This is a genomic window from Ruminococcus sp. 1001136sp1_2201st1_G3_2201SCRN_220225 (genome assembly GCF_040924365.1).
In the GTDB taxonomy this organism is placed as follows: Bacteria; Bacillota; Clostridia; order Lachnospirales; family Lachnospiraceae; genus Blautia_A; species Blautia_A faecis.
Window position 1 is genome coordinate 1 of sequence record NZ_JBCOME010000005.1, and the last position, 57,671, is coordinate 57,671.

Here is a 57,671-nt window from a genome sequence, read left to right on the forward strand (position 1 = left end):
CCTTATTTCCATTCTTAGCAGCGCCAGTGCTGCCTCCATATGTACTTCCTGCTTTCACACTTCCCTTATTATAAAAATTCCCTGTGCCTGCACCAGCCAGTGACTTAGAACTTCCAGTTCCCGTTTTCTGATCATATTTATTTCCGGCTCCTGCCACGCCTGTTCCGGTCCCGGTCTTATATGCAGCACTTCCAGCCTTCTTATCTCCCAGCGGGATTTCCTCCTGGCGCATGATTGCCCGCGCCCGGCTGGTAGCATGACGGTAATGGTCACTTCTGTTCTCATTCAGATGATACAAAGTCTCATCATTTCTATAAGGCATTCCACACAGCTTACATCTGCCATTTACAACAGGCCCATCGCAGACCTGGCACCTCTTTTTCTCCATAGACATCCTCCCGGTTCTCTGGTTATTCTGTTTCACCACAACCTGTAATTCCTGTTTTTGCTCCAACAGGGAAAAATCATCACATTCTTTGTCTTTTATTGTATCTTTTTTGCATATTTCTTGCAAGGTCTAAATTGCCAAGCGGGAAAATACCTGTTATAATAAACCGAGATTGTTCCTGTTTACGTTTTAGTAACCACAGAACATTATCGTGAACAGAAAACAGAGATTAACACAATCAACAAGGAGGATTCCCATGGAACAATTAAAAATTCCTATGGGCTATCATGCAGACCTTAATCTTCATGATACTCAGGTAGCAATTAAAACTGTGAAAGATTTTTTCCAGCAGACACTTGCACAGAAGCTGAACCTTCTGCGTGTCTCCGCACCTATATTTGTAGATCCAAGTTCCGGCCTCAATGATAACCTGAACGGCGTGGAGCGTCCGGTAAGCTTTGACATCAAAGGCATGGACTGCAACGCTGAAATCGTACATTCTCTTGCAAAATGGAAGCGTTATGCACTGAAGAAATATGGTTTCTCTGTAGGTGAGGGCTTATACACCGATATGGTTGCCATCCGCCGTGATGAGGATGTTGACAACATCCATTCCATCTATGTAGACCAGTGGGACTGGGAGAAGATCATCACCAAAGAAGAGAGAAATGTAGAAACTCTCATTAACACTGTCCGTACTATCTACAGCGTACTCCGCAAGACAGAGAAATACATGGCAGTACAGTATGACTACATAGAAGAAATTCTTCCAAGAGAGATTGCATTTGTCTCCACAGAAGAGCTTGTAGACATGTATCCGGATCTTACCCCTAAGGAAAGAGAATACAAGATTGTCAAAGAAAAAGGCGCTGTTTTCCTTATGCAGGTAGGTAAGAAACTGACAAATGGCGAGCGCCACGACGGACGTGCTCCAGACTATGATGACTGGGAATTAAACGGCGATATTCTGGTATACTATCCTGTACTGGACATTGCCCTTGAACTTTCTTCCATGGGTATCCGTGTAGACGAGACAGCACTTGACAAACAGCTTACAGAAGCCGGCTGTGACGACCGCAGAGAGCTCCCGTTCCAGAAGGCCATTCTGAATAAAGAACTTCCATACACCATCGGCGGCGGTATCGGTCAGTCCCGTATCTGTATGTTCTTCCTGCGCAAGGCTCATATTGGAGAAGTACATGTTTCCCTGTGGCCTAAGGAAATGCAGGAAGAAGCTGCTAAAGGCGGTATTCCACTTCTGTAAAATAGAATCGAGGGATCAAATTGAATATACTTTTTTTCTTAACACCGAAAAGTGATATTGCCTACATTTTCGAGAATGAAACTTTGAGGCAGACTCTTGAGAAAATGGAACACCGGAAATTTTCCTGTATTCCTATTCTGAATCCAGATGGAAAATACGTAGGTACTATTTCTGAGGGTGATCTTCTCTGGGGAATGAAAAATCTGAACATCACGGATATGAAAACAGCCGAGGAAGTACCAGTTATGGCTATCTCCAGAAGAGCCACCTACAAACCGGTACATGTTGACTGCGACATGGAGGATCTCCTGGACCGCGCAATCAACCAGAACTTTGTGCCGGTTATAGATGATCAGGATCACTTTATCGGAATTGTCACAAGGAAAGAAATCATCAAATATTGTTATAAAGAAATGAAGAAAAACACATAGGATTTTAATTCACCGCATTTTTCACACAAAAAAAGACAACCTCTGTCCCATTTAAACCAATGGAAAAGGTTGTCTTTTTTCTTTTTACAGAACCTTAGACAAAAATTCCTTCAATCGCGGATTCTGCGGATTTTCAAAAAATTCCTTCGGCGCATTCTGTTCCTGAATTTTGCCGTCATCAATAAATAAAACTCTTGTTGCAACCTCTCTTGCAAATCCCATCTCGTGAGTAACTACAACCATAGTCATGCCGCTCTTTGCAAGCTCTTTCATCAGCTCCAGAACCTCTCCAACCATCTCCGGATCCAGTGCAGAAGTAGGCTCGTCAAAAAGCATAACATCCGGATTCATGGCAAGGGATCTTGCAATGGCAATACGCTGCTTCTGACCACCGGAAAGCATATCCGGATAAGCATTTGCCTTATCTGGAAGTCCCACACGAGCAAGAAGCTCGTCCGCACGTCTGGAAGCCTCTTCCTTTGTCATCAGTTTCAGGGCAACCGGTGCCATCATAATATTCTGCTTTACCGTCTTGTGTGGAAACAGATTAAACTGCTGGAAAACCATTCCGATCTTCTGACGATGTCGATTTATGTCAACCTTGGGATCTGTGATATCTGTTCCTTCAAACAGGATTTTACCTCCTGTAGGCTCCTCCAGAAGGTTGAGAGAACGAAGGAAAGTAGATTTACCAGAGCCAGATGGTCCGATAATGGCAACAACCTCGCCCTGACAGATATCTGTGGAAATTCCATCCAGAACCTGATTGGATCCAAACGCTTTTTTCAAATCCTGTACCTGGATCAAAACTTTACTCTTATCAACGCTCACTGGTTCTCAGTCTCCTCTCCAGTTTATTCATAAAGAAAGTCAGTACCATGACCACGATCAGATAAATTGCTGCTGCTGCCAGAAGAGGCATAAAAGCATTGTAGGTACGGCTCTGGATCAGCATTGCACCCTTGGTCAGGTCCATCATTCCGATGTAACCGATAATAGAAGTTTCCTTGATCAGCACGATAAACTCATTTACCAGTGCAGGAAGCACATTCTTAAACGCCTGTGGAATGATAATAAGACGCATGGTCTGGGTAAAATTAAGTCCCAGGCTACGTCCTGCCTCTGTCTGTCCCTGATCAATTGACATGATTCCGGAACGGACGATCTCCGCAACGTAGGCACCTGAGTTGATACCAAATGCCAGACTTCCTACCAGAATCTCATTGACGCTTACAGAACCAAAAACTACAAAGTTCATGATCAGAAGCTGGATCACAGTAGGTGTTCCACGGATCACAGTCAGATAAACTCTGCAGATGGAGTTGGCAATTTTAAAATTCCCGGATTTATCGTGGGAAGAACGGATAATTGCCACCAGAAAACCGATACAGATACCGATCAACAGGGCGAAAACAGTGATGATCATGGTATTTTTCAAACCATCCAGCAGCCAGGTGTATCTGTCATCTTTTATAAAATTGATATAAAAATCGTGTCCAAATTTTTCAAACATATTATTTCCCTTTTTATTTGCTTATCTAATGGTGCAGTGCCTGCTTCTCTTTCGGCACCATTCCATATAGGAAAAGCTGCCAGAACTGTATGCTGGCTGTTTTCATTCTTTCAGTCAGTAACATTAGTATGAGTCACCTTGATCTGCCTGTATCCAAAGCTTATACATTCCAAGCTTTTCCCAAACAGCATTCATCTAGGTGACTCACACTTCTCTGACAGCTTATGCTGTATTATTTCTATCAGTCAGCTTTTACAATGATAACCTGGCTTGCATTTGCATAGGTGTCTGTGAAATCAACACTCTCCAGACGATCCTCTGTAACGGTCATTCCGGCAGCACCGAAATCAGCTTTTCCAGACTGTACTGCGGCAAGGATTGCATCAAACTCCATATCGTCGATCTCAAGCTCATATCCAAGCTTATCACAGATTGCCTGTGCAATATCAGCGTCGATACCAACAACCTCATCACCTTCACGATACTCATATGGCTCGAACTCAGCGTTTGTTGCCATTACAAGAGTTCCGTTGGAACGGTCTACATCTTCCGGAGACTCATATGGTGTCTCGCCAATGTTATCACCGATGTAGTTGTTCATAATATCATCAACAGTTCCGTCCTCTTTCAGTTCTTTTAATGCGCCGTTAATCTTGTCAAGAAGCTCATCATTGCCTTTCTTCAGGCAGATTGCATACTCTTCTTCAACGAATGGCTCGTCCAGGATCTTTAGTCCGTCTGCATTCTCAACAAATTTCTGAGCTGGCTGTGAGTCGATGATCACACAGTCAATCTGACCGGCCATAAGTGCCTGGATTGCTTCGCTTCCTTTGCTGTAACGCTTAACAGTTGCTCCGTCAGCCTCATATTCACTAGCTTCAATATCACCGGTTGTACCAAGCTGTACACCGATTGTTGCATTCTTAAGATCATCCTTTGACTCAACAGTTGCAGCAGATACGCCAGCAGTCATGGAAACTGCCATTACTGTGCCAAGTGCAAGAGCTACTAATTTTTTCATATTCTTTTCCTCCTCTTAATCTCATATACAGAACCAGTTCCTTATATCTTCATCCACATAGTAAGCTGTTGCTGTTTATTTCTTCCACAACAACCGACTTCACAAGATGGGGACATAATTATTCATGCTTTCTGCATATTCATTCATCTATCTTTTCCCCATTTTATCAGCTTTTGGGAAAAATGCAAGAGTTTCCATAAATTTCCCCAACTTCTTTGTCATTATTTGGAAAAATTCACTTTTTGATAACAGATCTGTGTTATGATATGATTTGTGTGGAGTAATTAAATAATTGAATGACCAAGGCGTTAACCGCCTAAACAGGAGGTATTTGTTATGAAATTTACAAAAATGCATGGTATCGGCAACGATTATGTATATGTGAACTGTTTTAAAGAAACTGTGAAAGATCCATCAGCAGTTGCCAAATTTGTGAGTGACAGACATTTTGGAATTGGCTCAGACGGACTGATTCTGATTAAGCCGTCTGACATTGCAGACTGTGAGATGGATATGTACAACCTGGATGGTTCCCAGGGTGCTATGTGCGGCAATGGCATCCGCTGTGTAGCCAAGTATGCTTACGATTACGGCATTGTAAACAAGACCAGTATCAGCGTAGCGACCAAAAGCGGCGTGAAATATCTGGATCTTTCTATCCGTGACGGAAAAGTCAGTATGGTAAAGGTCAATATGGGTGCCCCTATTCTTCAGGCTTCTCTGATTCCAGTTGTATCTGAATCTGAGCAGGTCGTAAATGCCCCTATTGAAGTAGACGGACAGATTTATCACTTTACAGCTGTTTCCATGGGAAATCCTCACGCCATCGTATACATGGATGACGTAAACGGACTGAAAATCGAAAAGATCGGTCCATCTTTTGAAAACCATATAAATTTCCCGGACCGCGTCAATACCGAATTCGTAAAAGTCATCGACCGACACACTGTCCAGATGAGAGTCTGGGAGCGCGGTTCCGGTGAGACTCTGGCTTGTGGAACAGGTGCCTGTGCAGTTGCAGTTGCTTCTATTTTGAACGGGCTGGTTGACCGTGATCAGCCGGTTACCGTGAAGCTTCTTGGTGGCGATCTTAATATTTTCTGGGACGAAAATGACGATCAGGTTTATATGACTGGTCCGGCGACTACTGTATTTGATGGGGAAATTGATCTGGGATTTCTTGGAGAATGACTCAATAAAAAGGCCCTTGCGGACCGTAGGCATTTTGTAATGCTTACACTGCAAAGGCCATTATTCTTTCTACAATAAATACAGCACCACAGGCAAGAAGCGCCACAGTCAGCAGACTCTTCTCTTTGTACGCTGCAATCAGCGCCACTACAAATCCCACTACAGCAGAAATCACACTTGCCGTCGCCGACAAAATCGCCGGAAACGTCATAGCTGCAAGACAGGCATAGGGCACATAAAACAGAAATGATTTTATAAAAGGATTGGTAATCTCCTTCTTCGCCAGTGCCAATGGCAGCATACGGATCAAATATGTAACGCCAGCCATAACCAGGATATAAATATAAACATTAGGCTTCATGAGCTTCCTCCTTGGCATTTTCTTCATCAACCGGGCAAAGCCATGCTGCCAGTCCGGCTACCAGAATTGTAGTAATAATAATCACAAATCCGGATGAGACTTTCGATAATACAGGAACCCAGGCAAATAATGCGCTCACTGCCATTGCTCCAAGAACAACCAGAAGCACTGCTTTGTTTTTCTTGGATGGCGGAATAATGACAGCCAAAAACATTCCATAAATGGCAACTCCAAGTGCACTCATAATAAAATTAGGAAGAATACTTCCTGAAATAGCTCCAAGCAGGGTTCCAATGGTCCATCCCGGGATTGCTACACTCATTACACCATAATTATAAAACGCACTGACTTTCCCCGGTTTACTGGCACTGACTCCGAATATCTCATCTGTTACGCCAAATGCAACTCCGTAACGATGCCCCCAAGTTTCATCACGTCTTAGCTTCTGTGAAAGGGAAAACGACATCAGACAGTATCTCAGATTGATAATCAGCTGAGTAAGTGCCATTTCCCATAAGGAACCTCCTGCTATGATAATATCAAGACCTGCAAATTGTCCCGCTGACGTAAGATTCGTCAAAGAAATCAAGACCGCCTGCCAGATAGACAGTCCGCCCTGCACCGCCATCATACCAAACGTAAAGGAAACAGCCAGATACCCCAGGGCAATGGGGATTCCATCTGTAATTCCTTGTTTAAAGCTCTCTTTTTTCATGAGAGATTTCCTCCGGTTTCTTCTGTAGTCACGCAAAGAGCCTGGGAAACAGTTTTGGCCTCCCAGGCTCTCTCATTGTAGCACTTTACACTGATAAATTCAACTATTATCCCTTGTATTCTCACTTTCTCTCTACAATCTTGTAATAAACCTTCGCTGTCAGCCCATAAATCACGCCATAAACCAAAGCAAACACCAATAATGTCACCACCGTGCATCTGGCAAACAAACCGCTGTTTGTCATGCTAAACAGCGCCAGCAGTCTCTTTACCATAGGAAATGCCATAGCAATATGCAGTGCTGCCATTCCAAGAGGAAGGAAAAATACCATAAGGATCTGTCTGTGAATGGAAGATTTCACCTCTTTATGAGTCATGCCCACCTTCTGCATGATCTCGAACCGTTCCTTATCCTCATAGCCCTCTGAAACCTGCTTGTAGTAAATGATCATGGCCGCCCCCATCAGGAACAGCAGTCCAAGGAAAATTCCAAGGAACAAAATTCCACCGAACATACTGTAAAAACTGTTATACAGATCCTGTTTTATAGTATTGTAGTTCATTCCCACTTCTATAGTTCCAGCTGCTTTTTCGGAATCCAGAAGCTCCGTTGCAAGATCGCTTACTTTGGTGGCAGATGCATATTTTTCTTCTTCACTTCCAGACAGATACACATCCGTTTCCAGTTCCATCAGAGACATTGCACTTTGATAAACTTTCTCCTGCTGCAAAAACAAAGCAAAAAAGTCTTCGTCATTTACAACCAGCTTCAAAGAATCCATAGAAGAAAAATTATCTCCCACATACTGGTAATTTTTCAGCCATTCTTTCACCTGGTAAACCTTGTTATGAATCTCCAGAGTCTCACCGTCTGTTTTTCCATTGTGGTAAGCAAGAACTTCACCTGGCGCAAGGGAAATCTCTTCTCCCGTAACCCTGGCATACTCTTCCTGTGGAACCACGGTAAGGGTTTCCAATGAGGCTGGCATTGCCATAAGGGAACTCCCATCAACATTTGCAAATTTCCAACTCCCATCTTCGCTTCCCACAAGCGTAGATGAAAAAGCAATTTCGGTGTTAATTTTCTCATAAGAAACCTGGTTTTCAATTTTTCCCAGTAATTTCTCTCTCATTTTTTCCAGATCTTCATAAGAATTTCCCCGGTACAGCACATTCACATCCGCCGGACAGCGTTTGTTCATAATATCATCCAGTCCGGAATTCAGGCACACCGTAGAAGAGATCATCAGAAGTACGCCTGTGCTCAGAATGCAGATACTTGCAAGTCCAACTGCATTTTGTTTCATGCGGTACAGCATACCGGAAACAGCAGTAAAATTCTTGGTTTTATAATAAAATTTCTTATTCCAGCGCAGAACTTTGAGCACCACAATGCTTCCTGCTGTAAAAAGAAGATACGTTCCTGCCATTACCAGAACCACTGCCACAAAGAACAGCGCCAGCGCCGAAAGAGGTGACTCTGTGGTAATGGCAATATAATATCCGATAAACAGACAGATAAAACCAGCAACCGCCATCAGCCATTTTGCTTTTGGTTCCTTTTCCCCTGCATTTTGTGCCTGAAGAAGCTGAATCGGGTTTGTTTTGTAAACCTTCCTGATATTTACCAGAAGGATCAAAACAAAAATAGCTCCAAACACTTCCAGGCATATTCTGATTGCCGGAACGCTGACTTCGAACCCAAAGGACGCCGGAACCTTGATCAGTTTCAAGAGCAGCAGAAGCGCCAGCTTGCTTCCCAGAATTCCCACAAGGATTCCGCCAACAAAACTGATCAAGGCACTAAACAGATTCTCCAGCATCATAACCCTGCTGATATGCTTCTTTTCCAAACCGAGAATGTTGTAAAGTCCCAGTTCCTTTTGTCTTCTTTTCATGAGGAAACTGTTGCTGTACAACAGGAAAATAAAGGAGAAAATAACAATAACGCCAACTCCCATAGTCGTGATCATCAACACGTCACCACTGTGACGGATCGTTTTCATTCCTGCATTATGATTGATAAAAAGCATCATATACAGCATTGCCACATTGAACAGACACGCCAGAATATAGGGCACATAAATCTGTTTGTTTTTCCGGATGTTTACAACTGCCAGCCTGGCAAAAAATCCCTTACGCATGATACTCACCGCCCGTCATCAAAATGGTTAAGGTATCGGAAATCATCTGATACATCTCCTCTTTTGTTTTCTCGCCGCGATAGATCTGGTGGAAAACTTCACCATCTTTTATGAACAGAACCCTGGATGCCCGGCTAGCTGCCTGGGCGCTGTGAGTAACCATGAGAATGGTCTGTCCCTGTCTGTTTATCTCTCCGAAAACGTCCAGAAGAGCATTTGCAGCCTTGGAATCGAGAGCCCCTGTGGGTTCATCCGCAAGGACCAGGCGCGGCTGTGTAATCAGAGCCCTGGCAACTGCACATCTTTGTTTCTGTCCTCCAGAGACCTCATAAGGATATTTTTCCAGCAGCTCATAAATATGAAGAGCCTGTGCAATAGGGCGGATTTTCTGCCCCATTTCCCGGTAATCTTCACCAGCCAGCACCAGCGGCAGATAAATATTATCCCTCAGGCTGAAGGTATCAAGAAGATTAAAATCCTGGAACACAAAGCCCAGATTTTTTCTTCGAAATGTAGAAATCTCCTTATCAGAAAGGTGTCCCAGGCTTTTTCCATCCAGAAGTACGTCTCCGGAAGTAGGTTTATCCAGTGTTGCAAGAATATTCAGAAGTGTAGTTTTTCCGGAACCGCTTTCTCCCATAATTGCAACAAATTCACCTTTTTCCACAGAAAAATTCACATTGTTCAATGCCTGCACCTTATTTCCGCCAAAACGAGTGGTATATATTTTTTTCAGATTTGTAACTTCAAGTAATGACATTTTTTACTCCTCTCCTTTATCAATGAGCTTTTTCATACGCTTCCTTGCAAAAAACAGTATACTTAAAAAAGTCACTTGCTGCCATCGAATCAGATTACAAAATGCAGGCAGAATCTTACAATGTTGTAAGGTTGTCACATAAAGTTTGCAAGAAAAAAATTTCATCTGGCAAAACTCTTTATGATATAGAAGATTTGGTCAGTATTTTTTGCAATATAAAAAGGCCGCTGACATATACGACCTTTTTTATATTATAATCCCCTATTGGGCATATATCTTCTCTGGCGTCATTCCGGCAGCCAATGTAAGATAATACACCGCGTCCGCCGCCACACACACTACGTTTTCCTCATGCATGAACTCCGTGATTTCCGAATCAAAAAGCATATTTGCCTGTGCTTCAAATTCCTCATCCTTATCCCAGAACAAAACTGCAATATTCAAAAAGGGAAATACCGGAAGCACATACCCCACATCTCCCTGAGGAAGCAAAGTTCCCCCAAGAGCCTCACAGGCTTTTCTTAATTCTTCTGTTTTCCCGGAGAAAAGCTCCTGCAGCCTGGAAATAATCGTCCTTCTGTAAGCAGCCTCAAAAGGATACACTCTCTTCACCTGACGGAAAGCCACCAGATTGCCCGATGCCACAGGATGAGCTGCTGAATAGTAAAACGTATTATAAATATTCATCACCGTATCAAATCCAGGGTTTTTCCCATCTTCTGTAATGAATCCAGTTTTTCGATCAATTCGAAATCTTTTTGAAAAGTAGATGATATAAAGAAACTCCTCATCAGCTTCCAGCTGAAATTTGCGAATCAGTTCCTCCTGATCCATTCCCAGGAATTTCAACCTCCAGTTCTCGATTACCTGGTCATAATTAGACTGCCTGTTTTCTAACATAACACATTCTCCCCTTATTCGCTATTTACCTTTAGCTATGCCATATAACTTGAAAGCTTCCTGTTTCAAGTATTTTTACCAGCTGCTCCACTTCATCGGAGTTCCAGTTTTGCGCAGTCTGTGCTTCCCCTGTGAATTTCACGCAGGTTCCGCAGGAAGAGCTTAAATTCCTTGGCACCGGCATGATTGTAGCCGGATATCCCTCTTTCTCACATTTTTTCTTGAAAGACATAGCTCCAAAATGGGAAAAAAATGTGGCTATGTAATCTCCCATTATTTCTCAAGAGTGAGGACAAAGTCTTCCCCATCCTCTTTTACAGACACCTTATATCCCTGATGCAGGGCGAAACGGGATACGTTTTCTTTGGCTGTTACGTTATCTACCATTACCGTATATGCCTTCTCACCGGATGCCAGCGCATTCTTAGTACGGATCACAGGTTCCGGGCAGGAAAGCCCTCTTGCATCTATTGTTTTCATACACTTAATCTCCTTAGATTTTTCATTATTTCAACTAAACGGAATTGTCTGTTTACACAGATATACTATAAATGAGCGTCCTTAATCAACTTCACGCTTCATTCTTACGCATGGAATTTACTGTCGCAATCACGATCAGAACCACAAAACCGATCACAACAGCGATCTTGCCATTTGCAGTCGGGCCTTCTCCAGAAGATGCCAGTCCGAAATTATGTGCTACAGCTGCACCAGCCATCAGACCAAATACTGTGATGGCGGAGTCTGTGTTTCCTTCACCAGCCAGAACCAGCTGACGAAGCGGGCAGCCTCCAAGAAGGACACAGCCAAATCCTGCAAGCGCCATTCCAAGTGCATTCCAAAGACCATCTGTATGTGCGACAGGTTGTCCTGCAAATCCTGGATTAAAATATCCCAGGATCATGTTTCCGATCAACGCACTTACCAGAATTGCAATAAATCCAAGAAGCAGCTTCCACTCTCCAAACAGTACCACGTCACGGATTCCTCCAACCATACACAGGCGGGTTCTCTGTGCAAGTGCACCTACCAGAAGCCCTGCGATCAGGGAGATTGCAATTGCAGCATGCTTTGCTCCAGGACCACCGTCAGCTTCTGTGAAGTGGATGAATGCAGGTGCTGCAATGAGAAGCAGAAGAATTCCGATTTCCACTACTGGGAAAATGCCGCCTTCAACCGGCTGCATTTTATAGGAACGTTTCAGAGTATAGCCTTTTTTCAGGAAAAATACTCCGGCAAGGATTCCAGCAATAAATCCGATCAAACCAAAGATGGCGTTGAAATCGCCGCCAGCCAGACGAAGGATCATGCGGAATGGGCAGCCAAGGAACATCAGGCAGCCGATCATAACGAACATTCCGATCACAAAACGGGTAACAGGTGCGGAGCCGCCTCTTGGCTTAAATTCTTTGGTTGCAAGAGCAAGAATGCAGGAGCCAAGTACCAGTCCTACAATTTCCGGGCGGATGTACTGAACCGCAGCTACACTGTGGAATCCCAGTGCTCCTGAAGTATCACGCAGGAAGCAGGCAATGCAGAAGCCCATATTTGCAGGGTTTCCGAAATATACCAGAGCCACTGCAATGATTCCGATGATGACACCGGCTCCGATGATTATGGGTGTTTCTTTCTTTGACAATGTTTCTTTCATACTCTTTCCTCCTTAGATAACTGTCAAATCTTTCCTCTATTTTAGCATTTTTTGTCAGAAAACTCTAATTGATTATGTGGGATTATTTTAAGTATTTATAGATATTGTCGATAAATCGTGGTATTATAGATATATTAAATAACCATTTTCCAAGCGAAAGGATATAATCATGAACCGAATTTACCTCGACCAGGCCAGCACCTCTTTTCCAAAGGCTCCAGGTGTGGCACAAGCTATGATGGATTACCTGACTATGAACGGAGTTAACGTGAACCGCGGCTGCTACTCCAGTGCTTACTCAGCAGAAGAAGTTATTTATGAGACACGCCAGCTGCTGGCAGAACTTTTCCACTTTTCCAAATGCAAAAATGTAATTTTTACACCGAATGTCACCACCAGTCTCAATTTTATTTTAAAAGGATTCTTAAAACCAGGAGACCATATTCTGGTATCCGCCATGGAGCACAATGCAGTTATGAGACCTGTAGTACAGCTGGCTTCCTCAGGGATTTCCTTTGACCGGATTCCTTGCAGAACGGACGGCTCTATGATTCTGGAAAAAGTAGAAGAACTGATCCGCCCTGAGACGAAAGCTATTGTCACTTTACATGCTTCCAATGTATGCGGAACCAGGATGCCCCTTGATGCCCTTGGGGAAATCTGTCAGAGGCACCAGCTTTATTTTGTTGTGGATTCTGCACAGACGGCTGGGATCGTACCAATTAATATGGACAAAATGCATATTGACGCGTTAGCTTTTACCGGACATAAAGGACTTCGGGGACCACAAGGGACAGGTGGTTTCCTGGTTTCCCAGGAATTGGCAGAACAAATGGAACCACTGATTTCCGGCGGTACCGGAAGTGTATCTCATACGGAAGAAATTCCGGATTTTATGCCGGATCGCTTTGAATCCGGGACACCTAATCTGCCTGGAATTTATGGACTGCATGAAGCACTTTTGTACTTGAAAACGCATTCTTTGCAGGCGATAAATGAAAAAGAATTGTCTCTCACTGGTTATTTTCTGGAACAGCTGCAGGCACTGGACGATACTGGCAGACATATCCGTATTATTGGAAAAAAAGATCTCACTGACCGAAATGCAGTTGTTTCGATCCAGACACCAGAAATCGACATGTCACAGGTGGCGTGGCAGCTGGACAATGAGTATGGTGTTATGACCAGAGTCGGACTCCACTGCGCTCCAAACGCCCACAAGACGCTTGGTACTTATCCTGCCGGAACTATCCGGTTCTCCTTTGGACCGGAAAATACAAAGAATGAGCTGGATTTTGCCATCCAGGGATTAAAGAAAATTTTAGACTTATAAATTCAGCATTAGTAACACTTAATTAGTCTTTGAGAAAGGAACCAGTATTTTTATCCTATGGAATTTAAACAATTAGAGGCCTTCGTAGCCGTAGTCGAAAATAAAAGCTTCTCCGAAGCCGCCCGCCAGCTGAACCTGACCCAGCCCACCATCAGTGCCCACATCAATTCTCTGGAACAGGAATTGAACTCGCGGCTGCTGATCCGCACCACCAAGAAGCTGAACATCACCCAGCGCGGTCTTCTGCTCTATGACTGCGCCTCCAATATGCTGAACATGCGCAGCAACATTATAGAAGAGTTCACCGGACAAAATAAAAAGATCATTGACCTGGCTGTTTCCACCATTCCTTCCTCCTACCTTCTGCCAGGTATTCTCAGTGCCTTCACCTGCCAGATTCCAGACGTATATTTTCACTCCTGGCAATCCGACAGTCTCGGCGCTGTGGCAAGAGTTCTAGATGGCAGCGTGGATCTGGCTCTGGTGGGAAATACCTTTGACGAACCAGACTGCTGTTTTATCCCTTTTTGCAAAGATAAACTTGTAATTGCCACCCCGGTCAACCAGCATTACCTGCAATATCAGCAAAAAATGGATTCCGGTACCCTTGATTTCTCTGATTTTCTAAGAGAACCCTTTATTATGCGCGAAACTGGTTCTGGAACCAAAAAGGAAATTGACCGCTATCTGGAAAAACGAAATATCCCGGCTTCTTCCCTGCACATTGTAGCCCGCATGAACGATCTGGAGGCCATCCGCAAGTCTGTAGCCGGCGGCCTTGGAATCTCCATCCTCTCTGCCTGCTCTGCCAAAGATCTGGCCGACACCCACCAGATTCTCATGTTTCCCCTGAATCACGAATCCGCCATGCGAACCTTCTACATTGTGTACAGTAAGAACCGGATTCTGAAGCCACATGTGAAGCAGTTTTTAAAATTCGTAACAAATTTTTATTAGAGCGTGTTTAAAAAAGGCTTTCTGCACGATGTGCGTCACAATTTATGGGAGATTTTTCAAACACACTCTAATAACCGCTTTTAGAAATACCAGACAAAAGGAAGCTGCCCACCAATTTCCCAGTGAACAGCTTCCCATTTCATTCACACATATTCAAAATTCAATTTCAGCAACTGCCGCCAGCTTATTTCTCCTCAGCAGTCTCTTCAGCCTCTGTCTCAGTCTCCGGAACTACGTTGTGAACTGGTGTTACAGTTGCGATAACTGCTTCCAGATCAGTTGTAATGTGGATATTTTTATTCTTAGCGATCTCAAGGTCTTTCACACGGAGCGTATCACCAATCTTCATACCAGCGACATCAACCTTGATCTTGTCAACCAGATCTGCCGGAAGTGCTTTGTATGCAACCTCTTTCAACTCATCCTGCAGAACACCGGACATAACCTTCTCTTCATTTTCCAGAATGATCTCAGCAGTGGAATGAACCATCTCATTGCTTACCAGTGCCTGGAAATCAACTTCCTCTACTGTATGTGCAAGTGGATTATAATCAACTTCCTTGATCAGCGCATCATAGGTTTTACCATCCAGTTCCAGCATTACCTGGCTTCCTTTATTGTTGTTCTTCAACAGAACTTCAATTTCTTTCTTAGTAAACTTAAGGGGAATGGAACCTTCAATTTCTCTGCCGAACAGGTTACCTGTTACAAATCCTTCTCTTCTTAATTTCTTTGCTTTGACATCCATGCTTCTTTTTTCAGCTTTTAAAGTATTCATTTATCTTTTCCTCCAAAATTCTGAAACGCTTAGCAGCCTTCAACAAAGAGGTTTTGTTAAGTACTTCTTTTTTCTTTTTACGTCCCTTATTATAGTCACTTGTTTCAATTATGATTAACCAAACATAACTTTTTTTAAGGGATTTTTTTGTTAAAATCTGCTCTTGTTTTTCTTGGAAAATGGAAGTATAAAATAAATGAATCACTCAAAATTTTCAGGCAGTTGTCTTCTCTGCCGTAAAAGGCAGTTTTCGCTCTGCAACCTGCTTCAATAATGCCTCACTATGAGATACCACGATCAACCCGATTTCCCGCCTTTTTACTTCATCCAGCAGGAAATTCCAGATCTGGCTCTGCGTGATGAGATCCAGCATGGTACTGATCTCGTCTGCAATCAGAAACCTTGTCTCTTTTCCCAGTGCTCTTGCAATACAGAAACGCTGCAATTCCCCACCGGATAATTCCTGAGGATACCGGTTCATCCAATCTTCTTCTATCCCCAGCTCCTCTATGATCCGATTTTCAACCTGCCCTCCATCAGACAAAATATTTTCCATTTTCAGTCTGGGATTCACAGCCCTTTCCGGATGCTGCCAGATCATCTGCACCGGACAATACCCTTTCTTCGGCAAAGGCTTTCCATCCAGCAAAATCTGTCCTTTGCAAGGTTCCAGATAGCCAGCCAGAATTTTACACAATGTGGTTTTTCCATAGCCACTTGGTCCTGGCACCCACACTCTTTCGTTGTTTTCCACTTTAAAATTTATATTTGAAAAAAGTTCTGCACCTTTTCTCTCATAAGAAAATGAAATATCTCGTGCTTCCAGAATCATTTTATATCTCCTGTTATAACCCTTCAGTATGTACCATGCATTAAAGTCATCCCATATCAGACTTTACTATGAAAGTCCCGGATTACGAATGCTGCCTCCAGCTGTGGGAGTGCCACAGGCACACAACAGCTGATTTTCCTATATAGTGATGTCGCCGACAGGTGGTATTTCCGTTTTACATACAATACCGGATACACCTGACACTTCCGCATCCAGCCTCCACCATAGGTATTTCCCCCTTGCATTCTTCCCGATACCAGCTGCACCTTGGTCCAAAAGGACATCCCTGCGGCATGTCTTTCACATAAGGCTGGGTTCCGTCAAGAGGGGTAAAGCCATTCTGCGGAAGTGCCCGCCACAATGCTTTCGTATAAGGATGGCGCAAGGTCTCTTCTGAACGAAAATCCGAAACCGGGGCCTCTTCCACTGTTTTTCCTGCATAAAAAACAACGATCCTGTCAGCAACTTCCAGTGCCAGCTCAATATCATGAGTAATCAGAAGAACTCCATTTCCTTCATCTGCAAATTTTCTGAAATCCTCCATAGACTTTTTCGCAAGTGTCAGGTCCATGCCAGGCGTAGGTTCATCCGCAATAATAAGCTTTGGATTTTCCATTAATGCAGTAGACAGCAAAATTCTTCTGGTCATTCCTCCAGAACACTCGAAAGGATATTTCGTTTCCGTTTCCTCAGGCAGACCATACCTGCGGAACAATTCCGATTGCTTTTCTGCCCCTTTTCTCCCTCTTTTTCCCCGGACCTGTTTCCCCACTTTCATAAGCGGATCCAGATATAAGGTGCTCTGAGGTACGAAAGCAATTTCCTTTCCACGAAGTTCACTGATCTTCTTTTCGTCCATCAATTCACCCTGGAACTTCATAGTTCCGGATACATTTGCATTATAAGGCAGAATTCCCAAAATCGCATGTGCCAGAAGACTTTTTCCGGAACCGCTGGAACCGACTACAGCCACCAGTTCCCCTTCCCTCACTGCAACAGATAGGCCTGAAATCACGGGAAGCCAGCTCTGTCTGCTGGTTTTTCCTTTATATTGGAGAAAGGAAACGGAAAGCTCTTCTATTTCCAGTATTTTTTTCTTATTTGTACAACTCATATTTTTTCATACGCTGCTGTCTCTTACCGGACAGCCCCTCCTGCTATTCTCTATTTGTGCACACTTCCCGGATCCAGAAGCTGACGAAGAGCTGTACCTCCTTTTTCAAACAGCACAACCGTAAGAACCAGCATCATTCCAGGAAATACAGCCAGCCACCATTTGCCCATGATCAGATAGCGCATACTTTCTGATAAAATAACTCCAATCGCCGGCTGCTCTGTGGAAAGCCCAAAGCCCAGAAATGTAATACTGGACTCATGAAGAATTGCATGCGGGAAAAGCAATACCAATCCAACAATAAACTGGGGCAGAACATGGGGAACTATGTGTTTTTTCGCAATCTCCCATTTGCCCAGCCCAAGCTTTCCTGCAATCTGAATATATTCACTTTCCCGAAGCTGCATAACCTCTCCTCGAATCAGCCTTGCCAGAGATGTCCAGTGCGTCAGCGCCACACCTGCAATCACTCCCTTCAGCCCTTTTCCCATAGCATAGGAAATCAGGATCAACAGCAGAATATGCGGAATTCCCATAACAGTGTCAATTGCAAAAGAGATGGCAGAGTCCACCTTTTTCCCAAGAGTTGCTGCACAAATTCCAAGAATCAGTGCCATAACTGCGCTTACACCTGCTGCCAGCACGCCAATAAGAATACTCATAGATAAACCGGTAAGAGTACGGTAAAACATATTTCTGCCCAGCCAGTCCGTACCAAAAGGATATTTCAGACAGGGAGCAATATTTTTTCTGGAAAAATCAGTCACCATAGCGGCATCATGAAGAACCACTCCAAGTATGGCTGTCACCGCCAGAAAAGCTACAGAAAAAATCAGCAAAATCCTTGCTTTCTGCCGCTGATTCAGCCTTTTCCTCTGCTTTTCCACGGCTCCCGGGCTGCCCTTTGAACAACTGTTTTTCATTACACCTTCGTTCATAGCCCCAGCCCTCCCTTCCGGATTCTGGGATCAACAACTCCATACAGTACATTTGCCAGGAAATTTCCCAGAAAAACAATGGCTGCTGTTATTAATGTAATCCCCATAAGAAGAGGCACATCACTGCCAGTTCCCGCCGCTACAGCCGCCTGCCCCAGTCCCGGATAGGAAAATACCTGCTCCACAAGAACGGAACCTCCTATGATCTCACTGACAGATGCAAACTGCAGGGTCATGGCCGGAAGCAGCACATTACGAATGCCATGGTGAAAAATGATGCTTCCGGTTTTCTCTCCCCGCGCCTTTGCAAAAAGGATGTAATCGCTTTCCATTATATCAATCATTTTTTCCCTGGTATGTAATGTGATATTCGAAATTCCGGTTATGCTTAAAGTGACTGCCGGAAGAATGGCATGACGCACTCTGTCCAAAAAGGAAACACCGCTGGCTTCTACTCCAATAGGAACACTAAGTCCAATGGGAAGGATTTTCATCCAGACTCCAAAAATGATCAGTAGCAAAAGTGCCAGCCAGAAAGAAGGAGTGCTGGCAATCACCAGTGAATAGCCTTTTATGATCTTATCCGGCAGCCTGCCCTGAAACACCCCTGCAAGTACTCCCAGAAGGAAGCCCACAAGTCCGGAAACCACCCACGCCAGTCCCATAAGAAAAAGAGAATTTCCCAGCTTCACTGCAATGACCTTTGTCACCGGCTGCCGGTATAACAGAGACATTCCTCCATCTCCCTTTATAAATGCATTCAGCCAGTTCAGATATCTCTGCACTGGCGGTTCATCCACGCCCCAGTAGGAGCACAGCTTTTCTTTTTGTTTTTCACTCATACTGCCCAGGGCAGCCTGCCCCACATTGGCCTGTAACGGGTCAATGGGGGAAGCTGATACAAGGGCAAAGGTAAGAATGCTTACTGCAAAAAGCAGTAATATGATTCGTAGCAGGTTCTTTCCTGCGTAAATACCTATACGTTTCATCTTAATTTATCCGTTTCGTTTTTTCCTACTCTTCATACCTGATACATGTACAAAAAGCATTCCTTATTGCTTTCTTTATTCCCACTCCCACTGGTCAACATTGTTTACAATAGACCAGCCATGGCCATGAGGATGTAATTTCTGATCTGCCACTTTCAGACCGTCACATACAAAATAAAGATGATCAATATTGCACAGCCAGATCCACGGAATATCCCCTTCCTGTGTAATTCCTGTGGTTCCGTCCCACTGGGCTTTTTTCCAGAGATCGTAGGATTCTTCCAGGTTGCTGCTTGCAAGTGCTTCGTCCATGTATTTGTCAACTGTCTCATTTGCATATGGAGAATATTCCGCACTTCCGGTATCTTTGATGGTGTGATAAATATTGTAAAGCTCCATAGGGCTATGTGCTCCCCATCCCCATATAAGCGGTTCTGACTGTGCCTGCTCGTAGGCGGTATCCCAGCCAACACCAGAAGTAGTTACATCAATTCCAAGCTCACGCAGCTGATTCGCAGAGTCTTCTGCAAGTGCCTGGCGCACAGAATCTCCATTTGAAAACATAATGGTAAGCTCTGCTTTTTCCCCATCTTTTTCTCTTATTCCGTCATCGCCTTCTATCCAGCCTGCTTCTTCCATCAGAGCCTTCGCTGCATCAAGGTCATACTCTGTAACAGCCTCCTCGTTGTACCATGGCATTTTGTCGCAAACACTATAGGCTACTGTTCCATAACCATTGAGTACATTTTTGATCATCTCTTCCCGGTCAATAGCAAGATTAATTGCACGTCGTACCTTCACATCGGAAGTCAGACTGTTTCCATATGTGATACCGTCTTTTTCTTCTGGTTCTGTACAAGGAAGATTAAAGCCACGGTTATCCACAGTTGCCACACTCAGGAGTTCATACCCGTCAATTTCCTGGTCACTGTAAGAGGCTGCTGTGTGAGCTACATCTACCTGTCCGGACATTGCCGCTGCCATGGCTGCATCTTCTTCCATAAACAGCACCGTCAGTTTTTTGATCTTTGGTTCTTCTCCGTAGTAATCCGGGTTTGCTTCAAAAATAACCTGCTGTCCTTTGTCCCACTGCTTCATAATATAACGTCCGGAACCAATTGGATTCTGTCCATAATTTTCATCATAGGCATGCTCTGGTACGATTCCTACAATTGCCATGGTGTATGGCCAAATGGAATATGGCTCATTCATATGAAACTCTACCGTCGTATCGTCCACTGCAACCGCTTCCTTCAACATGGTAAAATCGTTTACAGAGCTTTCATCACGACAGGTATTAAAGGTAAAAGCAACATCAGAGGCGGTCAATGGCTCTCCATCTGTAAACTTCACATCATCACGGATTTTTACAGTCCAGGTAAGACCATCGTCACTGCAGGAATACTCTGTGGCAAGGTCATTTTCAATTCCAAGGTCCTTGGTGGTACGAACCAGGGTACTCTGGATCAATGGCTCATGAACATGCTCTCCGGCTCCCCATCCGTAAGCCGGATCAAAACCGGATTCCGGTTCTGATGTGGTTGGCATTGTAACTACCACAGACTGATCCTCCGCACTCGCATAAACATTCCCGGCTGGTACAGCCAGCAGCATGGCCGCTGTACATAATAAACTGATTACTTTCTTGATTTTCATAGCAGTTCTCCCTCTTGTTTTTATTATCAGCAGAAATATTATTTTCTGAAGATTTCTGATTCTTTTTTCTCCCATCCCTCATTTCTTCTCAGCGCGTGTCTGAAAAAGGCTTTCTGCAAGATGTACATCACAATTTGTGGAGATTTTTCCCGGATTCGGGTGAAATATACCGCAAAGTGGGGCGTGCAGACTGCGGAATTTTTTTCAAATACGCTCCAGATAAGAAAGGCAGTTATAAGCTTTTGTCCTATAACTGTCTTTCTATAGAAGGTCTGTATTTACATGTAATAATGAGTGGAGGTGTTACATGTAACTATGTATAAAAATTCGCATTTCAGGCGTTTTCTGCCTTGCTGCTGAAACCTATTGTACCAGAATCAACAGGTATCACAAGCTCCCCAGGGGGATATTTACCTATTCCCATTTTGCATATTTTTCTGCTTTTATGGAATATCTTACAAGGAAATTTCAAGAAAAAAAAATCCTGCTTGCAGGATTCTCCGACTGCGGCGGGTTGCCTCGAACGGCAACTCCCCTTTCATCGCAGTGCAATCCTGCCCGGCAGGGCTTTCTTCTGTGCTTATTTTACTCAAATACTGCATCCACCAGCTTCTTTGTATACGCCTCTTTCGGCTCATTGATAATAGCATCCGGCTTCCCGCTCTCCACCACTTTTCCGTCATACAGAACCAGCACCTTATCGCAGAAGCTCTGTACAAGTGCAAGATTATGGCAGATAAATATAAAGGATAAGCCATGTGTATCCTTCAGCTCTTCCAGAAGCTCCATGATCTGCTTCTGAATGGTCACATCCAGTGAGCTGGTAGCTTCATCGCAGATCAGCACCTTCGGTTCCACTGCCAGTGCCCTTGCAATTGCAGCTCTCTGGCACTGTCCTCCACTGACCTCATGTGGATATCTTTTAGCCAGTTCTTCTTCAAGTCCGCACTGTTCCAGCAGTTCTTTCACCCTTATTGCGATATCGGCCTTCTTCATGCCGCGATTTCGAAGGCTCTCTCCGATTCCGTCTCCCAAAGTTCTTCTCGGGTCAAAGGAACCTGCCGGATTCTGAAAAACCATCTGGATATTTCCATATACGTCCCTCAACTGGCTCTGTTTCAATTTCGTAATGTCTTTTCCCTGGAATTTCAAAGTACCATCTGTAATATCCGTCAGCCTTGTGATCATCTTCGCCAGTGTACTTTTTCCGGAGCCGGATTCGCCAACGATTCCAAGTGTTTCTCCTGCCTGCAAAGAAAAGCTTACGTCATCCACAGCTTTAAAAGGCTCTTTTCCCCTCTGCGCAAATACCTTCGTTAAGTGTTCAGCTTCCAAAAGTGTGTTCATGATCTTTCCTTTCTCTTAAGCCTTGGAACTGCTGCCAGCAGCTTCTTCGTATATGGATCCTGTGGATGGTTCAACACCTTTTTTGCCTCTCCATATTCCACCATTTTTCCATTCTTCAGAACCAGAACGGTATCCGCCATTGCCCGAACTACACCAATATCGTGGGTTACAATTATAATTGCTGTTCCAAACAATTCCCTGAGCTTTAACATTTCTCTTACTACCTGACGCTGAACCGATACATCCAGTGCACTTGTAGGTTCGTCTGCCAAAAGAATCGGTGGATTCATCAGCATGGAAATGGCAATCCCTGCTCTCTGGTTCATTCCGCCGGATAATTCAAAGGGATAGCTGTCCCACACGCGCTGACTGTCTTTAAAATTCAGCTTTTCAAACAATTCCATGGCACGATCCTTTGCTTCATTTCTGCTCACTTTCTTATGGGCGCGCATACTCTCATAAATCTGGTCACCAATCGTACGGATGGGGCAAAGCGAGGCTCCTGCATCCTGAAAAATCATGCCGATTCCTGATCCCCGGATTTTTCTTTTTTCCTTCTCTGAAATATCCAGAATATTCTGTCCCATATAACAGATGTCGCCTCTGGTTACCAGGCCTCCTGAACCAAGAAGTCCCATAGCAGCTTTGATCAGTGTACTTTTACCACTTCCGGATTCTCCTACAAGCCCCAGGATTTCGCCCGGTGTGAGTGAGAAGCTTACATCATGGACTACCGCTTCCCCGTCAAAGGATATCTCCACCGAATCATAGGTCAGTATTTTATTCTCCATTGTCGTGCAAACTCCTCCTTGATATCCAAAAAATATTTCTGCCAGCTGCCTGTATTATCCATACATGGCAGCTGGCTCTCATTTAGACCATAGGCAGGTCAAACTCACAAAGCGTATTTTTCCTTAGTTAATATCCAGATCTGCTGTCAGCTCATAGTAATCACAAGGATGGGCCACAAGACCGGTTACATTTGACTGCATGATCATGCTCATTTTAAGATGAGAACAGAACACATAAGCGTTGTCGTCCAGAACGGTCTGCTGCATCTGAATTCCCAGTTCGGAACGTTTTTCTACATCAAATTCTTTTCCCATCTCTTTTGCAAGCTCTTCCAGCTTATCACTGTGATAATGTCCATTATTGGAAACAGAGTTATCCAGAGCACAGGTTGTGAAGAAATACTCCGGATCTCCTGTTGGGGCTGTTACCATGGCACTTGCGTATACGTCCCACTGCGCAGGATCTTTGCGGATGGTATTGCTGTCAGATGTGCAGTTAACCTGAACATCCATACCAATCTCTTTCAGAGTTGCCTGGGCTGATTCTGCCAGCAGCGGAAGCTCCTGACGGCTTGGATAGGTAAGCCAGCGGATTACAAGCTTCTCGCCATCCTTTTCACGGATTCCGTCACCATCGGAATCAATCCAGCCTGCATCCTCCAGAACCTTTTTGGCTCCATCCGGATCATAGCTCTCTGTAGTCAGATTCTGTCCGCCAAATGAAAAAGTATCCGGGAATGCACCAACTGCCGGATATCCGTATCCATTCAGAAGTACGGATACGAAGCTCTCTTTGTCAATTCCCATGGCAATTGCCTTGCGGACTGCCGGATCAGAAGTTACCGTACTTTCAAAATTCATCCATGCATAGAATGCGCGGCTTGTTGCAGCACTGGAGAACGTAAAATCATCATTCTCAAATAAAGGATAGCTTGCATATGCCATACCATAGGCAGCATTGATTTCACCTGCCTGAAGTGCAAATGCCAGTGTATCTCCATCGGAAATGGTTCGAACCGTGATTTCATCCACATTTACATCCCCATTCCAGTAGTTTTCATTTTTTACAAGTGTAAGATGATCGTCCGTTACCAGATCTGTAGCCACATAAGGACCCGTGCCGATTACAATTCCATTGTCTGTAATTCCGGCCTGTACATCAATGATACAGCCATAGGGATCACTTAAATAGTTAATCAATGCCGGTTTCGGCTCTGTGGTCTTAATGGTAACCACATTTCCATCTGCCTCAATACTGTCAATGCAAAGGTCCCCCGCTGCTCTTTCATGATTTTCAACCAGAGACTCCAGGCTTTCCTTTACCGCCTGTCCATCACAGACACGCCCATTGGAAAATACAACACCATCGTTCAAAGTAATTTTCCAGGTCAGCTCATCTACATTTTCATATTCTTTGGCAATCCATGGTTCAATTTCCATGGTATCAGAATAGCGGAACAGGGTTTCGCCGACACCATAGCGGATGCAGGCCCAGCCGGCGTAGGTGTTCTGTGGATTGATATCCGCTTCTTCATTCTCCGCATTAAAGGTGGTATCACCAAATACAAATGTTTTCTTATCTTCCGCCATTGCGGGCACTGTAGTTAATCCCATTGTCATACAGACAGCCAGTGCAATTCCAAGAATCTTCTTTGTTTTCATTTACATTCCTCCTCGTGTTTATTCATACTCTTATATTTAACATGCTTTTTTCCAAAGCTTACATATTTCATTTCCGCTTTGACAGCACAAAAGAGTCCAAAATTGTGTTTTGGAAGCCGCGTATTTCAGCCTCTGACTGTCTCGCATCACTTGATCCGGCTATTCTTCGGATCCAGGTAATCCCGGACGGTATCTCCCAGCAGATTAAAAATAACCACCGATATAAAAATCGCAATTCCCGGCGACAGAACCACCCATGGATATGTCTGGATCATACTTCGTCCACCGCTCATCATGCTTCCCCACTCAGCCATTGGAATCTGCGCTCCAAGACCCAGAAAGGAAAGTCCTGCAAGCTCCATCATCATGGTTCCAATATCCAGCATAGCTGTTACCAGAACCGGTCCGATCATATTGGGAAGAACATGTCTAACAAGGATCTGAGCAGAGCTGTCCCCAGCCAATATCGCCGCATGGATGTAAGGTTCCTCTTTCAAAGCCAGTGTCTGACTTCTGGCTATACGTGAATACTTTGGCCAGCTGACCACTGCCAGCGCAATAATAGCATTTTGGATACCTCCCCCAAGAATGGCCGCGATCGCCATTGCAAACACCAGCCCTGGAAATGCCAGACAGACATCAGAAATTCTCATCATAACAGAATCCAGAATTCCGCCATAATAGCCACAGCATAATCCCACAATCGTACCAAAAATGGAAATCACAGCCACCAGTATAAAAGTGGAAAAAATACTGGCTCTTGCTCCGCTGATCACCCGGGACAGCATATCCCTGCCATAAGTATCTGTCCCCATTGGATGCTGAAGACTGGGTGCCTGAAGGGCGCTGGAAAGATCCTGGGCGTAAGGGTCATAAGGACAGAGATGGTCTGAAAAAACTGCCAGGACTACAAGACAGACAGCCAGAACGCTGAAAATTATCAGCTTTTGTTTTATATGGATCTTTCTAATCCTCTGCACACGCACGGTTACGTGCTTTCCATTATCTGTGCTTTGCCCATTTTTCAGCACTACACTTTCTTTTTGACATCTACCTTGTTCTTTCTTACCCATCTTTACCAGTATTTTACTTTCCGTTTTCTTTTCTGGCACTTCGTCCATTTTTTTTACACTCACTGCTTCGCACCTCCCAGACGGATTCTCGGATCAAGGAACCGGTAAGACAGGTCTGTGAGCAGATTCACCAGCACATAAATGATCGCCATCCACATAACATACGCCTGAATAATGGGATAATCGCGCATGGAAATAGCATCTACTGCCATTTTTCCAACACCGTCCCACATGAAGATGGACTCCACAATTGCCGTACCGCCAAGGAGGTTTCCCACTGACAGCATTAACAGGGTAATGACCGTAACCAGGGATGCTTTCATAATACTTTTCCATAAGGTAACAGAAAACTTCACCCCACGGGCACGGGCGCCTGCTACATAATCCTTACTCAGCTCATCTAACACAGTAGCCCTTACCTGCCGCAGATATTTCGCAGACATGGCAATGGCCAGGGTTATGGCCGGCATTGCAACACTTTTCAGACTCACATCCTTGGCAATAACAGGGAAAATCCTGACCCGGATTGCAAGAAAATACATAAGCAAAAGTGATACAAAGAAATTAGGAAGACTGTTTCCTATAAAACTGCAGAAACGAATCAAGTAATCAGCAATTGTATTCTGCTTCACCGCAGACAAAATTCCCAAAGGAATCGAAATAATAATAGTAAGCAGAATGGAAGTAGCCGTAAGAAGCAGGGTTGCCGGCAGTTTTGATATAAAAGTATCAAAGACCGAAACTCCTGATACATAGCTGTTTCCCATATCTCCACGCAGCAGTTTTCCAAGCCATACAAAATACTGGGTTAAAAATGGCTTATCCAGCCCCAGCTCTTCTCTTGCCGCATCCAGTGCAGCTTCTGACACTACCCCTCCTGTATTCTCCATTTTCCGCGTTACAACATCACTTCCTGCAATACGCATCATTCCATAAGAAAGAAAAGTAATTGCAAACAGAATGGGAATCAGCTGAAGGATACGTTTGATTGCATATTTTTTCATTTAATTGTCTCCATTCCATACTGTACAAGTAGGTTTTTACTCATTCTTTCATCCCTTGGTGTAGTTTAGCAAAATAAAAAACAGCCTACAACCCGCCCAGGGGGTTATAAGCTATTCTTATTTGGAATATATTTTTAATTTTCAGGAATACCTTTTCTCTATTTATGCAGACCGGCACACGTTCCTTTAGCCGATTCTGCTTCGTTTTTTTTATCCCTCTCATATTCAGCTGCCATTCTCCAGCTTCAATTTTTCCCTTAAAAATCCCAGCAATTCCTCCATCAGCTCATCCGTCTCGTCATTCTTTCTTCTGATGTATCCGAAAACCACCTTATTGTTTTTGAATTCCAGCGGAATGCCTTTGTTTGCTGCCTTTTTATCATTGGAAAGATAACTGCCGCTGATATTGCAAAGTCCGGTCTCTTTCAACATCTTTTCCATAATGTAGTCGCTGTTTGTAATAACGGAAACATTCAGATTTTCCCAGCTGAACACACTACGTTTTTCTTTCTCTCCCAATTCCAGAAACTCATCACGGAAGTTCTGGATAAATCGGAAGTTCTTCATCGCTTCCATATTTACGGTCTGTGCATTCTCTCTGTCAGCTGCTTCCTGATCCAATATATTCAACTTTCCCGGATAAAATGTCGCCGTACTTTCCTGCATAACGGTAAAAACCAGCTTGTTTTTCGCCAGCTCATACTGGAATTCCTTTTTTTGCTGTTCCATCACGTATACAAAGCCAATATCTGAAAGGTAATCCCGAACACGTTCCATGACCGTGCGTACACCGGCTGTATAGATTTCAAAATGATAATCCTTGTCATAATTTTCCTTATAAAACTCCACAAACTGATTCGTAAACCAGGAACTGGGATTCAATGAAATCCGTAGATATTTTGCCATATTCCCATGGCTCATCTCTTCCAGTATCCGGGAATCATTTATGATCCTGCACGCATATCGGTATGCCTCCCGGCCTTTCGCCGTAAGCGCAATTCCCCTTGGCATACGCTCAAACAATACAATTCCCATTTCCTCCTCCAGCGCTTTGATTGCCTTGCTCACACTGGGCTGGGTTGTATAAAGCAGCTTGGCAGCCTCGCTGATAGAGCCAGTTTCAGCACACACTATAAAATATTTCAGTTGCTTCAGATCTAACATAGCTATTCCCTCTCCGGCGAAAACTTCAGTCTTTTTACATCTGCTTTCGTTCTGTTTTTATGTTTCCTCATCTACATCCAGCGCAAATCTGCAAAAATCCCCTCCACTGACTGCAAGATCAATGTCACTCGTCCTTTTGAAATCTCCACGCGCCCTTGATCCAAAGAGAATTATCAAGCCTCACTCCCACCAGATTTCTTTCTTCCACTTTACCATATCTTCCTATTAAGTCAAGCTGTGTACTTTCAATTTAAGCAGGTTATAGGCATTTCCTATAGCCAGCTATCTTTATTCCATATTAGACAAGACCAGATTTCTATGCTATCATTCAATCCATATTAATCCTAGTTACTAAATAGGAAACAAAATAAGAGGAGGATACAATTATGAGAAAAAGCATCTTGACTTTAGGAATTGCAGCAGTATTAACAGGAGTTCTGGCAACATGCAGTATGGCTTATGCAGCTGATGACGAGCTTGCACAGATTCAGGAATCAGGAAAACTGAAAGTCGGTGTGGAAGGAACCTATCCTCCATACACCTATCATGACGACAACGGAGAGCTTACCGGATTTGATGTGGAAGTAGCAAAGGCAATCGCAGACAAGCTTGGAGTGGAAGCGGATTTCACAGAATCTGACTGGGATTCCCTTCTTGCAGGAATCGACAGCGGACGTCTGGACACAGTAATTAATGCAGTAAGTATCACCCCTGAGCGTGAAGAGAAATACGATTTCGCAGGACCATATTTCTACATCACACAGCAGATTGTAGTAGCCAAGGACAATGATGATATCGTAGATATGGCTTCCCTGGATGGCAAAAAAGTAGCAAACACTGCTACAACCGCTTACCTTGATATTCTGGAAGACGCCGGTGCATCTCTTGTACAGATCAGCACAGCAGACGAAGCGGTTTCCCTGATTGAATCCGGACGTGCCGACTTCACAACCTTTAACTCTGTTGTATTCAATGAATACCTTCAGCAGCACCCGGATGCAAATTTGAAAGTTGCTTTCGTAATCCCGGACGTTGTAGATACCTACGCTGTCCCGATCAAAAAAGGGGAAACAGCTTTATATGATGCAATTCAGAACGCTATTGACGAACTGAAAGAAGACGGAACTTTAAGCAAGCTTTCTGAGGATTACTTCGGCACAGATTTCACACAGCCACAGGATGAAAATGCAGCAACTACAGACACTGCTTCTGAGGATGCAACAACAGAAAGCACTGATGAAAACTAATTACTTTTCCACAGCTGTTGTCTGGAACAACAGGCAATCATCCAACAATTGAAAGTAAAAGGAAACAATTATGAGTGAACGTTTAGCAGGGATTCTGGTATCTTCTTTCACCAGAATCCTCATACCCGGAATAAAAGTTACAATCCCCCTTACCTTATTATCCTTTGTTTTTGGCTGCATCATCGCCCTTTTTCTGGCCCTGGTACAGATTGCCAATGTAAAAGGACTGAAGCAGTTCGCAAGATTCTACATATGGGTCTTCCGCGGAACCCCACTTATTGTACAGCTGTTCATCATCTTCTTTGGCCTGCCGTCTGTAGGAATTATACTGGACGCTTTTCCATCCGCTGTGATCGCCTTTGCCCTGAACCTTGGCGCTTACAACGCTGAGATTTTCCGATCTGCGATCCAAGCGGTACCAGAAGGACAGACAGAAGCTGCTTATATGGTGGGTCTGAGTTACCGCCAGACCATGACCAGGATTGTAATGCCCCAGGCATTCCGAATCGCTTTTCCACCACTGTTTAACTCACTGATCGGACTTACCAAGGACACTTCCCTTGCCTCCAGTATCACAGTTGTGGAGCTGTTCACCACCGCACAGCAGATTGCCGCCAGAACCTATGAGCCCTTCGCCCTGTACTGCGAGGCTGCTGTTATTTACCTTATAATCTGTACCGTCCTTACATGGGTACAAAACTATTTTGAGAAAAAGCTGGTATGGAATGCTCCTACGCCAGTGAAAGGAGAATAATTATGTCTTATATTTCAAAAATCGCCCCGGAAACAGCAGGGGAAAAAGAGAAAGAAGTAATCAGAAACCATCTTGCACAGGGCTATAGGCTCACTAATGAAAAGCTTACTCTTCTCCATAATGCAGAAGCCTTTAAAGCCATTGAAGACAGCTCCTACTCCCTCGACCGGGAACTGCAGAGACTGATTGGAAAAAGAGCCGGTGACTTCTTTGAATATGCAATTTCCGAAGAAAATGACTGCCTGGTATGCAGTACTTATTTCAGAAAGCTTCTGAAAGATAATGGTATTGATTTCGACAATTTTCAATTTACAAAGAAGGAAGAATTACTTATTTCTTTTGGCCGCGCTCTTGCAAAAGATCCGAAAAACATTCCGGATGAAATCTATACTGAATTAAAAGAAGAATTCACAGAAGAAGAAATCGTAGTTATCACAGCTATGGGTGTGCTGATGGTTGCCAATAACTACTTTAATGATATTTTAAAGATCGAAGTATAATCAATGTCGCCTTCGGCAGCATCACCATATGTGAACAACTCGTATTTTATATCATTTGCTACAGAAGAAAGACTTTTAAGCTTCTTCATAATACCCTGTTATCAATTACCAAATTTCTATATAAGAATGTGAGAAAAAAATATGCTGGAAGTAAAGAATATCCATAAAAAATTCGGGACAAACGAAGTATTAAAAGGTGTTGATTTCAAAGTTGAAAAAGGTTCTGTGATCGCAGTTCTGGGAAACAGCGGTTCTGGAAAGACAACCCTTCTCCGCTGTATCAGCTTTCTGGAGCAGGCAGATAAAGGAGAAATCACCTTTGATGATTTCCACAAAGATATCACTGCTGTGACCAGAAAAGAGATCCGGCAGTTACGAATGAAAATGGGCTTTGTCTTCCAGGGATACAATCTTTTCCGCAACAAAACAGCACTTGACAATGTACTGGAGGGTCTTACCATTGCCCGTAAGAATTCTCCGGAAGAAGCGAAGAAAAAAGCTATGGAAATGCTGGAAAAAGTAGGCATGGCAGACCGCGCCAACTTCTATCCGGACCAGCTTTCCGGTGGGCAGCAACAGCGTGTAGCTATCGCAAGAGCCATCGCCTACAATCCGGAAGTAGTTCTCTTCGACGAACCAACCTCCGCCCTTGACCCAAGACTTACCGGCGAGGTTCTGGATGTTATGAGAAAGCTTGCCGAAGAAGGAACCACCATGGTCGTAGTCACCCACGAAATGGATTTTGCCAGAAAAGTTGCCAACTGGGTAGTCTACATGGAGGACGGTGTTATCGTAGAAGAGGGACCATCCAAAGAGTTCTTCTCACAGCCCAAGAGTGAGAAAACGATGGCATTCCTCCATATGACAAGTTCGGATTATGTGATTTGATAACTTTCTTTTATTTTGATATCCCTTTTTCCAAAAAATGTGCCTGGGAAATAAATTCCGGGCACATTTTTATGTCACCATATATTTTTCAGGCTTGTATAACTATGATACCTGCGGATTGTTTCGTCCGTTGCACTCCCATAACCTACTCAATTCGCATATCGTGAAGCATACGCTCCGCTTTTATGCTTTCTTTGCTGCAATGGCAAACATCGGAGTTGGATTATAAAATTCATCCTTCTCTTTATAAACCCGTCTGCTCAACCCCAGATCAATGGAAATCTGCTCCATTCCTGTTTTTCCAAGCTCTTCCACGTCCCAGGCAGGGCGGAGGTAAGAACTGATGGGCAGCTGACGTTTAATATCTTCGCATTCCTGCATCAGGGAATTTCCAAGCTGGTTGTGGGCATGGTTTTCCGGGAGATCGGAGGTTTCGGCGAAGTTTGTGGCGCCGTAGTTGGCATCAAAATTCAGGAGAAGTCCGCCTGGTTTTAATACTCTGGACCACTCTTTGTAAGCCTGGGCTGCTTCTGGTAATGTCCAGGTCAGGTTTCGGGAAATGACTACGTCGAAGCTCTCGTCCTGGAAAGTTAAATGCTCCGCATCCATCACCTGGAAGTCGCATGTTACCTGCTCTTCTTTGGCAAGGATCCGGGAGTTTGTGATCATATCCGGAGTAAGGTCGGTGCCTGTTACCTGGTGTCCCTGTTTTGCAAGAAGGATTGTAAAGAAACCGGTTCCACAGCCCACATCCAGGATTTTAAGTTTACCATTACCAGTCTCTTTTTCCTTAATTTTTGCAACTGCATCTTTTCTTTCCTTGCTTTCATCCTCAATTTTTTTTTCAGGACTTAATGCCTTTTTAGGTAGGTATTTCTCAATTTCTTCCAGCCATCTCTTTGCCAGCGGACTATGTAACTCTGCCCTTCTCTGCTCCAGAAAGCTGTCGCTTCGCTTGGTCCAGTAGGCCGCAATCTTCTCTTTTCGGTCGTCTTCCTCATAACTGATCCGGCCATAAGCTACCATCGGACCATCCTTAATCACCTGCAGGGAACCAGTCTGATACAGGATCACTCCGTCACCATAGGAGATACAGGTTTCCAGAATATTGTCCTCATAATCCTTTACATATCCAAGGATTTCCCCTTCTGTAAACAGGTCTCCTGCCTTCTTCTGGGGATACCAGAGTCCCGTATAAGAGGCGGATTGATACTGCACATCCGTTACGTTTAATGGATAATATTTCCGCATACTTCTATGTCCGTCATAAATACCGAGGAACCGTAAAATACTGCGTACATCACGCTTCATAGAACGCACTTCCTCTGTCTCCCAGGCTCCCATTCCGCCCCGTTCCAGAAGCACGGAAGGGATGCCGCAGGATGCTGCATAATTATAGCTTCCACCCGATGATACCTCCGATTTTACCATGTAAGGAACATCCACCTGTTCTGCCATCTGACGGGAAATTTTCATCACTTCCGGGGCTGCTTTACCTGCATAATACACATAGGGAGTCAGCTTCTCATAGTCATCACCACTGTGAAGATCAATATAAAAATCTGCCACCTTCTGTAACTCTTCAACTACTGCATACGCCAGTTTTTCGTATGTAGTACCTTCTTTTTTTCCTGGAAAAAGGCGGTTCAGATTCTCACCTGTCGCCCTGCAAAGAGAACCGTGCCGATTTTCAAATTCTTCTTTCGCCACTACCTTTACAATAATTACCGTTCCTGTCATTTTCTCAATTTTCAGTTCTCTTCCAAGCTCTACTGCACTCTGTATTCCCACATATTCACCAGCGTGGATACCAGCTGTAATGAGAGCTGTTTTACCTGGTTTTTCGCCCCTGACAATTGTTGCGGGAAGAGAAAATTCTCCATTTCCAATGGAAATAAAACCATGGACACGCTGCCCTGGTGCCGCACTTAAGCCACCTATATTTATTATTTCACTCATTATTTTCTACCTTTTCCAATAATATCTTTACAAATAATTTTCCTTACGATCCAATAAAAACTTATCCTATTTTTTAAATACTCTAATACTTCATTCTTACAACCAACACCGCTTTACTTATCTTTAAATTCGTACAAATTTCTGTATATCACTGATAATATCTTTTTCTATTTTACAGCCTCCACCATAAACATGGGTGTAGATCCATAATTCAGCTTCTCTTCCTCGCTCCATACCTGCTGCCAGATGTCCTCATTCACCTGAATCTGCGCTGCTCCAAGCGCTTCCAGTACCTTCACATCCCATCCCGGACGCTTGGTCTCCGACAACGGAACCTGCAGCGCAATTTTCTCCATTCGGTTAATATCTGTGCACAGATAATGGTCATCCAGGCTTCCTTTTTCCACATTTTTACGGTCGTTTTCGTAAGCCTCACGCTTCTTATCATCATAGAGATATCCATACCAGTTGGCATCAAAATTCAAAAGCTTTCCACCTTTTTTCAACACCCGAAGCCACTCTTTATAAGCCATTTCCGGATGGGGCAGATTCCAGGTCAGGTTTCTGGAAATGATCACGTCAAAGCTCTCATCTTCAAACTCCAATGCCTGGGCATCCATTCTTTTAAATTCAATATTCCGGCTTTTTTCTCCGATAAATTTCGCTGCATTTTCTGCAGCCTTTTCCAGCATTCCCGGAGTGTAATCTATGGCTGTTACATGATATCCTGCTTCCGCAAGGATCATAGGGAAAAAGCCTGGTCCTGTGCCGATATCCAGAATTCTTAGGTGGTCCTTATATTTGTCTGTATGTTGTTTTTCAGAAAATTCTTCTTCGAAAACTTCTTTTTCCACAGAATTGTTTTCTGAATCCTCATTTTTCCCAGACCTTTTTCCAAAAAATCCGCGTTCCAGAGTCTCCAGCCATGCCTTTTTCTGCATTCCCTTCAATTCTTTTTCATTCACCTCAGAATACCCCTCCGTCCGGGTGCTCCAATAGCTCTCTATTTCATCCAGTAATTTATCCAATTTCAAATCCTCCGCATTAAACTCCAATGTTAAAATATTATCAAAACCAGTTTTCTTCTGCAAGCCCCCCGGGGGGATGGAACTCTATATAAAAAAAGCAGACAAATCTGTATCTCTACAAACTCGCCTGCTCTCTTTTCTTTAAAAAGCTGTCTAAATCAAGGGAATTTCAACTATTACAAATGCTTCTCCAACAACACCAGCTGCACATCCGGTATCCCGTTAAATACTGTAGGCACAATCCCGATTTCCTTATATCCAAGCTTCTTATACAGCCCTCTTGCAGCAGCATTTCTTGCGTTGGTATCCATTCGAAGTTCCGGACAGCCGTGGCTTAAAGCGTAATCCTCATAAAACTTTACAAACTTCTTTCCATAGCCTTTTCCTGAAGCGGAGGGGGAAACTACCAGAGTGTGAAGAACGCAGACCTCCTCATCCCTGGCTGCGAATTCCCAATCGCCTTCTGCATAAGAATCCACCTGCGCTTTATTGATTCTGGCCGCTCCCAGGATCTCACCTGCATCCTCCAGAACAAACAAGTCATTGGCATCTAATGCTGCCTGTGCCGTAGCTCTTGTAGGATACACGCCACGGATCCAGCCAATGGTCTGCTGACCTGTTTCTTCTGCAGTATGAATATCATTGTAAAGCTGTTCCACTGACACAAGATCAGCCTGTGTTCCCTTTCGAATTATCATTTTCTGTCCCTCTCCTTATGCAAAATATAATTGTTTTTCTTCGTCTCGGAAAAAGCCCTATCTGCTTCTTTTTAATACTGTTCATAGCTGTCAGGCTTCTGGATATATCTGGGATTTCATGCTTGTTATCTAGAGCATGTTTGAAAAAGGCTTTCTGCAAGATGTGCGTCACAATTTGTGGGAGATTTTGCCCGGATGAGGGCGCCGTAGCGGGCTACGGCAACCGAATTCGGGTGAAATATACCGCAAAGTGGGGCGTGCAGATTGCGGAAATGATTTTTCAAACAGGCTCTAATACATCGAATATTAAGTAACTGCCATATTGACTTGTCTGCATATTAGTATCGTTATTTACGAAACGATGTACTGGCTGTATTTTCAGCCGCAATTTCATCAATTCTCACAAGCTCTTCCTCCGTAAATGGTGCACAGTGGATTGCTTTTATGTTATCAAGGATCTGCTGTGGTCGTGATGCTCCAATGAGTACACTGGTCACCTCCTGCTGTGCAAGCAGCCAGCCAAGAGCCATCTCCGAAAGCTTCTCGCCACGCCCTGCAGCCATATCATTCAGCTCCCGGATCTGCTGCAAACGTTCTGGCGTCAGATTGCTTTCCTTCAAAAATCTGCCGTCTGTACGGATACGGCTGTCTTCCGGAATACCATTAAGGTAGCGATCTGTAAGCTGTCCCTGCGCAAGAGGACTGAAGGTGATCAGACCTTTTTTCAAAATTCCTGTGGTCTTTTTTAGTCCATTTTTCTCCACAGTTCTGTCAAAAATAGAATAACGGTTCTGATTAATCACAAAAGGACAATGCATTTCCTGCAAAATCGACGCTGCCTGTGAAAGTGTTTTTCCATCGTAATTGGAAAGTCCCACATACAGGGCTTTTCCGCTCTGCACTGCACTGGCCAGCGCTCCCATGGTCTCTTCCAGAGGGGTCTCCGGATCCATTCTATGATGGTAAAAAATATCCACATATTCCAGTCCCATACGCTTCAGGCTCTGGTCAAGGCTTGCCAGAAGATACTTGCGGCTGCCCCAGTTTCCATAAGGACCATCCCACATTTCATATCCTGCCTTGGTAGTAATGATCAGCTCGTCCCTGTATTTTCCCAGATCTTCTTTCAGAATCCTGCCGAAATTAATCTCTGCACTCCCCGGCTCCGGTCCATAATTATTTGCCAGATCGAACTGTGTGATTCCGTTGTCAAACGCAGTAAAACACAGCTGTCTCATATTCTCAAATTTAGACGTATCTCCAAAATTATGCCATAGTCCAAGTGACACCTTCGGCAGCATAAGTCCGCTGTCACCACAACGGTTGTATTCCATTGTGGTGTAACGTTCCTTTGAAGCAATGTACATAATAAAAACCTCCCTGAAAACGATAATTAGTTTTAATATACTACCCGGAAAATGATTTGTCATTGGAAAATATGACTGTTTATGCCTTTTTTTCCAAACGGGCATTATCCTATTCTGGATCCACAGCCTACCAATTACATTTCCCAGAGCTTTTCTCAAAAAATAATATTAATCCCATTTGGCTCCATTATTTTCCCTACTAACGCTTCACTTGGCATGGATATGCTCACATTAATATCAAAATCATACGCCGTTGTTCCCATAACAACTATATTTCCAGAGGTTCCTTGAGATATAATATTTACCATCTCATTTTCAGATATTTCTATTTGCTCCTGAAACATATGCTGAACCACTTTAGGAGTACTAAACAATATAATCTTTGCCCCTCTGTTCTGTACGTTTGTTCTTTTTACTGCGGAATCAATTTTTGATGCTGCACCTTTATCATCTGTCAGTACACATATTTTCCCATCTACGATTCCAGGAAGATGTGACAGTATATGTACGCATATCGCAATAAGTTCTTCCCCTAAATTATCCGCATGTTCTTTGTTTTCTCTCACTGTGGCAAAAAATCTACGATATATATCAGACTGTCTTAAATTTTTCCCTTCAAGCACTTCTGCTGTAAGTTTCTCGTCATTTTTCAACGTTTCTGTTATTGTACTAACCGGAGATTTTACCATTCTCACAGCCCAGGATAAATACTCATTTATTCTTTCATTTGTAGAAAAGCATTCTAAAAGAATGTCATATGTATATTCTTCATTAAATATCACAACCTTAATTTCTGCCTCAGCCATTTTTTTTATGAATGCAATATATTCTTCTGCTAAACTATGCCTGTCTGATGCAAGCTCCATCAAAATACATTTCGTGATAAATACCACTGTTCCATGTATTTTATAATAATTCATCAATACTTTTATCTCTTTATCCGGCAAATGAGAATGCCTTTGAAACGAGTATGCATCATAAAAAATAACTCTTTGAGCCAGATAGAAAATTTTCTTTATGCCATTAATCTCTTTTTCAACAAAAGTACCTATCTCATTAAAATTATCGGGAGTTTCCGTATATGTAGTTGGCATATCTTACTCCCTCCTTATTTTCTGGTATAGTTCACGCATATTATGAAGAACTTTATCTAATGTACGCTCATTTATATATCCATCCTCGGCATATTTTTTTCCAAACTTCTTAACTATAGCTTCTACGTGCAGATAATCATCTTTTTTTGATGGTTCCATTATGGCCTCGTCCAACCAAAGATCAGCTAATTTTTGTTTAATCTGGGTACGATCATGATTAAGTAATCCTTCTGTAACTGCATTTCCAGCTATCAATCTCAATTCAAGGCATCTGATCAGAACTGCCATAAATGGAACTTCATAATATGCCATTAATCGGATAATTGTATCTACTTCATTACTGTCAGATTCTTCTTTAAATTTCAAATACATTCTTCTAAAACTTATCTCTGGCATTAACAACATCCCAGCAAAAAGATTTGCAGCATATTCTTCCTCATATTCATAATAATGATCGTCTGAAAATTCTACCTTTGAAACAAATTCATTTTCGCCCCAGAAAACATGATAAATTTCATGTGCTATAGCAAAATTCGTATTCACCTTAGGTAAAGAGGTGTTAATTAAAACATACCCTAATCCATCACCTTTATAACACAAAGCGCCTATTTCATCATCGGCAAAAGGTATTTCCAAAACCAGAAATCCTTTTTTCTGAAAAGAGGACCGCACAATTTGCAGAACATTAAGAAGATCACTGTCATATTCAATCCCGGCAAATGAACAGAATCTTTTTATCATAGAGTAGATTTCGTCATGATTTTTATCACTATATGCAATGATTTTTCGTAAACGCTCTATATTCATCGCTTAACTCCTCGCTATATTTTCAAAACGACTGTTTGCACTGATTACTTCATCAATGTTTTCCATTAATTCCACTAACTGCTTGGCGATCTGCTCTTGTTTCTTGGAAGGTTCTCCAGCATAAAATGCAATTTTATTCATTGAAGAACTTCCGACCTGTGAAATGCTCATAGATTCTTTCAAAAAAAATCCAATACTTTTCCCAAGTCCACGTGCAATCTTCTCCATATCTGTACCGCTTTCTTCTTGTGAACCAGTCAATAAACGCGACATTTTATTCTTATCTATACCAGTAACCATGCTTAGATAAGATTGCTTAATCTTCATTTCTGATAAATATTTATTCACGTTGCTTATAAACTTCGTCATGGCTCTCAACTCCTTGGCTCTCTTTTTGCCTTTTAATATTTTATTCTATGTACCTAATATTATACTTCTCTCTTTATATAATGCAACCATTTCATCTCAAATTTTAAGATTTTTATTTGTTGTATTTAGATATAACATTTATTTCTTCCATAATTGCATTCTTATTTTCTCAAATTTTGATATTTGCTATATATTGTAAAAATCATATCTGTTCTCTTCATAAACAATAAACAGATATGAACTACGCTTTTTCTTCTGCAAAAAATAATTGCCCTAATCGGTAAACTATGGTATTCTATAGGTATTATACTTGTACTGCTACACAAGCAAGAAATTGAGGTGATCTATCGTGAAATCTAATGAATCTGCTGAGAACTATCTGGAAACCATTCTTATTCTCAGCAAAAAGAAACCTGTTGTGCGTTCCGTTGATATTGCTGATGAACTTGGATTTAAGAAGTCAAGCGTCAGTGTTGCTATGAAGAACCTTCGTGAAAAGAACCATATCACTGTCACTCCAGAAGGATATATTTATCTTACCGAATCCGGACAGAAGATTGCAGATATGATTTATGAGCGACATGAATTTTTATCCTCCTGGCTGATCAGTCTGGGTGTTGATCCGGAAACTGCAACCTCCGATGCATGCCGTATCGAGCATGTCATCAGTCCAGAGAGCTTTACCGCTATCAAGGAGCATCTCTCTCCTGGTAAATAAATTATACGCATTGCGTTTTTGCATTGCATTTTCTTACAATTACAGAAGCTCATTGACTGCTGTACGCAGCAATCATAAAGACCTGTACTCCAGATAAAACCAATGACAAGGTTCCATCATTGTAAAATTTTATCCGGATACAGGTCTTTTTTATTTATATACTTTTCCTTATTTCACCAGATAATATCTGGCAGAAAATGGTCCCATTTTAAATACTGCTTTTCCGCCTGTAATTACCTTTTCTTTTTTCGTGTAGCGCTTTTTACCGCCATATTTCACCATATCACTTGCCAGGAGAAGCTCATATCCGGCATAATCTTTTTCCAAAGTGTATTCCTGGATTTCGTCGGAGAAATTGAACACAGCCAAAATTTTCTGATCCCCACTGATTCTTTCAAACAGATACATGCACTTCTGCTCCTGATGGCAATCCACCCATGAGAAACCATCCTGGCTGAAATCTCTCTGGGAAAAAGCACTGTTCTTCAGATAGCATTGGTTCAGATCTGCCATGAATTTATGAAATGCTTCATGAATAGGGAATTTTAGCAGAATCCAGTCCAACTCATCCTTTTCGCACCATTCTTTCAGCTGTGCCAGCTCATTTCCCATGAAATTCAGCTTTGCACCTGGGTGCGCATACATATACATATAGAAAGCTCTTGCCTGTGGAAATTTCCCGTCATAACCACCGTTCATCTTCTGGGCGATTGTTGCCTTTCCGTGGACAACCTCGTCATGGGACAATGGCAGGATATAGCGCTCATTGTAAAAATACATCATAGAGAATGTCAGCTTGTGATATTTTTCCTGTCTTTCTTTTGCATCTGCCTGAAAATAAGACAGAGTATCATGCATCCATCCAAGATCCCATTTGTAATCAAATCCAAGTCCGCCCTCCCATACCGGCTTTGTCACACCCTGATATGGAGTGGAATCCTCGGCAAAAAGGAGGCAGTCAGGGATTCTTTCCTTTAAGCCCTGATTCATGGTACGGATAAATTTCAGAGCTGCCAGGTTTTCTCCACGGCTTGCGTCCCCCTGCCAGTAAATCAGATTTCCTACTGCGTCCATGCGAAGGCCATCGAAATGGAATTCATTCATCCAGTAATAGGCAGAGGACTGCAGAAAACTGCAAACTTCTCCTCTGGAATGCATAAAATTGCAGCTTCCCCATTCGTTGCGGCCAACTGCCATGTTTGGATATTCATAAAGGGCTGTTCCGTCATATTCTGCCAACGCATAATCATTCACTGCAAAATGCACTGGAACAAAATCCAGAATGACCCCAATTCCAGCCTGGTGGCACTGGTCTACAAATGCTTTCAATTCTTCCGGCTTGCCATAGCGGGAGGTTGGACTGAAATATCCTGTATCCTGATACCCCCAGGATTCGTCACATGGGTACTCACAGAGAGGCATGATCTCCACATAATTATAGCCGTGTTCCTTCAGATAGGCGATAAGGATCGGTGCCAGTTCCTCATAGGTGTACCAGTCTTCCTGTCCTTCGCCTCGTTTTTTCCAGGAGCCAAAATGCATTTCATAAATGTTTACTGGTTTGTCGTAGCTTGCTTTGCGGTTTTTCAGCCATTTGCTGTCGCCAAATTCATAACCGCCAAGAGCATAGGTCTTTGAAGCAGTGCCTGGACGCATCTCACTATAAAAAGCATAGGGGTCTGCGTGGTCCACGAAGGAGCCGTCCTGACGGTAAATTCTGTATTTATACATCAGGTCAGAGCCTACATTATTCATGGTGCATTCCCAGAAATTGCCATCATGAACGCGGTTCATAGGAGTCTCTGTCCAGCCGTTGAACTCACCAATTACAGATACTCGCTGCGCTGCCGGGGCAAATGTACGGAAGGTGGTTCCGCCATCCCATACGTGAGCACCAAGGTACTGATATGCTTCAAATTCTTTTCCTGTATAAAAGTTGTAAAAATCCATGTTTTTGCTCTCCCATTCATTATAAAAAGATATTAGACAGTAGTTGTTTTTCTCTGTATAATAAGTATAATTGTGTAAATGAAAAATTGCTACCGACGAAAAACGACATTAGTTGGATTTCCAACGTTTTTTGAAATGTGTTGGATTTCTTTGTTGCTATTTTGTGTGTTAAAAGTTCTTCAGGAGGGACGCATTTGGACAATGTGTATTACTCACTCGCCGGCGCAACGCTCCAGCAAACTAATCGCTAACTGCGACTAATGCGTTCGGGAGAGCCCTCACGCATAAGTCTCCGTAAGCGCTGGATTTCGCTTACGCTAAGAGCGCGCCTGAAATGGCTCGCTGGAGTAATACACATTGCCCAAATGCTGTGTGTCGGCTGGAACTTTTCAACACACTAAATAGCAATATTAAAGTAAAGGATAACGCTATATGGATATCAGAATTGAAAAAACCAGACAGAGTATTATAAATGCTTTTATAGAGCTGCGTTCTCATAAGGAACTTGAGAGGATTACGATTAAGGAATTGTGTGAGAAAGCGCAGATCAATAAATCTACATTTTATGCACATTATCAGGATATTTATCATCTCTCGGATACATTGGAAACGGAAGTTGTGGTATCAATTATGGAGAATCTCACTCATCCGGAGAGAGTGCTGGAGGATACTGCCTTTTTTTCTAGGGAACTGTTCATGGGATTTCTGGCAAAGGATTCGCTGATCGGGATTTTGTTTTCGGGAAGCAGGAGTAAATGCCTGGTGCAGAAAATTGAAGTTGCTTTAAAGGAGCTGGTGTTTAGAGCTTACCCTCAATATCGGGAAGACAAGGACATTAATATTATGCTCACTTACATTCTATATGGATGTTATTATGCGTTTTATGAAAACCGAAAATATGGAGATGTGCCGGTACTTTCCAGTATTACAGAACTTACAGGCAAGACGGCGCAGGCAGCATTAAAAATGATAAAAAAACTAAAAGCACCTCAATGCACGCAACATTAAATATGATAAAAAACTAAAAACACCCTCGAAGTGTGCAACTTTGCAACTACTAAACAGTCACCTATTTTCATCGCAGGAGGTCAATAAATTGACAACAAACAGTTCGAATATACAAGAAATAAATTCTGGTACTCCACCAGTAACTCCCTTACAAATTTTAAAAACTTACTTCGGATATGATTCCTTCCGGGAAGGACAGACGGAAATTATAGATACCATTTTAAGCGGACGGGATGCGCTGGCGATCATGCCCACGGGGGCCGGAAAGTCTCTTTGTTATCAAGTTCCCGCGCTTCTTTTGCCAGGAATTACGCTGGTGGTTTCACCGCTGATTTCTCTTATGCAGGACCAGGTGAAGTCACTGAATGAAGCCGGAATTCATGCTGCTTATATCAACTCTTCGCTGACTGAGGGACAAATCAATAAAGCTCTTTCCTTCGCTGCGCGAGGTGTCTATAAAATTATTTACGTAGCACCAGAACGACTGGAAACAGCTTCATTTCTAAGCTTCGCACTCCATACTCCTATCTCCATGGTAACTGTAGACGAGGCCCACTGTATCTCCCAATGGGGACAGGATTTCCGTCCAAGTTACTTAAAAATCATTGATTTTGTGGAACAGCTGCCTGGAAATCCAATCATCAGTGCTTTCACCGCTACTGCCACAGAAGTAGTTAAAAATGACATTGCAAGAATACTGAAACTAAAAAATCCCAACATAGTTGTAACTGGCTTTGACAGAGAAAATCTATACTACCAGGTAGAACATCTCACTGGAAAACAGAAGGATATATTTATCCAAAATTACATAGAAACCCACCCAAACGAAAGTGGAATCATCTACTGTGCCACCAGAAAAAACGTGGATACTTTGTATGAAAAATTATTGAAACAAGGCATCTCTGTCACCCGCTATCACGCTGGAATGAACAACGATATCCGCAAAAAAAGTCAGGATGATTTCATCTATGACCGCGCTCAGGTTGTGATCGCCACCAATGCTTTTGGCATGGGAATCGACAAATCCAATGTACGTTTCGTCATCCACTACAACATGCCTCAGAGCATGGAAAACTATTACCAGGAAGCTGGCCGTGCCGGAAGAGACGGCGAACCAGCTAAATGCATTCTTCTCTTCTCCGCCCAGGATGTGATGATCAGCAAACTGCTTCTTGGAAGCAAAGACTTCGAGGGCATGGATTTCCAGGAAATCGACCAGGTAAAGCGCCAGGATTCCCGCCGCCTCCAGCTTATGGAAGGCTACTGTATGACCACCTCCTGCCTGCGCAATTACATCCTGGAATACTTCGGAGAAGCCACACATCAGCCTTGTAATAATTGTGGCAACTGCCACCAGGAATTTGAAGAACTGGATATGACCCTGGATGCCAAATGGGTAGTCGGCTGCATCACTGAAATGCGCGGCCGCTATGGCCAGTCTCTGGTAATCAGCACCCTCCTGGGTTCTAAAAAAGCCCGTCTAAAGGACATTGGCTCCACCTCCTACAACTGCTATGGTCAGTTAGAAAACCGCACCGAAGCCGATCTCCGGCTCCTTATAAGCCAGATGATCCGTATGGGTTATATTATCCAAACAGAAGGAGAATACAGTGTTTTAAAAGCAGGAAATATTGCAGATTTACAAAATAAAAATACAAAGATTATAATAAAGAAATTCAAAGAAAAAGAGAAAATATCAACCACAAAGAAACACAAAACTCCATTCAAAAAGGACAGTTTTTCCGCTTCCACCGAAAGCTCATCCACTGATTCCACCGCCACAAACTCCAGCCGCAATTCTGCCCTTTTTGAAGCCTTACGTCAGCTCCGGCTCCAGATTGCCAAGGAAGAATCTGTCCCTCCCTACATCGTCTTCACCGACAGAACCCTTATCGATATGTGCAGTAAGCTTCCTCAGAATGAGGATGAAATGCTCAATGTATCCGGTGTAGGACAGAACAAACTTAAGAAATACGGCCAACGATTTTTACAGGAAATATCCGCATTTCAGTCTGCTGATCACTAAACATTATTGCTATTTAGTGTGTTGAAAAGTTCCAGCCGACACACAGCATTTGGGCAATGTGTATTACTCCAGCGAGCCATTTCAGGCGCGCTCTTAGCGTAAGCGAAATCCAGCGCTTACGGAGACTTATGCGTGAGGGCTCTCCCGAACGCATTAGTCGCAGTTAGCGATTAGTTCGCTGCAGCGTTGCGCCGGCGAGTGAGTAATACACATTGTCCAAATGCGTCCCTCCTGATGAACTTTTCAACCAATTAAATAGCAACTTAAAAGAGACCATCGCAAACTCATTTCCAGTCCGCAACGGCCTCCCCTTAAGGAGTTTTATTTACTTTCTCTCACGCTCTTAAATCGCCCCAAGAATCCGTCTGGCATTATCAATCCTCTCCTGCGTAGGAGGTTTCACGCCCTCCAGCGGATAAGGAATCCCCAGCTTTTCCCATTTAAAAATGCCAAGAGTATGATACGGAAGAACTTCCACGCGCTCAACGTTTTTCAGTGTATGGATAAAATCCGCCAGCTGGTGCAGATACTCATCCTTGTCACTGCCCCCCGGTACCAATACATGCCGGATCCAAACAGGCTTACCCATATCTGAAAGCTCACGGGCCATGGCAAGAATATTCGCATTGGTCTGCCCGGTAAGCTTCACATGCTCCTGCTCATTGATCTGCTTGATATCCAGAAGCAGAAGATCTGTATACTTCATCAGCTCCAGCCACTTAGAATGCCACGGCTCCTTAGTGGTACAAGGATTTCCGCTGGTATCCAAAGTAGTATGGACTCCCGCTTCCTTTGCCTTACGGAAAAGCTCTGTGAGAAAATCCATCTGCAAAAGTGGTTCCCCGCCGCTCACCGTGATACCACCCTTATCTCCCCAGTAAGACTTAAACCGAAGTGCTGTCTTCAAAAGCTGATCCGTAGTGTACTCTTTTCCATCTGTCATATTCCAGGTATCCGGATTATGGCAGAACTGGCAACGCATAGCACAGCCAGAAAGAAAAATCACATATCTCACTCCAGGTCCGTCCACAGACCCGAAGCTCTCCAGAGAATGAACATAGCCTTTTAACATTTCTAATTCCTTTGCATTCATATTTATAAAAAGGACATGCAACCTCTAACATATATTATATTGCATGCCCTTTTGTTTCGCCGATACTATTTTAAAATATCAGACTTACATTCTGTCGTGGCAGGTTCTGGCAATAACATCCAACTGCTGCTCTCTTGTCAGATCGATAAACTTAACTGCATAACCGGAAACACGGATAGTGAAGTTTGCATACTCCTCTTTTTCCGGATGCTCCATAGCATCGATCAGTTTCTCTTTGCCAAATACATTTACGTTCAGGTGATGTGCACCCTGGTTGAAATATCCGTCCAGTACATGTACCAGATTATCTGTACGCTCTTCATCACTATGTCCAAGAGCTTCCGGATTAATGGTCTGTGTATTGGAAATTCCATCCAGTGCATCCTCATAGTCAAGCTTTGCAACAGAGTTCAAGGAAGCAAGAAGTCCGTTCTGCTCTGCGCCGTAGGATGGGTTTGCACCAGGTGCCAGAGGCTCTCCAGCCTTTCTTCCATCCGGAAGAGCTCCGGTAGCTTTACCATAAACAACGTTAGAGGTAATGGTAAGAATAGAAGTGGTTGGCTTGGAATCACGGTAGGTATGGATGTGTTTCAGTTTATCCATGAAGGTGGAAAGCAGATTTCTTGCAATCTCATCTGCTCTGTCATCATCATTACCGTAGCGTGGGAAATCACCCTCAACCTGGAAATCAGTGGTAATTCCATCCTCATCACGGATAGCTTTTACCTTCGCATACTTAATAGCAGACAGAGAATCTACTACATGTGAAAATCCAGCAATACCTGTTGCAAAAGAACGCTCAACCTTGGTATCGATAAGCGCCATCTCAGCTGCCTCATAGTAATATTTATCATGCATATAGTGGATCATGTTCAGGGTTCCTACATACAGATGAGCCAGCCAGTCCATCATCTGGTCATATTTCTGCATAACCTCATCATAATCAAGATACTCGGAAGTGATCGGCTTGTACTCCGGTCCTACCTGAGTTTTTAACTTCTCATCTACACCACCGTTGATCGCGTAAAGGAGGCATTTTGCAAGGTTTGCACGAGCTCCAAAGAACTGCATTTCCTTACCGGTCTCAGTTGCAGATACACAGCAGCAGATAGAATAATCATCGCCCCATACCGGACGCATAACATCATCGTTCTCATACTGGATAGAACTTGTTGTAACAGAAATATTAGCAGCATATTTCTTGAAGTTCTCCGGCAGTCTGGAAGAATAAAGAACAGTAAGGTTTGGCTCCGGAGCCGGTCCCATATCCTCAAGAGTATGAAGGAAACGATAGTCATTCTTGGTAACCATGTGGCGTCCGTCAACACCAATACCTGCAACCTCAAGAGTTGCCCATACCGGGTCACCGGAGAACAGCTGGTTGTAGGACTCAATTCTCGCAAATTTAACCATACGGAATTTCATTACCATGTGGTCAACAAGCTCCTGTGCCTCTTTCTCAGTGATCACGCCATTTTTAAGGTCTCTTTCAATATAGATATCAAGGAATGTGGAAATACGTCCAACACTCATTGCAGCACCGTTCTGAGTCTTGATTGCTGCAAGATATCCAAAGTACAGCCACTGGAATGCCTCATGAGCATTCTTTGCCGGCTCTGAAATATCATAACCATAGATCTTTGCCATCTCTTTCATTCCCTTAAGAGCGCGGATCTGATCTGCGATTTCCTCACGAAGCTGGAAATCATAACGTCTCATACCCTGGCGGTCGCTGTCTGCAAAGTCTTTCTCCTTGCCTGCGATCAGAGCGTCAATACCGTACAGAGCCACACGTCTGTAATCGCCAACGATACGTCCACGTCCATAAGTATCCGGAAGTCCGGTAAGGATGTGGCTGTGACGTGCTCTTTTCATTTCTGGTGTATAAATGTCAAAAACGCCCTGGTTATGTGTTTTGAACTCATATTTTGTAAACATATCGTGGATCTGAGGATCTACCTTGTAGCCGTACATTTCGCATGCCTGCTCAGCCATTTTGATTCCGCCGTATGGCATAAATGCACGTTTCAGAGGCTTGTCTGTCTGAAGTCCTACAACCTTCTCAAGATCCTTCAGGTCTTCAGCAATATATCCTGGTCCGTATGCGGTCAGGCCTGTGACAACCTTTGTCTCCATGTCAAGCACACCATTGTTGGCACGCTCAGCTTTCTGCAGCTCCTGCAGCTTTCCCCACAGTTTGTCGGTAGCCTCGGTCGGTCCTTCCAGGAAAGAATCGTCTCCGTCATAAGGGGTATAATTGTGACGGATAAAATCACGAACGTTAATTTGTTCTTTCCAACGACTTCCTTCGAAGCCTTTCCACTGTGCAAAATCTTTCATTCTTGTACCTCTTTCTTTATTTTATAGTTCTCCGCGTATATTGAAGAATTGTTATTGGTTTAACGATTGTAGTATACGAGATTGTTTTTTCGCCGTCAATCAGTTTGATCCATGCTTTTAATAAAGTACAATTTATCTGGTAAAAAATGGATTTCCCTATATATAAGTCCTATATTCTGTACTTTAATTCATTTTTCCATTTGTAAGTCCCATTTTCACTGTAGTAAATACAGAGAAATATTCTCGATATACTTTGTTAAATTTTATCAACTTAATTGAAGGGGGCTATCGCTTAACGAATAAATTTTCGTGAAGCTCTCGATGGTCTTATCTGCATCGCCATGTTCAATGCCATCACGGAGCGTGTTGCTGTGAACGAAGTGGACAATAACTTATACTCCTTTCTGCTTGCTAAAAATTTAAGTATTTGTTTTACTATTATCTTGTCATATGTTATCCTATTCTTACAACATTAAGGGGGAAACAAATGTAATGGAAAAGAAATCAAACCATTTTTCAGGACAGCTTGGTTTTGTCCTGGCTGCAGCCGGAAGTGCTGTAGGAGTGGGAAATTTGTGGAGATTCCCATACCTTGCCGCAAAAGACGGAGGCGGCTTATTTTTAATTATCTACCTGATTCTGGTACTTACCTTCGGATTTACTCTTCTCACCTCGGATATTGCGATCGGACGGCGTACACAGAAGAGTGCCATCGGAGCCTATACCCAGATGCATCCCAGATGGAAGTTTCTGGGAATCCTTACATTCCTTGTACCAGTGCTTATTATGACCTATTACGCGGTAATTGGCGGATGGATCACCAAATATGCGGTGGTATACATAACCGGTCAGGCACAGGCAGCTGCCGCAGATGACTATTTTACAGCCTTTATCACATCTTCCACTTCACCGGTGATCTTCGCACTGCTTTTCATGGGTGTTACTGCTTTCATTGTATACAATGGCGTGGAAAAGGGGATTGAAAAAGTATCCAAATGGATGATGCCGGTCCTGCTAGTTCTGGTCGTAGTGATTGCAGTGTATTCTCTTACGATTTCACATACGGATGCTTCCGGTCAGCTTCGCACCGGCTTACAGGGATTTCTTTACTACCTGACGCCTGACCTTGAAGGACTGACTGTGCATCGTTTTCTGCAGATTCTGCTGGATGCCATGAGCCAGCTGTTCTTTTCACTCAGTGTATCCATGGGAATTATGATCACCTACGGCTCCTATGTAAAACCTGAAGTGAACCTGAACAAAGCGATCAATCAGATTGAAATTTTTGACACAGGTGTTGCCTTTCTTGCAGGTGCCATGATCATCCCGGCTGTATATGTGTTTTCCGGCACTGAGGGAATGGGTGCCGGACCAAGCCTGATGTTTATTTCCCTGCCAAAGGTATTTTCTGCAATGGGAAAAGCTGGTACCTTCGTAGGAATCCTGTTTTTCGTAACTGCTATTTTTGCAACCTTGTCTTCCTGTATTTCCGTACTGGAATCTATTACTGCAAACTGCATGGAAATTTTTCATACCAGCCGTAAAAAAACAGTTCTTGTTTTATCTGTGATCTACCTTGCAGCTTCCGCAGTTATCGCTTTGGGATACAGTATTTTCTATGTGGAAGTGAAGCTTCCGAACGGTTCTGTAGGACAGCTTCTTGATATTATGGATTACATCAGCAACAGTGTTATGATGCCGTTTATTGCACTGCTTTCCACGATTCTCATCGGCTGGGTCGTAACGCCGGATTATGTGATTAGCGAAATGGAAAGAAGCGGGGATAAGTTCCGTAGGAAAAAATTGTACCGCGTCATGATCCGCTTTGTTGCACCGGTTATGATGTTTATTCTGTTTTTACAGTCTACAGGGATTTTATCTTAAACTGCAGAGCATGTTTGAGGAAGACTTTCTGCAAGATGTGCCTCACAATTTGTGAAAGATTATATTGTAAAAAAACATCCAGCCTGCCATCGTTATATGGAGACTGGATGTTTTTTATAATTTGTAATTGTAAAGATACTGAAGCTTTATTAATTTCTCACTGCCAGCGGTGTTCTGCCTCTTCGATTTCCTCAATAAACATTAAAAGGAAGCTGATGAGAAGCAGGATGCTGGATACCCAGATGGCTCTTTCGCCGTAAGCCATTGAAAGTCTGCCGCCAATTCCTGCGCCAATGGCAAACAGGAAAATAATGGCGAAGTAGCATAAGGCCTGACGAAGCAGGCGGGGCTTTCTTTCACGCATGTAAGCGGAAAGAGCGGCAGTGCCGCTTCTCAGATTTCCGATACACATGGTGCTGGCATAGGCATTTCCTTCAACCTTTCGGAAGGTCTGCACCTGAAGGGCGCAGGAAAAGGATACCAGGGTGGTTGCAAGCACGTTCAGATTCCCTGGGATGAAGCCAACCAGAAACAGCAGGATGATCTCTACCAGAAGGATTCCCTGGCGCCAGTGAAGGCGTCTGGCATAGCGGAATTTTTCCTGAATGCGTTCCGCTAACAGAACTCCAAGAAAGAATGCGGTCAGGGGAATGAGATAATGCAATCCTGCTTTCACTTCGCCGTTCATAAACCGCTCACTCATCAGTACCACGTTTCCGGTCTGGGCGTTGGAGAAAACGCCATCGCGGGTAAAATAGGTATAGGCATCCTGAAATCCTCCTGACACTGCAAGGAATGCACTGTTTATGAATGCTTCTGAGGTCTGTACCCTTTTATGATGGTCCATAATAAGCTCCTTCTTTCGTCTTTCGTATACATATCTTCAGATTATAGAATAAATAATGCTTTCTGTAAACATCTATTTTGATATGTGGAGTATATATATCTTATATGCCTGGAGCGTATTTGAAAAAGACTTTCTGCAGGATTTCCGTCACAATTATTAGTTTTCTTTATGAGCTTCCAGATACTCTTTTCTTCCCTCTTCATAAAGATTGTTGCCTTCGCTGTCAATAATGACTACAAGAGGCATATCTTCTACGTAAAGCTTACGGAGAGCTTCTGCGCCCAGATCCTCGTATGCGATAAGCTCCGCTTTTTTGATACATTTGGCAAGAAGGGCGCCGGCACCGCCGATGGCTCCGAAGTAAACACCGTGATATTTTTTCATGGCTTCTACTACTTCAGGCAGACGCGCTCCTTTGCCGATCATTCCGCGGGCTCCTACAGACATCATGGTTGGTGCGTAGGCATCCATACGGCCGCTGGTAGTTGGTCCAGCAGATCCGATGACCTGACCTGGTTTTGCAGGAGTTGGACCTACATAATAAATAGTTGCATCTGTTGGATCAAAAGGAATCTTTTCGCCTTTTGCAAGAGCCTCACACATACGCTTGTGACCTGCGTCACGGGATGTGTAGATGGTTCCGGTAAGGAGAACCTGATCTCCTGCGTGAAGGGTTTTTGCCAGTTCTTCCGTCAGAGGCAGTGTAATATGTCTTCTTTCCATGATCAGATCACCTCCGTTTTGTGGCGGGTAACGTGGCAGTTGATGTTGACTGCACATGGCATTCCCGCAATGTGAGTAGGCATTGTCTCAATGTTCAGGCCGATGGCTGTGGTTTTTCCGCCAAAGCCCTGTGGTCCGATTCCAAGCTTGTTTACTTTCTCCAGCATTTCATCTTCCAGCTCTGCATAGAATGGATCAGGATTGTGGGAATCCAGAGGACGCATCAGTGCCTTCTTTGCAAGAAGAGCACATTTGTCAAAGGTTCCGCCGATTCCAACCCCTACAACCATCGGAGGGCATGGATTCGGGCCTGCTGTCTCAACGACTTCCAGAATGAAATCTTTGATTCCCTGAAGTCCTGCAGATGGCTTGAACATACGGATCATACTCATATTCTCACTTCCGAAGCCTTTCGGGCCCACTGTGATCTTCACTTTATCGCCAGGAACGATTTCTGTATAAATCATAGCCGGTGTATTGTCTCCTGTGTTTCCACGACGTACAGGATCTTTTACAACAGATTTGCGAAGATATCCGTTTGTATATCCGCGGCGTACACCTTCATTGATGGCATCAGTAAGATCTCCGCCAACAAAGTGCACATCCTGTCCGATTTCCAGGAACACACATGCCATTCCTGTATCCTGACAGATCGGTACATTTTCGTTATCTGCAATATCAAAATTCTCGATAATATTGTCAAGAATACCCTTGGCAATCTCTCCGTCTTCGCATGCGCGGCATGTTTTGATAGCGCATTTTACGTCTTCCGGAAGATGTTCGTTTGCTTCGATACAGAGTTTTTCGATGACATCTGTAAGTCTGCTTACTTCTACTTCACGCATTTTGGTAAGCTCCCTTCTTTCATTTATGGCATACCGCCAAAAGGCGACATATCCTGTTACATTATATAAAAAGCTTCCGATACCGGCAATTTAACGGTACCGGAAGTTCTTTTTAACTATCTGGTTATTATCTCTGCTCATGACGGGCATAGTTTGGAAGCAGTAATGGAGATACTTTATCGGTCTCTGCCCCTGCTGCTTTTAACTCTTTCTCATATGCGTAAATATGATCCAGGTTCATTTCCCCAAGCTCTACCTCTTTGCATTTTGCAGCTGCCTTTTTACCGGCATTTCTTCCGAATACGATTACGTCCAGAAGAGAGTTGCCCATCAGTCTGTTTCTTCCATGGATTCCGCCTGCAGCTTCTCCTGCAACCAGAAGGTTCGGGATTTCTTTTGTAAATCCATCTCCATCAATTTCCAGACCACCATTCTGGTAGTGCAGAGTAGGGTAGATTACGATCGGCACTTTTCTCATATCAACGCCATAGTTCATGTACATACGGAACATTGCCGGGATTCTCTTCTCAATAGTTCCCTCTCCTCCAAGGATCTCAATCATCGGAGTATCCAGCCATACACCTTTCAGTCCGCCAGGAACCTCTACGCCACGGCCTTCCTCACACTCACGGATAACACCGGAAGCATTGACGTCACGGGTTTCCAGAGGGTGAATATAGGCTTCTCCGTTTGCATTTACAAGCTGCGCGCCAACGGAACGAACTTTCTCTGTTACCAGTGCGCCAAGGATCTGGGACGGATAAATGGCACCAGTTGGATGGTACTGGATGGAATCCTGATAAAGAAGGGAAGCACCTGCTCTGTAACCAAGTACAAGACCATCTGCGGTTGCGCCGTAGTGGTTAGAGGTAGGGAATCCCTGATAGTGCATTCTTCCTGCTCCGCCGGTTGCAATGACAACTGTTTTTGCTCTTGCGACGGAGTAATCGCCGGTTTCCATGTTAAGAAGAACAGCACCTGCTGTCTGCCCTTTTTCATCTTTCAGAAGCTCCACAGCGGAAGTAAATTCTACTACCGGAATGCCAAGGTTCAGAACCTCGTCACGGATAGTACGCATGATTTCAGATCCGGAATAATCCTTTGCAGCATGCATTCTCTTTCTGGAGGTTCCGCCACCGTGTGTGGTGATCATGGTTCCATCGTCTTCTTTATCGAACTCAACGCCAAGATCGTTCAGCCATTTAATTGCATCCGGAGCTTCCATTACAAGTCTCTTTACCAGCTCTGGCTTTGCAGCAAAATGTCCGCCGCCGAAGCAGTCCAGATAATGCTGTACAGGAGAATCATTTTCTTTGTCAGCTGCCTGGATTCCACCTTCTGCCATCATGGTGTTGGCATCACCGATACGAAGCTTGGTCACGATCATAACGTTGGCACCTGCATTGTGTGCTTCGATGGCACAGGAGGAGCCTGCACCGCCGCCGCCGATTACAAGTACATCTACATCATAATCGATTTTGTTAAGGTCAATTTTTTCATTCAGAAGACGGCTTTCGGAGTGAAGCATTTCTGCCAGCTCCAGCGGTGCCTTCTGTCCTTTGTTTGGTCCTACTTTGATTTCTGCAAATGCATCCGGGTTATAGTCTGGATGGAATTTCTTAAGAAGAGCATCTTTCTCATCAGCGCTCAGACGTCTTGGCTCTGTTGCCATACGCTGTGCTCTTGTAGCCTCTACCTTTTTGATGGATTCCATCATATTTTCTGGATATGGTGCGTACATGTTTTTATGCCCTCCTTATTTCTCAATTTCTCTGTTGTTATAAAGTTCTTCCATGTCTGTGATCGGTTTCTGCATGATCTGCTCGATCAGATCATCGTATTTGCCTTCATGGATCTCTTCTACACGTTTTTCAAGATGCTCACTCTTAGGAGCAATGTATTTTCCTGTGAGACGTCTTGCAAGAAGACCTACCATCGGGTGAGAGATACCTGCCGGACATCTTACGGAACAGCATCCGCAGCTTACGCAGTCAAAGGATTCTTCTGCACATTTCTCAAGCTCGCCTCTCTGTGCATATGCGATGTACTGCATTACATTTAAGCCCTGGGTACATGCTTTTGTACATGCGTTACAGCCGATACAGCTGTAAATTTCCGGGTAGAGCTCCATCATGACCTGCTGGTTTGGCTGAAGGTCTTCGATGTTGTAGAGTCTCTTGTCTGTAGGGAAAAACGGGATGCTTGCTACATACATGCCTTCCTGTACCTGCGTCTGACAGGCAAGACAGGTTTTCAGTTCGTTGTCGCCTTTGATTCTGTAGATTGTGGCGCAGGCGCCGCAGAAGCCGTGACGGCAGCCGCAGCCGCGTTTTAAAGTGTATCCGGCGTATTCCATGGCCGTCATAATGGTCAGGTCAGCTGGTACGGTGTATTTTTTACCGAAGAAATATACGTTTACCATATTTTCCATGTTGTGGGGTCCTTTCTTCTACTTATTCAACCCGTACGACTTGTGAAATGGGTATCCCGCACGTGCCCGTCGCAACGCTCTGCTGAACTAATCGCTAACTGCGACTAAGGAGTTCAGGAGAGCCTTCACTCCTAAGTCTTCGTAAGCGCTGGATTTCAGCGCCGCTAAAACCGCTCCTGAAATGGGCATCTTAGCGAGATACCCATTCCCCAAGTCTGTGTACTGGCAATAACTGATTCATTTATTCGAAAGTTTCTTAAGATTAAAAAGTTTAGTACTCGTCAGGTAATTGATCGATCTCGTCCATTCTAAAAACCGGACCATCTTTACATACGTACTTAGATCCGATATTACAACGTCCGCATTTACCAATACCGCACTTCATACGAAGCTCCAGTGTTGTATAAACCTGAGTTCTTGTAAATCCAAGCTCCTCAAGGCCCTGAAGTACGAATTTGATCATGATCGGCGGTCCACAGACTAATGCGACTTTGTTGGTATCAAAGCCGATTTCTTTTAAATAAGTCGGTACGAAACCTACATGTCCGTCCCAGCCTTCCTGCTCACGGTCGATGGTCAGGTAGACGTTTACGTCTTTTGCATTCATCCACACTTCCTGGATCTCTTTTAATTTTACAAGATCATCTGCGGAACGGGAACCGTAGAGAATATCTACAGTGCCATAGTCATCGCGATTGTCAAGAACGTAGTTGATTACGGAACGAAGTGGTGCAAGACCGATACCACCGGCAATAAACAGAAGATTTTTGCCTTTCAGCTTATCCTCTACCGGAAAATGGTTACCATATGGTCCACGTACTGTGATCTCATCTCCCACCTGAAGGCTGTGAAGATAAGAGGTCAGCTCACCACATTTCTTAATACTGAATTCCTGATACTCTTTATTTGTAGGAGAGGAAGTAATGGAAAACATACCTTCGCTTACACCTGGGGCGCAGACCATAGCGCACTGGCCTGGCATATGCTCAAAAAGCTTTCCTCCATCCGGTGCTGTTACACAGAATGTTTTTACATCCGGAGTCTCCTCGTGAATATCTGTGATCACGCCAACCTGCGGGATCAGAGTATCCAGAGTATAATTTTTATGACAGGTACACTCGCTCATTACTTTTCACCTCCATGCTTTTCAAAAGCCTTGATCACCTTCACAATATTTAAAGATGACGGACATTTTTCCACGCAGCGGCCACAGCCTACACAGGAGTACATACCGTTGTTATTAGCAGGGAAATATACAAGCTTGTGCATAAATCTCTGACGGAATCTCTGCAGCTGGCTGGTACGGTTATTTCCGTGAGCCATCATTGTGAAATCGGAATACATACAGGAATCCCAGCAACGGTAACGCTTTACACCGTGTCCTGTGTCGTAATCCTTGATGTCATAGCACTGGCAGGTCGGACATACAAAGGTACAGGTTCCGCATGCCAGGCATGGTTTATATAAAGTCTCCCAGACAGGAGAATTAAACTTCGCATCTGTAGCATTTCCATCCCATCCTTCCAGGGAAAGATGTGTATATGGAAGCTTTTCTACAATGTTATGGATTGCTTCTTTTTCAGCATCCACTTTTGCCTGATCGCCGTCAGCCGGGGTAAGAAGTTCTTTTACAGCTTCTGTAAGAGCCTCTCCTTTTTCCGTAAGGGCTTTCCAGTAAAGGCTTCCCTCCACCATCCAGGCTGCTACATCGGCAATTCCTTTTCCATCGGCGTCTGCTTCCGGATCTGCTGCATCTGTTCCAAAAACCTTACAGAAACAGGATTCCTCCGGCTCATGACAAGCCAGGGCAACGATAGTTCCATGGTCTCTTCTTGCTGCATAGAAAGTATCAACAGGATCAGCAAGAAAAACCTTATCCAGAACTGCAACCCCTTTTACATCGCAGGCCTTCATGCCAAATACAACGAACGGACGGCTTCTCAGCTCTTCCGGCTCTACGGTCAGCTTCTTTCCATCACGAACACAGGTGTAAAGTGTTTCGCTCTGTGGGAAAAAGGCATCTTTGCCGGATTTTACGGTTTTCAATGTCTCAAGGTCTGCCTCTTCTCCTTCATTCCAAAGGCCGAAGTTGGTCTGTCCTGCCTTTTTGATCGGAAGGATCAGATCCTGGCTTTCTGCGATTTTCCGGAATAATGCTTCCAGATTTTCTTTTTCAATCTTATACATACATTATCCCCTTTCTGCCACTACACCTGGCTCTACATCATCAAATGTAAAGCTGGTCAGCGGGCCTTTTGACTCAGCATCTGCTCCTGCCTGATATTCGCCGTAGAAGGTATCAATATCCTTGATGAACTTACGGTTAAACAGATGAAGCGGAATCCCCTGCGGGCAGACACGGCTGCACTCACCGCAGTCTGTACATCTTCCTGCAACGTGGAATGCACGGATAATGTGGAACATTTTTTCTTCAAAGGAATCCACATTTGCCTTCTGCGCACTGTCAAACTTGTTGCTGTCGAATACACATTTACGACAGCTGCAGGCTGGACATGCATTGCGGCAGGCATTGCAGCGGATACATTTGCTCAGCTCCTTCTGGAAAAATGCGAAGCGCTCTTCCGGGCTCATCTTCTCAATTTTCTCCACCTCTGCAAAACGGTCTGCATCCTTTGTATCCTTGGATTCGCCGATGATCTCGTCGTAGATCATGTGCTCTTTTCCTTTGCATACATGGCAGCGCTCCAGCATTGCATCCTTGTAAGCGACTGTTTTGTCACCATAGATTGTGGAAATGTTAAGTTTTTCACAATCATCGGTAAGCTCAGCGCCGGAAATGCTCTGGATTCCCTTGATGCCCATTTTACGAAGCTTCTCCACATCCAGCTTGCCTTTACAGCCAACACCGATAATGTAGGCTTTTTCACGGTCTACACGGTGCTCCTTGATCAGCTGGTTGAAGCTGTAGGTATCACAAGGCTTCAGACAGACAAGGGTTTTTCCCTCTAATTTGGAAGCCTCGATCATCATTTTACTTAAGTTCTGTCCGCAGAAACCATTATAGACAAATTCGTCCAGGCTTTCTGCAGTTTCGAAATATGCTGCTTCCGGATTGTAAGGCAGGTCTCCGGCTTTCCAGCCAAGAACACGTACTACGG

Annotated in this window: 58 protein-coding genes and 1 pseudogene (1 of these 59 running past the window's edge); 15 read left to right on the forward strand and 44 right to left on the reverse strand. The window is 43.7% G+C overall.

Annotated features, from left to right (window positions below; translation table 11 throughout):
• On the reverse strand, positions 1–388 hold a 388-nt coding region (locus tag AB5642_RS02970; protein ID WP_368371449.1), incomplete at its 3' end, for a hypothetical protein.
• 256 nt (positions 389–644) lie between these two features.
• Here AB5642_RS02970 and asnA point away from each other — a divergent pair.
• Together asnA and AB5642_RS02980 are read left to right on the forward strand one after the other, a co-directional pair.
• Entirely contained in the window at positions 645–1,652 is a 1,008-nt protein-coding gene (gene asnA / locus AB5642_RS02975; RefSeq protein WP_118578181.1) for an aspartate--ammonia ligase, read from the forward strand.
• A 20-nt stretch (positions 1,653–1,672) separates the two neighbouring features.
• A complete protein-coding gene (locus AB5642_RS02980) occupies positions 1,673–2,083 on the forward strand; it encodes a CBS domain-containing protein (RefSeq protein WP_173718156.1) in 411 nt (136 codons plus the stop codon).
• A gap of 84 nt (positions 2,084–2,167) precedes the next feature.
• Here the strand turns inward: AB5642_RS02980 and AB5642_RS02985 are convergent, their stop codons facing one another.
• The 3 genes from AB5642_RS02985 to AB5642_RS02995 form a co-directional block, all read right to left on the reverse strand.
• The gene (locus AB5642_RS02985) at positions 2,168–2,890 is read right to left on the reverse strand and encodes an amino acid ABC transporter ATP-binding protein (protein WP_148461325.1); all 723 of its coding nucleotides are present in this window, start codon (positions 2,888–2,890) and stop codon (positions 2,168–2,170) included.
• A gap of 13 nt (positions 2,891–2,903) precedes the next feature.
• On the reverse strand, positions 2,904–3,596 hold the full coding sequence (locus AB5642_RS02990) for an amino acid ABC transporter permease (protein WP_118578179.1): 693 nt from the start codon (positions 3,594–3,596) through the stop codon (positions 2,904–2,906).
• Between the two features lie 241 nt (positions 3,597–3,837).
• Positions 3,838–4,617 carry a transporter substrate-binding domain-containing protein gene (locus tag AB5642_RS02995; RefSeq protein ID WP_173718157.1) on the reverse strand — a complete coding sequence of 260 codons (780 nt, stop codon included), beginning with the start codon at positions 4,615–4,617 and terminating at the stop codon, positions 3,838–3,840.
• Between the two features lie 336 nt (positions 4,618–4,953).
• Here AB5642_RS02995 and dapF point away from each other — a divergent pair, with 336 nt between their 5' ends.
• Entirely contained in the window at positions 4,954–5,808 is an 855-nt protein-coding gene (gene dapF / locus AB5642_RS03000) for a diaminopimelate epimerase (RefSeq protein WP_173718158.1), read from the forward strand.
• 43 nt (positions 5,809–5,851) lie between these two features.
• Here dapF and AB5642_RS03005 read toward each other — a convergent pair whose 3' ends face one another.
• The 8 genes from AB5642_RS03005 to yedE form a co-directional block, all read right to left on the reverse strand.
• Positions 5,852–6,169 carry an AzlD domain-containing protein gene (locus tag AB5642_RS03005; protein ID WP_118578176.1) on the reverse strand — a complete coding sequence of 106 codons (318 nt, stop codon included), beginning with the start codon at positions 6,167–6,169 and terminating at the stop codon, positions 5,852–5,854.
• Positions 6,159–6,884 carry an AzlC family ABC transporter permease gene (locus AB5642_RS03010; RefSeq protein ID WP_173716050.1) on the reverse strand — a complete coding sequence of 242 codons (726 nt, stop codon included), beginning with the start codon at positions 6,882–6,884 and terminating at the stop codon, positions 6,159–6,161. The genes AB5642_RS03005 and AB5642_RS03010 overlap by 11 nt, the downstream gene beginning before the upstream one ends.
• Positions 6,885–7,005: 121 nt before the next feature.
• A complete protein-coding gene (locus AB5642_RS03015) occupies positions 7,006–9,027 on the reverse strand; it encodes an FtsX-like permease family protein (RefSeq protein WP_187565068.1) in 2,022 nt (673 codons plus the stop codon).
• Positions 9,020–9,787, reverse strand: coding sequence for an ABC transporter ATP-binding protein (locus tag AB5642_RS03020; protein ID WP_173734844.1), 768 nt, complete (start codon positions 9,785–9,787; stop codon positions 9,020–9,022). Before AB5642_RS03020 ends, AB5642_RS03015 begins: the two co-directional genes overlap by 8 nt.
• Positions 9,788–10,048: 261 nt before the next feature.
• Positions 10,049–10,687, reverse strand: coding sequence for a DUF3786 domain-containing protein (locus AB5642_RS03025; RefSeq protein ID WP_195391976.1), 639 nt, complete (start codon positions 10,685–10,687; stop codon positions 10,049–10,051).
• A gap of 31 nt (positions 10,688–10,718) precedes the next feature.
• Positions 10,719–10,961, reverse strand: coding sequence for a DUF3343 domain-containing protein (locus tag AB5642_RS03030; protein WP_148461113.1), 243 nt, complete (start codon positions 10,959–10,961; stop codon positions 10,719–10,721).
• The gene (locus AB5642_RS03035) at positions 10,961–11,167 is read right to left on the reverse strand and encodes a sulfurtransferase TusA family protein (RefSeq protein WP_148461112.1); all 207 of its coding nucleotides are present in this window, start codon (positions 11,165–11,167) and stop codon (positions 10,961–10,963) included. Before AB5642_RS03035 ends, AB5642_RS03030 begins: the two co-directional genes overlap by 1 nt.
• 91 nt (positions 11,168–11,258) lie before the next feature.
• A complete protein-coding gene (gene yedE, locus AB5642_RS03040) occupies positions 11,259–12,338 on the reverse strand; it encodes a YedE family putative selenium transporter (RefSeq protein ID WP_368371450.1) in 1,080 nt (359 codons plus the stop codon).
• 169 nt (positions 12,339–12,507) lie between these two features.
• Here yedE and AB5642_RS03045 point away from each other — a divergent pair, with 169 nt between their 5' ends.
• Both AB5642_RS03045 and AB5642_RS03050 read left to right on the forward strand, forming a co-directional pair.
• A complete protein-coding gene (locus tag AB5642_RS03045) occupies positions 12,508–13,671 on the forward strand; it encodes an aminotransferase class V-fold PLP-dependent enzyme (RefSeq protein ID WP_118578169.1) in 1,164 nt (387 codons plus the stop codon).
• 57 nt (positions 13,672–13,728) lie between these two features.
• Entirely contained in the window at positions 13,729–14,628 is a 900-nt protein-coding gene (locus tag AB5642_RS03050; RefSeq protein WP_118578168.1) for a selenium metabolism-associated LysR family transcriptional regulator, read from the forward strand.
• 184 nt (positions 14,629–14,812) lie between these two features.
• Here the strand turns inward: AB5642_RS03050 and AB5642_RS03055 are convergent, their stop codons facing one another.
• The 6 genes from AB5642_RS03055 to AB5642_RS03080 all read right to left on the reverse strand — a co-directional run bounded on the left by AB5642_RS03055 (position 14,813) and on the right by AB5642_RS03080 (position 20,935).
• Positions 14,813–15,406 (reverse strand): 50S ribosomal protein L25, encoded by a 594-nt coding sequence (locus AB5642_RS03055; protein WP_195391975.1) that lies wholly within the window; start codon positions 15,404–15,406, stop codon positions 14,813–14,815.
• Between the two features lie 214 nt (positions 15,407–15,620).
• A complete protein-coding gene (locus tag AB5642_RS03060; protein ID WP_195391974.1) occupies positions 15,621–16,238 on the reverse strand; it encodes an ABC transporter ATP-binding protein in 618 nt (205 codons plus the stop codon).
• A gap of 175 nt (positions 16,239–16,413) precedes the next feature.
• Complete coding sequence (locus AB5642_RS03065; protein WP_148461110.1) at positions 16,414–17,352, reverse strand: ABC transporter ATP-binding protein; 939 nt, start codon at positions 17,350–17,352, stop codon at positions 16,414–16,416.
• Between the two features lie 50 nt (positions 17,353–17,402).
• Positions 17,403–18,290 (reverse strand): ABC transporter permease, encoded by an 888-nt coding sequence (locus AB5642_RS03070; protein ID WP_233456025.1) that lies wholly within the window; start codon positions 18,288–18,290, stop codon positions 17,403–17,405.
• Entirely contained in the window at positions 18,287–19,279 is a 993-nt protein-coding gene (locus AB5642_RS03075) for an ABC transporter permease (protein WP_173770979.1), read from the reverse strand. Before AB5642_RS03075 ends, AB5642_RS03070 begins: the two co-directional genes overlap by 4 nt.
• A gap of 75 nt (positions 19,280–19,354) precedes the next feature.
• Positions 19,355–20,935 (reverse strand): ABC transporter substrate-binding protein, encoded by a 1,581-nt coding sequence (locus AB5642_RS03080; RefSeq protein ID WP_195391973.1) that lies wholly within the window; start codon positions 20,933–20,935, stop codon positions 19,355–19,357.
• A 99-nt stretch (positions 20,936–21,034) separates the two neighbouring features.
• Here AB5642_RS03080 and AB5642_RS03085 point away from each other — a divergent pair, with 99 nt between their 5' ends.
• Positions 21,035–21,202, forward strand: coding sequence for a DUF6783 domain-containing protein (locus tag AB5642_RS03085; protein ID WP_368371462.1), 168 nt, complete (start codon positions 21,035–21,037; stop codon positions 21,200–21,202).
• Positions 21,203–21,520: 318 nt separating this feature from the next.
• On the opposite strand, the gene AB5642_RS03090 is transcribed toward AB5642_RS03085, so the two are convergent.
• The 7 genes from AB5642_RS03090 to AB5642_RS03120 form a co-directional block, all read right to left on the reverse strand.
• On the reverse strand, positions 21,521–22,282 hold the full coding sequence (locus AB5642_RS03090) for an ABC transporter ATP-binding protein (RefSeq protein ID WP_195391972.1): 762 nt from the start codon (positions 22,280–22,282) through the stop codon (positions 21,521–21,523).
• A complete protein-coding gene (locus AB5642_RS03095; protein ID WP_195391971.1) occupies positions 22,279–23,073 on the reverse strand; it encodes an ABC transporter ATP-binding protein in 795 nt (264 codons plus the stop codon). The genes AB5642_RS03090 and AB5642_RS03095 overlap by 4 nt, the downstream gene beginning before the upstream one ends.
• 123 nt (positions 23,074–23,196) lie before the next feature.
• Positions 23,197–24,735 carry an ABC transporter substrate-binding protein gene (locus AB5642_RS03100; RefSeq protein ID WP_118578161.1) on the reverse strand — a complete coding sequence of 513 codons (1,539 nt, stop codon included), beginning with the start codon at positions 24,733–24,735 and terminating at the stop codon, positions 23,197–23,199.
• Between the two features lie 146 nt (positions 24,736–24,881).
• Positions 24,882–25,871: a nickel transporter permease gene (gene nikC / locus AB5642_RS03105; protein ID WP_237925490.1), complete on the reverse strand. Its 990-nt coding sequence runs from the start codon at positions 25,869–25,871 to the stop codon at positions 24,882–24,884.
• Positions 25,868–26,812: a nickel ABC transporter permease gene (gene nikB / locus AB5642_RS03110; RefSeq protein ID WP_173716039.1), complete on the reverse strand. Its 945-nt coding sequence runs from the start codon at positions 26,810–26,812 to the stop codon at positions 25,868–25,870. The genes nikC and nikB overlap by 4 nt, the downstream gene beginning before the upstream one ends.
• A 225-nt stretch (positions 26,813–27,037) precedes the next feature.
• On the reverse strand, positions 27,038–27,976 hold the full coding sequence (locus AB5642_RS03115) for a LysR family transcriptional regulator (RefSeq protein WP_118578159.1): 939 nt from the start codon (positions 27,974–27,976) through the stop codon (positions 27,038–27,040).
• A gap of 57 nt (positions 27,977–28,033) precedes the next feature.
• Positions 28,034–28,153, reverse strand: a complete 120-nt coding sequence (locus AB5642_RS03120) for a nucleotidyltransferase domain-containing protein (protein ID WP_118578158.1) — start codon at positions 28,151–28,153, stop codon at positions 28,034–28,036.
• A gap of 209 nt (positions 28,154–28,362) precedes the next feature.
• On the opposite strand from AB5642_RS03120, the gene AB5642_RS03125 reads away from it, so the two are divergent.
• From AB5642_RS03125 to AB5642_RS03140, 4 genes are all read left to right on the forward strand, one after another.
• On the forward strand, positions 28,363–29,223 hold the full coding sequence (locus AB5642_RS03125) for a transporter substrate-binding domain-containing protein (protein ID WP_195391970.1): 861 nt from the start codon (positions 28,363–28,365) through the stop codon (positions 29,221–29,223).
• 70 nt (positions 29,224–29,293) lie between these two features.
• Positions 29,294–29,977 (forward strand): amino acid ABC transporter permease, encoded by a 684-nt coding sequence (locus AB5642_RS03130; RefSeq protein WP_118578156.1) that lies wholly within the window; start codon positions 29,294–29,296, stop codon positions 29,975–29,977.
• A 2-nt stretch (positions 29,978–29,979) separates the two neighbouring features.
• Positions 29,980–30,477, forward strand: coding sequence for a hypothetical protein (locus tag AB5642_RS03135; RefSeq protein ID WP_195391969.1), 498 nt, complete (start codon positions 29,980–29,982; stop codon positions 30,475–30,477).
• A gap of 141 nt (positions 30,478–30,618) precedes the next feature.
• Positions 30,619–31,365 (forward strand): amino acid ABC transporter ATP-binding protein, encoded by a 747-nt coding sequence (locus tag AB5642_RS03140; protein WP_173718174.1) that lies wholly within the window; start codon positions 30,619–30,621, stop codon positions 31,363–31,365.
• A 183-nt stretch (positions 31,366–31,548) separates the two neighbouring features.
• Here the strand turns inward: AB5642_RS03140 and AB5642_RS03145 are convergent, their stop codons facing one another.
• The 4 genes from AB5642_RS03145 to AB5642_RS03160 all read right to left on the reverse strand — a co-directional run bounded on the left by AB5642_RS03145 (position 31,549) and on the right by AB5642_RS03160 (position 35,292).
• Positions 31,549–33,324: a methyltransferase domain-containing protein gene (locus tag AB5642_RS03145; protein ID WP_173718175.1), complete on the reverse strand. Its 1,776-nt coding sequence runs from the start codon at positions 33,322–33,324 to the stop codon at positions 31,549–31,551.
• 167 nt (positions 33,325–33,491) lie between these two features.
• Positions 33,492–34,352, reverse strand: coding sequence for a class I SAM-dependent methyltransferase (locus AB5642_RS03150; RefSeq protein ID WP_368371451.1), 861 nt, complete (start codon positions 34,350–34,352; stop codon positions 33,492–33,494).
• 176 nt (positions 34,353–34,528) lie between these two features.
• A complete protein-coding gene (locus AB5642_RS03155; protein ID WP_173718176.1) occupies positions 34,529–35,050 on the reverse strand; it encodes a GNAT family N-acetyltransferase in 522 nt (173 codons plus the stop codon).
• 125 nt (positions 35,051–35,175) lie between these two features.
• The gene (locus AB5642_RS03160) at positions 35,176–35,292 is read right to left on the reverse strand and encodes a DUF6783 domain-containing protein (RefSeq protein ID WP_308768459.1); all 117 of its coding nucleotides are present in this window, start codon (positions 35,290–35,292) and stop codon (positions 35,176–35,178) included.
• Here AB5642_RS03160 and AB5642_RS03165 point away from each other — a divergent pair.
• Positions 35,251–35,364, forward strand: a pseudogene (locus AB5642_RS03165) (DUF6783 domain-containing protein); the annotation flags it as partial. The gene AB5642_RS03160 and the pseudogene AB5642_RS03165 sit on opposite strands and share 42 nt — an antisense overlap.
• Positions 35,365–35,397: 33 nt before the next feature.
• Here AB5642_RS03165 and AB5642_RS03170 read toward each other — a convergent pair.
• The 4 genes from AB5642_RS03170 to AB5642_RS03185 form a co-directional block, all read right to left on the reverse strand.
• A complete protein-coding gene (locus tag AB5642_RS03170; RefSeq protein ID WP_202017080.1) occupies positions 35,398–36,417 on the reverse strand; it encodes an aldo/keto reductase in 1,020 nt (339 codons plus the stop codon).
• Positions 36,418–36,572: 155 nt separating this feature from the next.
• Positions 36,573–37,511 (reverse strand): hypothetical protein, encoded by a 939-nt coding sequence (locus tag AB5642_RS03175; protein WP_195391968.1) that lies wholly within the window; start codon positions 37,509–37,511, stop codon positions 36,573–36,575.
• A gap of 3 nt (positions 37,512–37,514) precedes the next feature.
• The gene (locus AB5642_RS03180) at positions 37,515–38,318 is read right to left on the reverse strand and encodes an ImmA/IrrE family metallo-endopeptidase (RefSeq protein ID WP_173718178.1); all 804 of its coding nucleotides are present in this window, start codon (positions 38,316–38,318) and stop codon (positions 37,515–37,517) included.
• 3 nt (positions 38,319–38,321) lie between these two features.
• Positions 38,322–38,687 (reverse strand): helix-turn-helix transcriptional regulator, encoded by a 366-nt coding sequence (locus AB5642_RS03185; RefSeq protein WP_173718179.1) that lies wholly within the window; start codon positions 38,685–38,687, stop codon positions 38,322–38,324.
• Between the two features lie 349 nt (positions 38,688–39,036).
• Between AB5642_RS03185 and AB5642_RS03190 the strand changes: the two genes are divergently transcribed.
• Positions 39,037–39,405 (forward strand): metal-dependent transcriptional regulator, encoded by a 369-nt coding sequence (locus AB5642_RS03190; protein ID WP_118578152.1) that lies wholly within the window; start codon positions 39,037–39,039, stop codon positions 39,403–39,405.
• A gap of 168 nt (positions 39,406–39,573) precedes the next feature.
• On the opposite strand, the gene glgB is transcribed toward AB5642_RS03190, so the two are convergent.
• On the reverse strand, positions 39,574–41,355 hold the full coding sequence (glgB, locus tag AB5642_RS03195; RefSeq protein ID WP_195391967.1) for a 1,4-alpha-glucan branching protein GlgB: 1,782 nt from the start codon (positions 41,353–41,355) through the stop codon (positions 39,574–39,576).
• Positions 41,356–41,787: 432 nt separating this feature from the next.
• On the opposite strand from glgB, the gene AB5642_RS03200 reads away from it, so the two are divergent.
• Positions 41,788–42,363, forward strand: coding sequence for a TetR/AcrR family transcriptional regulator (locus AB5642_RS03200; protein ID WP_195391966.1), 576 nt, complete (start codon positions 41,788–41,790; stop codon positions 42,361–42,363).
• A gap of 88 nt (positions 42,364–42,451) precedes the next feature.
• A complete protein-coding gene (recQ, locus tag AB5642_RS03205; RefSeq protein ID WP_368371452.1) occupies positions 42,452–44,389 on the forward strand; it encodes a DNA helicase RecQ in 1,938 nt (645 codons plus the stop codon).
• A 343-nt stretch (positions 44,390–44,732) separates the two neighbouring features.
• Here recQ and pflA read toward each other — a convergent pair whose 3' ends face one another.
• Together pflA and pflB are read right to left on the reverse strand one after the other, a co-directional pair.
• Positions 44,733–45,461 carry a pyruvate formate-lyase-activating protein gene (gene pflA, locus AB5642_RS03210; RefSeq protein WP_368371453.1) on the reverse strand — a complete coding sequence of 243 codons (729 nt, stop codon included), beginning with the start codon at positions 45,459–45,461 and terminating at the stop codon, positions 44,733–44,735.
• A gap of 105 nt (positions 45,462–45,566) precedes the next feature.
• Positions 45,567–47,822, reverse strand: coding sequence for a formate C-acetyltransferase (gene pflB, locus AB5642_RS03215; protein WP_256144222.1), 2,256 nt, complete (start codon positions 47,820–47,822; stop codon positions 45,567–45,569).
• A 492-nt stretch (positions 47,823–48,314) separates the two neighbouring features.
• Between pflB and AB5642_RS03220 the strand changes: the two genes are divergently transcribed.
• A complete protein-coding gene (locus AB5642_RS03220; protein WP_173736136.1) occupies positions 48,315–49,706 on the forward strand; it encodes a sodium-dependent transporter in 1,392 nt (463 codons plus the stop codon).
• A 157-nt stretch (positions 49,707–49,863) separates the two neighbouring features.
• Here AB5642_RS03220 and AB5642_RS03225 read toward each other — a convergent pair whose 3' ends face one another.
• The 8 genes from AB5642_RS03225 to AB5642_RS03260 form a co-directional block, all read right to left on the reverse strand.
• Positions 49,864–50,553, reverse strand: coding sequence for a YoaK family protein (locus AB5642_RS03225; protein WP_118578147.1), 690 nt, complete (start codon positions 50,551–50,553; stop codon positions 49,864–49,866).
• Between the two features lie 156 nt (positions 50,554–50,709).
• Entirely contained in the window at positions 50,710–51,276 is a 567-nt protein-coding gene (locus AB5642_RS03230; protein WP_118578146.1) for a Fe-S-containing hydro-lyase, read from the reverse strand.
• Between the two features lie 2 nt (positions 51,277–51,278).
• Positions 51,279–52,121 carry a fumarate hydratase gene (locus AB5642_RS03235; protein WP_148461094.1) on the reverse strand — a complete coding sequence of 281 codons (843 nt, stop codon included), beginning with the start codon at positions 52,119–52,121 and terminating at the stop codon, positions 51,279–51,281.
• 127 nt (positions 52,122–52,248) lie between these two features.
• A complete protein-coding gene (locus tag AB5642_RS03240; RefSeq protein ID WP_118578144.1) occupies positions 52,249–53,862 on the reverse strand; it encodes an FAD-dependent oxidoreductase in 1,614 nt (537 codons plus the stop codon).
• A gap of 15 nt (positions 53,863–53,877) precedes the next feature.
• Positions 53,878–54,552, reverse strand: a complete 675-nt coding sequence (locus AB5642_RS03245) for a 2Fe-2S iron-sulfur cluster-binding protein (RefSeq protein WP_118578143.1) — start codon at positions 54,550–54,552, stop codon at positions 53,878–53,880.
• Positions 54,553–54,823: 271 nt separating this feature from the next.
• A complete protein-coding gene (locus AB5642_RS03250) occupies positions 54,824–55,678 on the reverse strand; it encodes an FAD/NAD(P)-binding protein (protein ID WP_021924662.1) in 855 nt (284 codons plus the stop codon).
• Positions 55,678–56,739 carry a 4Fe-4S dicluster domain-containing protein gene (locus tag AB5642_RS03255; RefSeq protein ID WP_173716026.1) on the reverse strand — a complete coding sequence of 354 codons (1,062 nt, stop codon included), beginning with the start codon at positions 56,737–56,739 and terminating at the stop codon, positions 55,678–55,680. The genes AB5642_RS03250 and AB5642_RS03255 overlap by 1 nt, the downstream gene beginning before the upstream one ends.
• Positions 56,740–56,742: 3 nt before the next feature.
• On the reverse strand, positions 56,743–57,671 hold the 3' portion of the coding sequence (locus AB5642_RS03260) for a 4Fe-4S dicluster domain-containing protein (protein WP_368371454.1). 46 nt of this gene lie beyond the right edge of the window; only the last 929 of its 975 coding nucleotides appear in the window; the start codon falls outside the window, past its right edge; it ends in the stop codon at positions 56,743–56,745.

Excerpts from the sequence above, each read along its gene's own strand:
- AB5642_RS03095 (WP_195391971.1), bottom strand. The coding sequence starts at position 23,073 with ATGGAGAATAAAATACTGACCTATGATTCGGTGGAGATATCCTTTGAC.
- AB5642_RS03070 (WP_233456025.1), bottom strand. The coding sequence starts at position 18,290 with ATGAACGAAGGTGTAATGAAAAACAGTTGTTCAAAGGGCAGCCCGGGA.
- AB5642_RS03100 (WP_118578161.1), bottom strand. The coding sequence starts at position 24,735 with ATGAAAACAAAGAAGATTCTTGGAATTGCACTGGCTGTCTGTATGACA.
- yedE (WP_368371450.1), bottom strand. The coding sequence starts at position 12,338 with ATGAAAGAAACATTGTCAAAGAAAGAAACACCCATAATCATCGGAGCC.
- pflA (WP_368371453.1), bottom strand. The coding sequence starts at position 45,461 with ATGTTAAAAGGCTATGTTCATTCTCTGGAGAGCTTCGGGTCTGTGGAC.
- AB5642_RS03175 (WP_195391968.1), bottom strand. The coding sequence starts at position 37,511 with ATGCCAACTACATATACGGAAACTCCCGATAATTTTAATGAGATAGGT.
- AB5642_RS03170 (WP_202017080.1), bottom strand. The coding sequence starts at position 36,417 with ATGTACATTGCTTCAAAGGAACGTTACACCACAATGGAATACAACCGT.
- asnA (WP_118578181.1), top strand. The coding sequence starts at position 645 with ATGGAACAATTAAAAATTCCTATGGGCTATCATGCAGACCTTAATCTT.
- AB5642_RS03080 (WP_195391973.1), bottom strand. The coding sequence starts at position 20,935 with ATGAAAATCAAGAAAGTAATCAGTTTATTATGTACAGCGGCCATGCTG.
- AB5642_RS03240 (WP_118578144.1), bottom strand. The coding sequence starts at position 53,862 with ATGTACGCACCATATCCAGAAAATATGATGGAATCCATCAAAAAGGTA.
- AB5642_RS03225 (WP_118578147.1), bottom strand. The coding sequence starts at position 50,553 with ATGGACCATCATAAAAGGGTACAGACCTCAGAAGCATTCATAAACAGT.
- AB5642_RS03115 (WP_118578159.1), bottom strand. The coding sequence starts at position 27,976 with ATGTTAGATCTGAAGCAACTGAAATATTTTATAGTGTGTGCTGAAACT.
- AB5642_RS03035 (WP_148461112.1), bottom strand. The coding sequence starts at position 11,167 with ATGAAAACAATAGATGCAAGAGGGCTTTCCTGCCCGGAACCTGTGATC.
- AB5642_RS03055 (WP_195391975.1), bottom strand. The coding sequence starts at position 15,406 with ATGAATACTTTAAAAGCTGAAAAAAGAAGCATGGATGTCAAAGCAAAG.
- AB5642_RS03090 (WP_195391972.1), bottom strand. The coding sequence starts at position 22,282 with ATGAACACACTTTTGGAAGCTGAACACTTAACGAAGGTATTTGCGCAG.
- AB5642_RS03050 (WP_118578168.1), top strand. The coding sequence starts at position 13,729 with ATGGAATTTAAACAATTAGAGGCCTTCGTAGCCGTAGTCGAAAATAAA.
- AB5642_RS03235 (WP_148461094.1), bottom strand. The coding sequence starts at position 52,121 with ATGCGTGAAGTAGAAGTAAGCAGACTTACAGATGTCATCGAAAAACTC.
- pflB (WP_256144222.1), bottom strand. The coding sequence starts at position 47,822 with ATGAAAGATTTTGCACAGTGGAAAGGCTTCGAAGGAAGTCGTTGGAAA.
- AB5642_RS03155 (WP_173718176.1), bottom strand. The coding sequence starts at position 35,050 with ATGATAATTCGAAAGGGAACACAGGCTGATCTTGTGTCAGTGGAACAG.
- AB5642_RS03135 (WP_195391969.1), top strand. The coding sequence starts at position 29,980 with ATGTCTTATATTTCAAAAATCGCCCCGGAAACAGCAGGGGAAAAAGAG.
- AB5642_RS03075 (WP_173770979.1), bottom strand. The coding sequence starts at position 19,279 with ATGAAACGTATAGGTATTTACGCAGGAAAGAACCTGCTACGAATCATA.
- AB5642_RS03200 (WP_195391966.1), top strand. The coding sequence starts at position 41,788 with ATGGATATCAGAATTGAAAAAACCAGACAGAGTATTATAAATGCTTTT.
- dapF (WP_173718158.1), top strand. The coding sequence starts at position 4,954 with ATGAAATTTACAAAAATGCATGGTATCGGCAACGATTATGTATATGTG.
- nikB (WP_173716039.1), bottom strand. The coding sequence starts at position 26,812 with ATGAAAAAATATGCAATCAAACGTATCCTTCAGCTGATTCCCATTCTG.
- AB5642_RS03220 (WP_173736136.1), top strand. The coding sequence starts at position 48,315 with ATGGAAAAGAAATCAAACCATTTTTCAGGACAGCTTGGTTTTGTCCTG.
- AB5642_RS02990 (WP_118578179.1), bottom strand. The coding sequence starts at position 3,596 with ATGTTTGAAAAATTTGGACACGATTTTTATATCAATTTTATAAAAGAT.
- AB5642_RS03020 (WP_173734844.1), bottom strand. The coding sequence starts at position 9,787 with ATGTCATTACTTGAAGTTACAAATCTGAAAAAAATATATACCACTCGT.
- AB5642_RS03125 (WP_195391970.1), top strand. The coding sequence starts at position 28,363 with ATGAGAAAAAGCATCTTGACTTTAGGAATTGCAGCAGTATTAACAGGA.
- AB5642_RS03045 (WP_118578169.1), top strand. The coding sequence starts at position 12,508 with ATGAACCGAATTTACCTCGACCAGGCCAGCACCTCTTTTCCAAAGGCT.
- AB5642_RS03065 (WP_148461110.1), bottom strand. The coding sequence starts at position 17,352 with ATGAGTTGTACAAATAAGAAAAAAATACTGGAAATAGAAGAGCTTTCC.
- AB5642_RS03145 (WP_173718175.1), bottom strand. The coding sequence starts at position 33,324 with ATGAGTGAAATAATAAATATAGGTGGCTTAAGTGCGGCACCAGGGCAG.
- AB5642_RS03010 (WP_173716050.1), bottom strand. The coding sequence starts at position 6,884 with ATGAAAAAAGAGAGCTTTAAACAAGGAATTACAGATGGAATCCCCATT.
- AB5642_RS03060 (WP_195391974.1), bottom strand. The coding sequence starts at position 16,238 with ATGATTCTGGAAGCACGAGATATTTCATTTTCTTATGAGAGAAAAGGT.
- AB5642_RS03230 (WP_118578146.1), bottom strand. The coding sequence starts at position 51,276 with ATGGAAAGAAGACATATTACACTGCCTCTGACGGAAGAACTGGCAAAA.
- AB5642_RS02995 (WP_173718157.1), bottom strand. The coding sequence starts at position 4,617 with ATGAAAAAATTAGTAGCTCTTGCACTTGGCACAGTAATGGCAGTTTCC.
- AB5642_RS03180 (WP_173718178.1), bottom strand. The coding sequence starts at position 38,318 with ATGAATATAGAGCGTTTACGAAAAATCATTGCATATAGTGATAAAAAT.
- AB5642_RS03005 (WP_118578176.1), bottom strand. The coding sequence starts at position 6,169 with ATGAAGCCTAATGTTTATATTTATATCCTGGTTATGGCTGGCGTTACA.
- glgB (WP_195391967.1), bottom strand. The coding sequence starts at position 41,355 with ATGGATTTTTACAACTTTTATACAGGAAAAGAATTTGAAGCATATCAG.
- AB5642_RS03030 (WP_148461113.1), bottom strand. The coding sequence starts at position 10,961 with ATGGGAGATTACATAGCCACATTTTTTTCCCATTTTGGAGCTATGTCT.
- AB5642_RS03255 (WP_173716026.1), bottom strand. The coding sequence starts at position 56,739 with ATGTATAAGATTGAAAAAGAAAATCTGGAAGCATTATTCCGGAAAATC.
- AB5642_RS03025 (WP_195391976.1), bottom strand. The coding sequence starts at position 10,687 with ATGTTAGAAAACAGGCAGTCTAATTATGACCAGGTAATCGAGAACTGG.
- AB5642_RS03140 (WP_173718174.1), top strand. The coding sequence starts at position 30,619 with ATGCTGGAAGTAAAGAATATCCATAAAAAATTCGGGACAAACGAAGTA.
- AB5642_RS03185 (WP_173718179.1), bottom strand. The coding sequence starts at position 38,687 with ATGACGAAGTTTATAAGCAACGTGAATAAATATTTATCAGAAATGAAG.
- AB5642_RS03250 (WP_021924662.1), bottom strand. The coding sequence starts at position 55,678 with ATGAGCGAGTGTACCTGTCATAAAAATTATACTCTGGATACTCTGATC.
- AB5642_RS03015 (WP_187565068.1), bottom strand. The coding sequence starts at position 9,027 with ATGCGTAAGGGATTTTTTGCCAGGCTGGCAGTTGTAAACATCCGGAAA.
- AB5642_RS03130 (WP_118578156.1), top strand. The coding sequence starts at position 29,294 with ATGAGTGAACGTTTAGCAGGGATTCTGGTATCTTCTTTCACCAGAATC.
- AB5642_RS03245 (WP_118578143.1), bottom strand. The coding sequence starts at position 54,552 with ATGGAAAATATGGTAAACGTATATTTCTTCGGTAAAAAATACACCGTA.